Source organism: Streptacidiphilus cavernicola, from assembly GCF_042510955.1.
GTDB classification, from domain to species: Bacteria; Actinomycetota; Actinomycetes; order Streptomycetales; family Streptomycetaceae; genus Streptacidiphilus; species Streptacidiphilus cavernicola.
This window is the reverse complement of record NZ_JBHFAB010000006.1, coordinates 111141-167593: the sequence shown is the minus strand read 5'-3', so window position 1 is coordinate 167593 and position 56453 is coordinate 111141. Positions and strand designations below refer to the sequence as shown.

Sequence of the window (56453 nt, the reverse complement as noted above, 5' to 3'; positions counted from 1 at the left end):
AGCTGATCGACCAGTAGAGCGCCAGCGAGGCCAGCGCCAGGGTCACATAGGGGAGGCCGAGGATCAGGAAGAAGATCCCCCACATCCCGCTCAGCAGCGCGTAGCGGGCCCGCCGCTGCACCGGGTCGGTGGGGTCGAACCGCGGGCCCTGCGGCTGCGGGCCGTAGCCGAGCCGCGGCGGGGCGCCCTGGTAGCCGGGGCTCCACGGGTGCGGAGGCGGCACCACCGGCCGCTGCCCGCCGTTCCCGGCCGGGCCTGAGCCGGACGGGCCGGAGCCCGAGCCGCCGTCCTGCCCGCCGGAGCCGTCCTCGCCGCCGCCCCGCGGCGGGTCCTCGTTGGCCCAGCCGCGCTCGCCCGGGTGGTTCGGGTGCTGTCTGGGCTGCCGCGGCTGCCAGGGGCGGTCGGGTGCGTCCTTGGGCGGCGGGGCGAAGGGGTCGCGCGGTCCCTCGGGAGGTGTGCCGCTGTCCGATTTCTGGACCATGGTCTTCGCCGTACTCCTGCCTCTGGAACTTCCGCTGTCCCTGTGTGTTGCCCTGTGTTCCCCGGGTGGCCCCTGAGGGACACCCTCTCACCCCATACCCCGGTGCGGTGCCTCCCCACCCCATGATCGTCGACCAGGAGTGCGAGCCGGTCCGGAAGGGCCGGTATCGTTGCTGACGACCGGCGGCCCTCTGGGGTTCCTGGTCGGCCCGTGGCGCCGTCGTGGGCCCCTTCGGCGGAGTGCGGATGCCGGTCACGAGATGACACCCCGCCCCCGCCGCGAGCAGTGCCCGGTTTGTACCCGTGCGCAGGGCTGGAACACGCAGGAGTGGACCGCCGCCGGGGTACGGCCGCGCCGTTACGGAGGACCGAGCTGTGCCGCACCTCGACTTCAGCGCACCCGAGCGACCGGCCCGCCTGGTCGTCCTGGTCTCCGGTTCGGGCACCAATCTGCAGGCCCTGATCGAGGCCTGCGCCGACCCGGCGTACGGGGCCCGGATCGTCGCCGTCGGCGCGGACCGCGACTCCATCACCGGTCTCGACCGGGCCGAGCGGGCCGGGCTGCCGACCTTCGTGCTGCGGGTCAAGGACTTCCCCGAGCGCACCGACTGGGACGCCGCGCTGACCGGGGCGACCGCCGAGTACGCCCCTGACCTGGTGGTCACCGCCGGGTTCATGAAGATCCTGGGCGGCGGCTTCATGCGCCGCTTCGAGGGGCGCATCGTCAACACCCACCCCGCCCTGCTCCCCGCCTTCCCCGGCGCGCACGGGGTCAGGGACGCCCTCGCCTACGGCGTGAAGGTGACCGGCTGCACCGTCCACCTGGTGGACGAGGGCGTGGACACCGGTCCGATCATCGCGCAGGGTGTGGTCGAGGTGACCGACGCCGACCACGAGGACGGCGGCGAGGCGCTGCACGAGCGGATCAAGGCGGTCGAGCGCGGCCTGCTGGTCGAGGCCGTCGGCCGACTGGCCCGCGAGGGCCACCGGGTCCGCGGTCGCCGGGTGCTCCCGCTGTCCACGCCTCCTTCTCTCCCCACCTCCTGACGCATCCTGATGCACCACCACCTCCAGCAAAGGATTCAGCAATGAGCTCCGGCAGCACCCAGCCCGCGCCCGTCTCCGAGAACGTACGGCCGCTGCGCCGCGCCCTGGTCAGCGTGTACGACAAGACCGGTCTGGAGGAGCTGGCGCAGGGCCTGCACGCGGCCGGTGTCGAGCTGGTCTCCACCGGTTCCACCGCTGCCCGGATCGCCGCCGCGGGCGTGCCGGTCACCCCGGTCGAGGAGCTGACCGGCTTCCCCGAGTGCCTGGACGGCCGGGTCAAGACGCTGCACCCGCGGGTCCACGCCGGGATCCTGGCCGACCTGCGGCTGCCGTCGCACCGCGAGCAGCTGGCCGAGCTGGGCGTCGCGCCGTTCGACCTGGTGGTGGTGAACCTCTACCCGTTCAAGGCCACCGTCGCCTCCGGCGCGAGCCCGGACGAGTGTGTCGAGCAGATCGACATCGGCGGCCCGAGCATGGTCCGCGCCGCAGCCAAGAACCACCCCTCGGTCGCCGTGGTCACCTCGCCCGACCGCTACCCGGACGTGCTCTCCGCCGTCGCCGCGGGCGGCTTCGACCTGGCCGCCCGCAAGCGCCTGGCCGGCGAGGCCTTCGCGCACACCGCCGGCTACGACGTCGCGGTGGCCTCCTGGTTCGCCGCGGAGTACGCGCCCGCCGACGAGGAGAAGTTCCCGGCCTTCCTCGGCGCCACCTGGGAGCGCGAGAACGTGCTGCGCTACGGCGAGAACCCGCACCAGGCCGCCGCGCTGTACCTGGACGGCAGCGGCACCGGCATCGCCGCCGCCGAGCAGCTGCACGGCAAGGAGATGTCGTACAACAACTACGCCGACACCGACGCCGCGATCCGCGCCGCCTTCGACCAGGACCGGCCCTGCGTCGCGATCATCAAGCACGCCAACCCCTGCGGCATCGCGGTCGGCGCGGACGTGGCCGAGGCGCACCGCAAGGCGCACGCCTGCGACCCGGTCTCCGCCTACGGCGGCGTGATCGCGGTGAACCGCGAGGTCACCGTGGAGCTGGCGGAGCAGATCGCGCCGATCTTCACCGAGGTCGTCTTCGCCCCCTCCTACCAGGACGGCGCGGTCGAGGTGCTGGCGAAGAAGAAGAACCTCCGGGTGCTGCGCGGCACTCCGGCCGCCCCGGCGCTGGAGACCCGCGCGGTCACCGGCGGCGTGCTGCTGCAGCAGGCCGACCGGATCGACGCCGCCGGTGACGACCCGTCGACCTGGACCCTGGCCACCGGCGAGGCGCTGACCGCCGAGCAGCTGGCCGAGCTGTCGTTCGCCTGGCGTGCCTGTCGGGCCGTCAAGTCCAACGCGATCCTGCTGGCCTCGGACGGCGCCTCGGTCGGCGTGGGCATGGGCCAGGTCAACCGGGTGGACTCGGCGAAGCTCGCGGTCGAGCGGGCCGGGGAGCGCGCGGCCGGGTCGTACGCCGCCTCGGACGCGTTCTTCCCGTTCCCCGACGGCCTGGAGATCCTGCTCGCGGCGGGGGTCAAGGCCGTGGTCCAGCCGGGCGGCTCGATCCGCGACGACCTGGTGATTGAGGCGGCCAAGGCCGCCGGGGTGACGATGTACCTGACCGGCACCCGGCACTTCTTCCACTGAGCCGGAACGTTCCGGCCCGAACCGCAGAGATCCCGCTTCCCGGTATCCGGGCAGCGGGCTCTCCGGCAGCCGACTACTGGGTCTTGACGACCACGGTGCTGACGATCTTGTCGGCCAGGGTCTGGCCCTTGGCGTCCCACAGCGGCCACAGGTAGCCGACCCAGCAGATGGCGCCGTCGACGAAGTGGGCCAGCCGGCGCACGAAGGACATGCCCATGCCGACGAACTGGCCGTCGGACTCGCGGACCAGGCTGATGTTGAGCATCTTCTTGCCGGGGGTCTGCCCGGTGGTGCCCTCGCGGTGGCAGAGGACCAGGGTGCCGGCGATGAGGATGAGCCAGGCCACCACGATCGCGATGCCGCTGCCGCCGCCACCGCTGGTGGTGGTGATCGGGTAGCCGTTGGAGTCGTAGGTGGTGTGGATGCTGCTGGCCAGCGCCACCACGGCGATGATGTACAGGATGAACGGGATGAGGCCGACGATCACCGCGTCGATCAGGAACGCGCCGACCCGCTGGCCCCAACTCGCGTACGCGCCCTGGCCGTAGCCGGCCATGCCGTACGGGTTGGCCTGGTAGCCGCCGTAACCGGGCTGCTGCGGCACGCCGCCGTCCTGCGGGTAGCCGTAGCCCTGCGGGGGCTGCTGGGCGTACGGGTCCTGCGGACCGGCCTGCGGCGGGACGCCCTGCTGCGGGTAGCCGTACTGCGGCTGCGCCGGAGGCTGCTGCGGGTAGCCGTAGCCGGGCTGCGGCTGCTGCGGGGGCTGCTGCGCATAGGGGTTGTTGGGGTCGGGCGGGTAACTCATGGGTTCCTCCGTGCAGGTGATCGGTCGGTACTACGGGTAAAGCTGGCATGAGGGCGAGTGCGCGGCGAGATTATCGGAGTTGTCTGACAGTCAGTGGAAAAGCAGCCCAAGTCGGTGCAGCTGCCAGAACCAGGACAGGACCGCCGCGGTGACCAGGACCGAGGTCCGCGCCCGCCGGGGGAATCCGCGCCACCACCGCTGCACGCCCAGCGGCGCGAACAGCAGCCCCAGGCCGAACACGACGGTGAACGGGTTCGCCAGCAGCGCCGCCACCGGGTGCCCCGAGCCCAGCTCGATGAACACCGTGGTGCTGCCGCAGACCGGGCAGGGGATGCCGGTCAGCCGCCGCAGCGGGCAGATCACCCCGGGATCGTGCGCGGAGTGCAGCGCGGCGACCGCCACGGCCGCCGCGGCGGCGCCGCTTCCGCGCAGCAGGACGTCGCGCACCCGCCGTGGGAACGGCCTGTGCGCCAGGGTCTGAGGGGTCGTCAGCTGACCGCCGGTCACCGCGGACTCCGTCAGTATGTGCTGCTGAAGCTGTTGCTGCTGATCAGGACCACGAACAGGATGAGGCCGATCAGCAGGCCGATGCCGCCGCAGACGATGCCGGCGATCGCCTGGCCGCGGCCGGTGCCGGTGGTCTTGGACTTGTTCAGCCCGGCGACGCCGAGGCCGACCGCGACGATCCCGGTGAGCCAGCCGAAGAAGCAGACGCCGACCACCGAGACGATGCCGACCACCAGCGAGGCGATGGCGAGCCCGTTGTTCTGCCCGGTCGGGCCGCCGCCGTAGCCGTAGCCGTCCTGCTGCGGGTAGCCGTACCCCTGCGGCTGCTGCTGCTGGTACGGGTCCTGCTGCGGGTAGCCGTACCCGGGCTGGGGAGCCTGCGGCGGCGGCCCGTAGGGGTTCTTCGCATACGGGTCCTGCTGCTGGTACGGATCGCTCACTGAAATCTCTCCCCCGAAAAATGGTTCCCGCTACTCTCGCACGCCTATGGTTGCGATCCCCGGGCCCGCTGTCCATCGCGTTCGCGCCTTGGACCGCAGTTGTAGTCGTTCTGCAACCGGAGGCGAACAATCCGGCAGGGCGGCGCACGGAGCACTTCCACGATCCGGGAGAATGGCCGTATGACCGCCCAGATTCTCGATGGCAAGGCCACCGCCGCCGCGATCAAGTCCGAGCTCGCCGTCCGCGTGGAAGCACTGAAGGCCCGCGGCGTGCAGCCCGGCCTCGGCACCGTGCTGGTCGGCGACGACCCCGGCAGCCACTCCTACGTCCGCGCCAAGCACCGCGACTGCGCCCAGGTCGGCATCGGCAGCATCCAGCGCGAGCTGCCCGCCACCGCCACCCAGCAGGACGTCGAGGACGTCGTCCGCGAGCTCAACGCGGACCCGGCCTGCCACGGCTACATCGTGCAGCTGCCGCTCCCCAAGGGCCTCGACGAGAACCGGGTGCTGGAGCTGATGGACCCGGCGAAGGACGCCGACGGGCTGCACCCGGTGAACCTGGGCCGGCTGGTCCTGGGCATCGAGGGGCCGCTGCCGTGCACCCCCAACGGCATCGTCGAGCTGCTGCGCCGGCACAAGGTGGAGACCAGGGGCGCCGACGTCGTGGTCATCGGCCGCGGCATCACCGTGGGCCGCTCGATCGGGCTGCTGCTCACCCGCCGCAGCGAGAACGCCACGGTCACGCTGACCCACACCGGCACCCGCGACCTGGCCGAGCACCTGCGCCGGGCCGACATCATCGTCGCCGCCGCGGGCGTTCCGCACCTGGTCCGGCCCGAGGACGTGCGCCCCGGCGCGACCGTGCTCGACGTCGGCGTCAGCCGTGACGCGAACGGCCTGGTCGGAGACGTGGACCCGGCGGTCGCCGAGGTGGCCGGCTGGCTGTCGCCCAACCCCGGCGGGGTCGGGCCGATGACCCGGGCGATGCTGCTCAGCAACGTGGTCGAGGCGGCCGAGCGTGCCGCGCGCTGACTCCGGGCCGACGGCCGGGCCCGCGGCCGGGGAGCCGGTGGAACCGCAGCAGCCTCCGGCGAAGGGGCGGGCGACGTCGCACCGCCGTCCGCCGGAGAAGACCGCGGGCACCTTCCCGCCGGAGGGCTCGGCCGCCGCCGCGGGCCGCGGCCAACCGGTCCCGGTCCGGCAGTGGCCGATAGTGCTGGTGCTGACCCTGGTCGCGGTCGGCCTCGCGGTGACCGCGCTGGATGACTTCCGTCCCGGCGTGGTCACCATCGGCGTCGCGCTGCTGGTCGGCTCGCTGCTCCGGGCGGTGCTGCCGGAGGTGGGGATGCTGGCGGTGCGCAGCCGGTTCACCGACATCGTGGTGATGGGCGTGCTCGGGGCCGCCATCGTGCTGCTGGCGCTCGCCTCGGAGCCGGGCGCGGTGATCACCCTGCCCTGGGCCACCGACATCGCCCGCTTCTTCGGACGCGATCAGGGCTGACCCGGTCCGACCGGGAAAACGTGACGAAGGACGCTCCGGCCGGTCGCGCACGGCGTCACACACAGCCCGCTCGCTGGGATAGCCTGACACCGGTCTCTTGAAGTCAAGAGACCGATCAGGGTCCGGCACCGCGGGCGTGCCCTGCACGTGCTCTGCTGCCTGCCGCCGAAGCCCTACCACCCCAGGTATTCAGCACCCCAGGTAACAGCAGGAGATGTCTCATGACCCGCACTCCCGTCAACGTCACCGTCACCGGTGCCGCCGGCCAGATCGGCTACGCGCTGCTCTTCCGCATCGCCTCCGGCCACCTCCTCGGCCCCGACGTGCCGGTGAAGCTGCGGCTGCTGGAGATCCCGCAGGGGGTCAAGGCCGCCGAGGGCACCGCGATGGAGCTGGACGACTGCGCGTTCCCGCTGCTGGCCGGCATCGACATCTTCGACGACCCGAACCAGGGCTTCGCTGGCGCCAACATCGGCCTGCTGGTCGGCGCCCGTCCGCGCGGTCCCGGCATGGAGCGCGGCGACCTGCTCGCCGCCAACGGCGGCATCTTCGGCCCGCAGGGCAAGGCCATCAACGACCACGCCGCGGACGACGTCAAGGTCCTGGTGGTCGGCAACCCGGCGAACACCAACGCGCTGATCGCCCAGCGCAACGCCCCGGACGTACCGGCCGACCGCTTCACCGCGATGACCCGGCTCGACCACAACCGCGCCGTGGCGCAGCTGGCCAAGAAGCTCGGCGTCACCGTCTCCGACGTCAAGAAGCTCACCATCTGGGGCAACCACTCGGCGACCCAGTACCCGGACGTCTTCCACGCCGAGGTCAACGGCGAGAACGCGGCCAAGGCGCTGTCCGACGACGCCTGGCTGTCGGACTACTTCATCCCGACCGTGGCCAAGCGCGGCGCGGCGATCATCGACGCCCGCGGCGCCTCCTCGGCCGCCTCGGCCGCCAACGCCGCCCTGGACCACGTCTTCACCTGGACCAACGGCACCGCGGACGGCGACTGGACCAGCGCCGGCGTGGTCTCGGACGGCTCCTACGGCGTCCCGGCGGGGCTCATCTCCTCCTTCCCGGTCACCGCGAAGGACGGGAAGTTCGAGATCGTCCAGGGCCTGGACATCAACGACTTCTCCCGCGCCCGGATCGACGCCTCGGTCAACGAGCTGGTCGAGGAGCGCGACGCGGTGGCGGGCCTCGGCCTGATCTGACCCCGTGCCGCGACGGCCCCCGCCCACCGGGCGGGGGCCGTCGGGTTCCTACACTGTTCCCTGTGAGCGAGACCTTCCAGGACGCGGGACTGGTCCTGATCTTCATCATCATCGGTGGAATCTTCAACGTTGCCGAGATCTCGCTGATCTCCCTGCGGGAGGGGCAGATCCAGGCGCTGGCCGAGCGCGGCACCAAGCGCGCGGTCAGGGCGGCCCATCTGGCCGGCGACCCCAACCGCTTCCTGGCGGCCGTGCAGGTCGGGGTGACCTGCATGGGCTTCCTGTCGGCGGCCTTCGGCGCGGACACCCTGGCGGCCAAGGCCGCGCCGCTCTTCACCGGCCTGGGGCTGAGCGACGCGGTCGCCGACGCGGTGGCGCTGGTGCTGCTGACCCTGCTGATCTCCTACGTCTCGCTGGTGCTCGGCGAGCTGACCCCGAAGCGGATCGGCCTGCAGCGGGCCGAGTCGATCGCGCTGCTGGCTGCGCCGATGGTGGACGTCATCTCGGTGGTGCTGCGGCCGGTGATCTGGCTGCTCTCCCGCTCGACCAACCTGATGGTGCGTCTGCTCGGCGGCGACCCGCAGGCCGGGCGGAACGCGATGAGCTCGGAGGAGCTGCGCGGCCTGGTCGCCTCCAACACCGAGCTGGGCAGTGACGAGCGGCGGCTGATCGCCGAGGTGTTCGCGGCGGGGGAGCGGCAGCTGCGCGAGGTGATGGTGCCGCGGACCGAGGTGACCTTCCTGGACGCCGCGCGCCCGCTGGAGGAGGTCAGGACCGAGGTCGGCCGCTACCCGCACTCGCGCTACCCGGTGGTGGACGGCTCCTACGACGCGGTGGTCGGCTTCGTCCACGTCCGCGACCTCTACCGGGATCCGGACGGGGCGCAGACCGTGCGCGACCTGGCCCGCCCGGTGAAGCTGCTGCCCGCGACCAAGCGGGTGCTGCCGTCGATGTCGGAGATGCGGCATGAGGGCCACCACCTGGCCATCGTGGTGGACGAGTACGGCGGCACGGCCGGGATCGTCTCGCTGGAGGACCTGGTCGAGGAGGTGATCGGGGAGATCCGGGACGAGTACGACTCGCAGGAGGTCAGCACCACCCGGCGGCTGGCCGGCGGCAGCATCGAGGTGGACGGGCTGCTCAACCTGCCCGACTTCGCCGAGGAGACCGGGGTGGAGCTGCCCGAGGGCCCGTACGAGACGGTGGCCGGCTTCGTGGTCTCCGAGCTGGGGCACCTGCCCGAGCCGGGCGACCAGGTGGCGGTGCCGCGGACGGACGGGCTGCCCGGCTACCGGATCGAGGTGGCGGCGCTGGACGGCCGCCGGGTGGACCGGGTCCGGGTCACCGTGCGCGGGGACGGCGAGCAGCCGGCTCCGGGCGTGCCGGGCCAGCCGGGGGTACCGGGCCGGCCGGGCGTATCGGGTTAGAGGTCAAAGTGTTCACCTGTTCCTGAGAGAATGGCGCCATGGTCACTGATCGCCCTCGCGTGCTCTCCGGTATCCAGCCGACGTCCGGGTCCTTCCACCTGGGGAACTACCTGGGCGCGGTGCGCCAGTGGGTGTCCCTCCAGGAGACCCACGACGCCTTCTACATGGTGGTCGACCTGCATGCGATCACGGTCGAGCAGGACCCGGCCGAGCTGCGGCAGAACACCCGGGTGTCGGTGGCCCAGCTGCTCGGCGCGGGCCTGGACCCGGAGCGCTGCACCCTCTTCGTGCAGTCGCACGTGCCCGAGCACGCGCAGCTCGCCTGGGTGATGAACTGCCTCACCGGCTTCGGCGAGGCCTCCCGGATGACCCAGTTCAAGGACAAGTCCGCCAGGTTCGGCAGCGGCAACACCTCGGTCGGGCTGTTCACCTACCCGATCCTGCAGGTCGCCGACATCCTGCTGTACCAGGCGGACCAGGTGCCGGTGGGCGAGGACCAGCGGCAGCACGTCGAGCTGACCCGGGACCTGGCCGAGCGCTTCAACCACCGGCTCGGGCAGACCTTCACCGTGCCCAACCCGTACATCCTCAAGGAGACCGGGAAGATCTACGACCTGCAGGACCCGACCGCGAAGATGAGCAAGTCGGCGTCCTCGCCGAAGGGCCTGGTCAGCCTGCTGGACGAGGTGAAGGTCAGCGCGAAGAAGTTCAAGAGCGCGGTCACCGACACCGGCACGGTGGTCTCCTACGACGAGAAGGAGAAGCCGGGCGTCTCCAACCTGCTGAACATCTACTCGGCGATCAGCGGCCGGTCGATCCCGGAGCTGGTGCAGCACTTCGAGGGCAAGATGTACGGCGCGCTGAAGACCGAGCTGGCCGAGGTCTACACCGAGTGGGTGGCCCCGTTCCAGGAGCGGACCAGGCTCTACCTGGACGACCCGGCGGAGCTCGACGCGGTGCTCGCCCGCGGCGCCGAGAAGGCGCGCGCCGTGGCCGGTGAGACCCTCGCGGCGGCGTACGACCGGATCGGCTTCCTTCCGGCGAAGCACTGAGGCCGCGATGACTGACGCCGCGCTGGACGACCCGATCGTGATCGGCGTCTCCGTCGCCGTGCCCGAGCCGTACGCCGGGGCGATCCAGGACGCCCGCGCCGGGTACGGCGACCCGCTGGCGCGGACCATACCCACGCATGTGACGCTGCTGCCGCCGACCGAGGTGGGCCGGGAGGCGCTGCCCGGGATCGAACGGCACCTGGCCGCCGCGGCGGCGGAGCTGCGCCCGTTCCGGGTGCTGCTGCACGGCAGCGGGACGTTCCGGCCGGTCTCCCCGGTGGTCTTCCTGCGGCTGGAGGCCGGGGCGCGGGAGTGCCGGGCCGCCGAGGCCGCGGTCCGCTCCGGGCCGCTGGCCCGGGAGCTGGCCTTCCCCTACCACCCGCACGTCACCGTGGCGCACGCGGTCGCGGAGTCCGAGCTGGACCGGGCCTACGGTGAACTCCGGCGCTACCGCGCGGAGTTCACCGTGCCCGGGTTCAGCCTGTACCGATTCGGGTCGGACGGGGTGTGGCGTCCGCTGCGGGCGTTTCCGTTCGGAGCTGTGCCGGGGGCGCCGGATCCGGCCGCGGGGCCCGGCGGCGGAGCAGGCTCAGCAGCGGCACGGTCATGATGCCGACCATCACCGACGGCAGCATGTAGCGGGACATCTGCGCCGGGTTGGCGGCGATCACCGACAGCTGCAGCCCGAGCGACATCGCGGCGACGACCAGCACCTGCCTGGCCCCGCGGCGCCGGCGGCCGGCCAGCAGCAGCGCGGTCAGGTAGGTGAGGTAGGTCCAGAAGGCGCCGCGCCAGACCACCCACTGGGTCTGCGGGGTGGTGCTCAGCAGGTAGAACCACTTCGCCGCGGCGTGCAGCCGGTCGCTCAGCGGCCGGGTCCTCAGCACCGGCTTGTACCTGCTGTGCTCCATCGCCCGGCCCGGGTCGGCCTGGTGGAACAGGTCCTTGGTGATCACCGGCGGGAAGATCTGGGTCTCGCCCTGCAGGCTCTTGGGTCCGCCGAAGATCCCCCAGGCGATCTGCGAGCGGCACAGGTGCCCCTGCGCCACCAGGTTCGGGGTCCGCTGGACCACCTCCCACCAGACGTTCATCAGCTCGGTGTTGTTGGCGCCCAGCGCGGGCCGGTTCAGGGAGTGCATGGTCCAGTCGACGTCCCAGCAGTTGCCGGCCCGGCCGCCCCAGACCGACAGCGGGGAGACCTTCTCCATGACCGCCTTGTCGGCGGCGCTGAAACTCTTCGGGTCCTTCTGGTACGCCACCGCGATGTCGGCGTAGTTGAAGGCGTAGTACGAGGTGATGTTGGGCGGCAGGACGCCCAGCGACGGGTACAGCCAGAAGTTCATCGCCAGGTAGAGCACGGTGGTCGCGGCGACCAGCGCGGTGATCCAGATCCGCATCGAGCGCAGCGCCAGCAGCATCAGCGGCAGCGCCGCGACCACCACGGTGATGCTGCTGTTGCGGAACAGCGCGATCCCGACGAAGCCGGTCTCCAGCAGCGCCAGCTGCCAGTAGAACCAGCGGTCCCTGAGCCGCTCCCGGCCGCGCAGCACCCGTACCGTCAGCCGGATCAGCGCCGCGAAGGCGAGCAGCACGGTGATGGCGAAGGCCGAGTCCTTCCAGACGTACTCGGTGAAGGTGCCGGTGGACGGCAGCACCGCCAGCACCACCGCCGCGGCGGAGCTCCAGCGCCGGCGCACGCCGAGGTCGGCCAGCGCCACGCAGGTGTAGGCGAGCACCGCCGCGACCGCCACCGTCTGCAGCAGGGTCAGTAGCCAGAGGTCGCCGGTGCCCTTGAGGCACATCCAGACCAGGGTGTCGTAGAGGACCGAGTGGTCGCTGCTCCAGTGGTGCTCCGTCACCTCGCGGACGTAGGTGATCGAGTCGTAGCTCATCAGCCCCGGGAAGAACGCCGCCCACCAGAGCAGGTAGATCAGCTGGAGCACCGCGTAGACCGCGAGCGGGAACCTCAGCGGCGCGGGGATGCGCTCCAGCCAGCGTGGTGCGGTGGCGGCCGCGGACAGTCGGGACGGCATGGAAGTCCTCTCGGGCGTAGGCACACCACTGTTTCCGGTCCGTGTGACGCCCACGTGGCCGACGGTGATCCGGCAGTCGAACGCGCGGCGATAGAGTGGCGGGGTACCCCGGTCGGTCAACCCTGGAATGCCAATGCCCCGCTTCAGCGTGATCGTTCCCGCCTACCGCGTCCAGGCGTACCTGGGGGAATGCCTGACCTCGGTGCTCAGCCAGACGTTCGAGGACTTCGAGCTGATCGGGGTCGACGACTGCTCACCCGACGGCTGCGGGGAGATCTTCGACGAGTTCGCCCGCGCCGACCCCCGGGTGAAGGTGCTGCACCTGGCCGAGAACGCCGGTCTCGGTGGGGCCCGCAACGCCGGTCTCGCCGTCGCCACCGGCGACTACCTGCTGTTCCTGGACAGCGACGACAGCATGACCCCGGGCTCGCTGCAGGCGATCGCCGAGCGGCTGGACGCCACCGGATCGCCCGACCTGCTGGTCTTCGACTACGCCCGGACCTTCTGGGACGGCGGCGTGGTCCGCAGCATCGACGCCGGGGTGTTCGCGGCCGACCCGGACCGCCCCGAGGTGTTCGACGTCGCGCAGCGGCAGGAGCTGCTGGCGCTGCTGATGGTGGTGTGGAACAAGGCCTACAAGCGCAGCTTCGCCGAGCAGTACGGGCTGGCATTCCCGCACGGGTACTACGAGGACATCCCGTGGACCTACCCCTCGCTGCTGGCCGCGGCGCGGATCGCGCTGCTGGACCGGGTGGTGGTGCACTACCGGCAGCGGCGCGAGGGCGGCAACATCCTGGCCACGGTCAGCCGCAAGCACTTCGACATCTTCGGCCAGTACGACCTGGTCTTCGACTTCCTGGACCGCAACCCCGAGCTGGAGCACTGGCGCGGGGCGATGTACCTGCGGATGGTGGACCACCTGCAGACCATCGGCAACCACCCGGGCCGGGTGCCGCGGGCGGCGCACCGCGAGTTCTTCGCCCAGGCCGCGCAGGCCGAGCAGCGGCACCGCCCGGCCGGGGCGACGCCGGTGCCGGTGCGCAGCAAGGGCAGCTGGCGGGTCGGCGCGCTGGGCCAGGCTGCCCGCACCGCGCGGCAGCGGGCCCGGAAGGCGAGCCCGGCGAAGCTGCGCCGGGCGGTGGCGCTGCCGGTGCTGAGCGGCTATCAGACGCTCCAGCGGGCGCTGCCGGTGGACGAGAACCTGGCGGTCTTCGCCTCGTACTGGAGCCGCACCCCGTCCTGCAACCCGCTCGCGGTGCACGCCAAGCTGCGGGAGCTGGTGCCGGGGATCAGGACCGTGTGGGTGGTCGGCAACGACCGCAGGACCGGCCCGGTGCCGGAGGGGGCGACCGTCGTCGCGCCCGGCTCGCGCGGCTACCGGGAGGCGGTCTCCCGGGCCAAGTTCTTCGTCAACAACGTCAACTTCCCGAACGGCCTGACGAAGCGCCAGGGGACGGTGCACCTGCAGACGCACCACGGCACCCCGGTCAAGAAGATGGGCCTGGACCTGCGGGACTACCCGGTGGCCGCCGCGGGCATGGACTTCGGCGAACTGCTGGAGCGGGTCGACCGCTGGGACTACAGCCTGACCGCCAACCGCTTCAGCACCCTGGTCTGGGAGCGGGTCTACCCGTCCGGCTACCAGACGCTGGAGTACGGCTACCCGCGCAACGACGTCTACTACCGGGCCACCGCGGCGGACGTGCTGGCGGCGCGGGCCGAGCTGGAGATCCCCGAGGACGCGGTGGCGCTGCTCTACGCGCCGACCATGCGCGACTACCGGGCCGGCTACCGGCCGCAGCTGGACCTGGACCGGCTGGCCCGCGCGCTCGGCCCCGGCTACGTCCTGCTGAACCGGGCGCACTACTACTACGACGCCCCGGCGCCCGACTCCCGTTCCGCGGACGGGCAGGCGGCCCGGATCCTCGACGTCACCGGACACCCCTCGGTGGAGCGGCTGGCCCTGGCCTCGGACGGCCTGGTCACCGACTACTCCTCGCTGATGTTCGACTACGCCAACCTGGACCGGCCGATCGTGGTGCTGGCCGACGACTGGAAGATCTACCAGGAGACCCGCGGCGTCTACCTGGACCTGCCGTCGGGCCGCCCGGGGGAGACCCCGGGCGCGGTGGCCGCGACCGAGGCCGAGCTGACCGCGCTGCTGCGGGACGGCTCCTGGCGCTCGGCCGCGGCGGCGGAGCTGCGGGCGGCCTTCCGCGAGCGGTTCTGCCAGTTCGACGACGGCAACGCGGCCGAGCGGGTGGTCCGCCGGGTCTTCCTGGGCGAGACCGAGCCGCTGCCGGTGGTCCCGCTCGCGGCGCGGACCCCGGCGCCGAGTCCGGAGCAGGCCCGCGCCGCGGCCGGCGACTACTTCAGCCGGGCGACCTGAACGAACTCGTTGTAGCGGAAGCTGCGGCCTGCGCTGCGCGGCAGCGGGAACGAGTAGGCCCGCTCCACCTCCAGACCGCACTCCTCGGCGTGGGCCCGCAGCTCGGGGAAGTCCAGGAAGCGGATGTGGGTGGCGTCGCTGGCGTAGCCGGCCTCCTGCGGGCAGATCAGCACCACCCTGCCGCCGGAGCGGATGTACGGCAGGTACTCCTCCAGCAGGCCCTTGCCGTCCTCGGCCGAGACGTGCTCCAGCACATGGGCGACCAGCATGCTGTCGAAGCTGCGCGGGGTGAACTCCTCCGAGGAGAGGAACTCGTCCCCGGTGTAGGCCTTCAGGCCGCGGGCGCGGGCGGTGAGCACGGAGGTCTCGTTGTGGTCCACGCCGACGCTTTCCGGCGAACAGGCGTGCAGGTTGCGCCCGACCCCGCAGCCGACCTCCAGCACCCGGCCGAGCTTCAGCCGGCGCAGGTTCCAGTGGTACGGGGCCTGGGTCGGGACGAACCGCTTCAGGCCCGCGCGTTCCAGGGTGACCAGACGCTCGGTGTAGTCGGCGGCCGCGGTGGAGGGCGTGGCGCCGTCGGCGGCGGCCGTCGGGAGGTGCTCGGTCTCGGACATCTTGCGGTGAACCTCGCAGCTGGTCGTGGAATTCGGGGCAGGTTAGCAGGTCCGGGGAAACGCGGGGTAAGCCTCTGACTCATGGCAGTTACCCGACACGGAGGCTGAGATTCCCGTACGGGTCGGTCCAGTAGCAGGCTACCGGCAGCTCCCCGGCCGGGCCCTCCGACGGCGGCCTCGGTCCGGGCAGGGCGAGTCCTGGCGCGCGGGCGCTGCCGAGTCTCACCTCGCGGCGCACCCCCTCGGCGTCCAGCACCGCGAAGAGGTCCCAGATCCCGGGCCGCCAGCGGTCCGCGCCGGAGCCCCAGCGGGCCCGGAAGGCGGTGCCCGGCACCGGTCCGGACTCTCCGGCCTCCCCGGCGCCCTCGGCGGCGGTCTGCACGGTGTGCAGCGGGAAGGTGACCCTGCTGCCGCGCCGCCGGGCGAAGACCCGGACCCCGGTCCCCGCCCTGGCCAGGGCCGGCAGCGCGGCGGTCCCGGTGACGGTGAGGCCGTCCTGGTCCAGCGCCACGTCGGCGAGCCGGTGCCGGACCGCCAGCTCCCTAGTGACCTCGTAGCAGGAGTCGGGGATGCCGGAGCCCGGGTCGCGGAACCCGGGCAGCCGCGCGTACGCGCGCCCGGCGGAGGCCAGCACCCCGGCGCCCGCGCCGTTCCCGGAGCGGAAGCCGAGGCGGTCCGCCGTCTCGGTGCCGATCAGCGCGCACAGCTCGGCCCGCTTGCCCTCGCGGACGCAGTGGATCCGCCAGCGGACCCAGGACGGCAGCTCCGGGCCGAGGGCGTCGTGGTACCAGTCGTCGAGGTAGCCGCGGAGCGCGGCCATCTCGGCCAGCTGCGCCTCCGGGGCGAGCCGGGTGAAGGCGGGGCCGAGCAGGTCGGTGAACTCGACCCGGAGCACCCGTTTGAGCAGCGCGTCCAGGACCGGGCCGGGACCCGCGTGCCGCAGCACCGTCTCCACCGACGCGCGCATATAGGGGAGGCGCAGCGCCGAGGTCACCGAGTCGCCCAGCGAGATGTTGCCGCCGCGCTCCCTGGCCACCAGGTAGTAGCAGGTGTAGTCGGCGAGCACGGACACCCGCCGGGCCCGCAGGTAGGCCTCGACCACGAACGGGTGGTCGCTGCCGATCCGCAGCTCGTCGCGGAACCGCAGCCGGTGCCGCTCGATCAGCTCCCGGCGGAACAGCTTGGCCGGGGTCAGCGCGTACAGGACGCCGGAGTTGTGGATCTCGGCCTGTTCGACGCTGTGCCGGAACACGTCCTTCGGCACCCGGCGGCCGTTCACCCCGGCCATCCGCCCCAGCACCACGTCCGACTCCAGCCGGTCGGCGTACCCGGTCAGCCGCTCCAGCGCCTCGGGCCCGAGCCGGTCGTCCGAGTCGAGGAAGAAGACGTAGCGACCGCGGGCCAGCTCCAGCGCCCGGTTGCGCGGCCCGGCCGGACCGCCGGAGGCGGGCAGGTGCAGCACCCGCACCAGCTCCGGGTACGCCCGCTGGATCCGGTCCAGCGCCCGGCCGCTGCCGTCGGTCGACCCGTCGTCGACCGCGATCACCTCCAGCCGCTCCCGCGGCAGGGTCTGTCCGCGGAGTGAGGAGAACCACGTGTCGAGGTAGTCACAGGTGTCGCGTACCGGAGTGATCACGGTTACATCGGGCGGTGCGCACATACGCCCTCCTCGGCTCGGGAACCCTTCGTGGTCAACGAACCCGCGGGCTCGAGGGCACGCGATCGGCCCGTCCTGCCGTTGCCGTTCCGTTACTGCGGACGGGTCGACCTGCGCGAGCCTCCAATGTCGGCCGTGTACCTTTGGTCAGTCCGTAGATTGAGTCGATGTACATTGCAGAACGGCGGTCGATCATGGTGGCGAACACCTCACCAACAGTCCGAGGTGTGACGGCGATCGTGCTCGGCGGCGGTGTGGGCGAGCGGATGGGGCTGAACCTCCCCAAGCAGCTGCTCAAGGTGGCCGGGCGGACGATCCTGGAGCACACCGTCGCCGCCCTGGCATCCTCGCCGCAGGTGGACGAGATCATCGTGCTGATGACAGCTTCGCACCTGAAGGTCGCCGAGGAGCTCGCGGTACCGGTCGGCCAGGGCAAGGTCGTCGCGGTCATGGCCGGCGGCGCGACCAGGAACGAGACCACCGAGCGCGCCATCGAGGCGGTCAGCGCCCGACTGGCGCCGGGCGAGGACCGGATCCTGCTGTTCCACGACGCGGTCCGGCCGCTGCTGTCGCCGCGGGTGATCACCGACTGCGTCGCCGCGCTGCAGCGGCACCAGGCCGTGGACGTGGCCATCCCCTCGGCGGACACCGTGGTGGTCACCAGGACCCACGGCGACGAGGGCGAGTTCATCACCGAGATCCCGGACCGCTCCCGGCTGCGCCGCGGCCAGACCCCGCAGGGCTTCTGGCTGTCGACCATCCGCAAGGCCTACGAGCTGGCCTCGCTGGACCCCAACTTCCAGGCCACCGACGACTGCTCGGTGGTGCTCAAGTACCTGCCGGACGTGCCGATCCTGGTGGTTCAGGGCGACGACCACAACATGAAGGTCACCCACCCGCTCGACGTCTACCTCATCGACAAACTGTTCCAGCTGGCCTCGCACGAGCCGCCGCCCTCGCACGAGGACGCGCACTACCGGGCCGCCCTGGAGGGACGCACCCTGGTGGTCTTCGGCGGCTCCTACGGGATCGGCGCCGGCGTGGCCGAGCTGGCCGAGGGCTACGGCGCCAACGTGCTGGCCCTGGGCCGCTCCACCACCGGCACCGACGTCAAGAGCCCGGACGACATCGCCGCGGCCCTGGCCGACGCGTACGAGCGGTTCGGCCGGATCGACTACGTGGTCAACACCGCGGGATCGCTGCAGATCGGCCGGCTCGCCGAGCAGGACGACGAGCAGATCGCGGAGGCGCTGGAGGTCAACTACCTGGCGCCGATCCGGATCGCCAGGGCGGCCCACCCGTACCTCGCCCGCACCAAGGGCCACCTGCTGTTCTACACCTCCAGCAGCTACACCCGCGGCCGTTCCGGCTACAGCCTGTACTCCTCGGCCAAGGCCGCCGTGGTGAACCTGGCCCAGGCCCTGGCCGACGAGTGGGCCGAGGACGGCATCCGGGTCAACTGCATCAACCCGGAGCGGACCCGCACCCCGATGCGCCAGCGCGCGTTCGGCGAGGAGAGCCCCGGCTCGCTGCTGAGCTCCGACGACGTCGCCCGCACCTCGCTGGACATGCTGCTGGCGCCGCTGACCGGCCAGGTCGTCGACATCCGGCTGAACGCCCCGGACGTGCCGCTGCTGGGCGCCGTCCCCGCCGCCAAGACCCCCGCCGACGCCGACGCCGCGCAGGCGGTGACTGCGTGAGGCTGACCATGAAGCGCGGGCTGAACAGCGGCAACGACGTGCTGCTGATCGTCGGCCACCTGGCGATGATCGCCGCGCTCCCGCTGCACTCGCCGTGGACGTTCCTGGTCGGCATCGTGGTCGCCACCGGCTCGGAGATCCGCGGCGAGCGGGCGGCGGCGACCTGGCTCCGCCGGATCCTCCGCGACACCCACGCCGGGATAGAGACCCGCACCACCCTGCGGGAGTTCCTGCTGCTGCTGATCCTGGTGCGGGAGTGGCCCGGCCACCACATGCCGCGCACGGTGCTGCTGTGCACCGCCGCGTTCATGCTGCGCCGGCTGCTCCGGATCCCCACCACCGCGGTGATCGCCCGGCTGAACCGCAGCCGCAGGCTCCCGGTGGAGACCCGCAACATCGACGCGGCCGGCCTGCGCATCGCCAAGGGCCCGAAGCGGCCGCTGGCCCCGCTGGCCTCGGACGTCAACCAGGTCGCCACGCTGTTCGGCATCGCCGGACCGCTGCTCGCCCTGGCCACCGGCGAGCTGTGGATCGCGGTGCTCGGCAATGTGCTGATGCTGCTGACCGCGCTCGCCTGGGGCGGCTACCTCGCGCCGCACCTGCTGCGGAACCGCCGGATCGCCAACCGCGCCGCGGCGCTGCGGCACGTGCAGAAGTGGCTGGAGTCCTACCGGCCGGAGACCATGGTCCACTTCTCCGGCACCCGCACCTCCGGCTACCAGCTGAACATGTGGCTGGAGACCATGGCGCAGCTGGACGGCAGGACCGTGGTCCTGCTCAGCGACCGGCACCTGATGGAGGAGCTGGCGCCGACCAGCCTCCCGGTGGTCTGCGTCCCGGTCGGCGCCGAGCTGATGAACATGGACTGGTCCAGCGTCAAGGTCGTCTTCTACGCGGCCAACGTCGGCGCCAGCATCCAGACGCTGCGGCTGCCGACCGCCCGGCACGTCTTCATCGGCCACGGCGACAGCGACAAGCTCGCCTCGGTCAACCCGTTCAGCCGGGTCTACGACGAGATCTGGACCGCGGGCCGGGCCGGGGTCGACCGCTACGCCGAGGCGCAGGTCGGGGTCCGTGAGGAGGCCCTGGTCGAGGTGGGCCGCCCGCAGCTGGGCCGGATCCGCCGCGGCCCGCGCGACGGCGGCGTCCCCACCGTGCTCTACGCGCCCACGTGGGAGAACTGGACCGAGGACCCGGGCAGCAGCTCGCTGCGGCTGACAGGTGAGAAAATCATTGCCGCGCTGCTGGCCTCGCCCGAGCCGGTCCGGGTGCTCTACCGCCCGCACCCGTTCACCGGGCTGCGCGACCCGCGGGTGGCCGCGGTGGACGCCAGGATCCGCCGCATGCTCACCGCGGCGAACCAGCGCGCCGCCGCCGGGACGACCCCGGTGCCGAACGGCCAGCGCGAATCCGCACTGGCCGAACTCGCCACCGTACGGCGCGAGTTGGCGTCGCTGCTGGGCCCCTGGCAGGGGGCCGGGGGGGACGGCGCGGACCAGACCAGGGACTGCCGGCTCACCCGTGAGCAGGAGCTGCGGATCACCCGGCTGCGCGAGCGCCGCGGCGAGCTGGTCTGGGCCACCGGCCGCCCGGAGGAGCACCGGCTGGTCATCGGCGACGACTACGAGCTGTACGACTGCTTCAACGAGAGCGACGCCCTGGTCTCGGACATCTCCAGCGTGGTGTCCGACTTCATGGCCAGCGGAAAGCCCTACGCCATCACCGACTCGGCCGCGCTCGGCGAGGAGGAGTTCCGGGCCCGGAACACCGCGGCCAGGGCCGCCGTGATTCTTACCCCGGATGCGGGTGGCCTGGGTACACTGCTCGCCGCCGTCCGCGACCCCGCGGCCGACGACCTGGCCGAGCGCCGGGAAGCACTCAAGAGCTACCTCCTCGGTCCCGAGGAGCCCAGCTCGACGGTGCGCTTCCAGGCGGCTCTGGACGACCTGGTGGCCCGAGCCCGGCTGGGCCGGGTGCCCCGCCAGCAGAGCGAGCCGGCCGTCCTGCGCTGACACACCGGAACGCCAGCAGTACCGCCTTCAGTGAAGGGAACCGTACGGAGAATGCCCGCCATGCCGACCGCCGTCCGAGCCGTGACCCGTGGATGGGGCCGCCTGTCGGCCTCGGGCAGGCTGGCGCTCTCCGTCTTCCTGCTGTGCCAGGCGGTGCTGCTGGTGCACTGGGCCGCCTTCTACCCCGCCCTGTACAGCCCGGACTCGTTCACCTACGTCTGGCAGGTGAGCACTGGCAACTGGGTCTCCGACCACTCGATCGCCTATGACGCGCTGATCTGGCTGTCGCTGAAGGGCACCGGCAGCGTCGCGGTGCTGACCCTGCTGCAGACGCTGACCGCCTCGCTGTTCCTGGCGGACATCGCGGTCTCGCTGCACCGGATCGGGGTGCGCGCCCGCTGGACCGTGGCCGCGGCGGTGGCCGCCGTGGTGATGCCCTCGATGGGCACCTTCATGGTGTTCCTGTGGAAGGACGTCCCCTACGTCCTGTTCTCGATGCTGGTGTTCTCCGGCTGCATCCGGGCCGGCGAGTTCGCCGCGGCCCGGGTGAAGCAGGCGCGGGCCACCGGGGTCCGGGTCAAGGCCGTGCCGCTGGACCGCCCGGCGGCCAGGGCCGCGCTGTGGCGGGTCACCGCCGGGTTCACCGGGATCCTGGTGTTCCGCAACAACGGCTACCCGGCGATCATCATCATCGCCGTCGGACTGCTGCTGCTGGTCCGCGGCCTCGGCCTGAAGTTCCTGGTGGCCGGGATCGCCACCACGGTGATGGCGCTGGTGCTGACCCTGTTCGTGTACCCGGCGGTGGGCGTCAAGCTCCCGCACGAGGACGCGGTGATCGCGCTGAACGTGGCCGACATCGCGGTGGCCTACAAGGAGTCGCCCTCCTCGTTCACCCCGGCCGACCTCAAGGTGATGGAGGCGGTCGCCCCGCTGTCGCACTGGAAGGGCCGGGCCGCGAACTGCTGGGACGCCGACTGGGCGATGGCGCCGCCGATGAACCGTCCGGCGGTCACCGCCAACGGCTCGGAGCTGCTGTCGCTGTGGAGCCGGGTGCTGACCCGGACCCCGCAGGACGTGATCGGGGCCCGGCTGTGCCGCTCGCAGATCGCCTGGGGGATCACCTCGGGTCCGAAGAGCCTGCAGGGCGAGACCAACATCAAGATCCCCTGGGTGACCAAGTCGATGCTGCACTGGACCTACGACCACGCCAACTGGTCGTACCACGGCACCAACATCAAGCAGAGCCCGTACTACCACGTGCTGAAGAAGCAGACCCCGCTCTCGGACCGGCTGAACAAGTGGGAGCGCACCTACTCCCTCGACAGCGCGACCATGGCCTGGCAGTGGTTCGTCTGGCGCGGCGCGATCTGGGCCTACCTCTGCTACGCGCTGGTGCTGCGGGTGGCCTGGGTCCGCCGGAGCAAGGTCTGGCTGACGTTGCTGCTGCCGACGCTCGGGCTGCAGCTCACCGTGATCGCGGCGAACCCGGCGCAGGTGTGGCGGTACATGGCGGGCCCGCTGATCATCGGTGTGATGTCGCTGCCGCTGGCCACCGTCACCCGGCGCAGGGACCGCGCCCTGGCCGCGTCCGTGCCGGAGCAGGACTCCGCCGGGGACGCCGCCCGGGATGTCGCCGTCCCCGGGCAGTCCGGACAGGAGATCATCGCCACAGGGCAGCCATCCTGACGAGGGTTCAGGAGCCCTGAAGCGGACAGGGGACCACCGTGGACTGGTTGACCCGCCTTCCGGTGATCGGCCCGGTGGTCGCCTGGGTGCTGGACACCCGGCCCTACCGGGTCTACCGGCACTTCAGCGACGCCGGCGGCAACCGGCTGGCCGGCGCGGTCACCTTCTTCGGCTTCCTGGCGCTGTTCCCGCTGCTCACCGTGGCGATGGCGATCGCCGCCGCGACGCTGACCTCCGGGCGGGTGCAGGAGTTCCAGCGCAGCATCGAGAAGCAGGTCCCCTCGCTGGCGCACTCGCTGGACCTGGACTCGCTGGTCCGCCACTCCGGGACGGTCGGCCTGGTCGGCGGGGCGCTGCTGCTGGTCTCCGGGCTCGGCTGGGTGGACACCACCCGGGTCTGCATCAGGACGGTGTGGCGGCTGCCGATCGAGCCGGGCAACCCGGTGCTGCGGAAGCTGCTGGACGTCGGCGTGTTGATCGGGCTCGGCCTGGTCGGCGCGGTCTCGGTGGCCGCCTCCGCGCTCACCACCGCGCTCACCGGCCAGGCCGCCCGCTGGGTCGGGATCGAGCACTCCAGCTGGGGCGCCGCGCTGCTGGGCGCGGCCGGGTTCGTGATCGCGGTGGGCGCGGACATGCTGATGTTCGGGTACCTGCTGGTCGGGCTGCCGCGGATCCCCGGCCAGCGGAAGCGGGTGGTGCTCCAGGGCGCGCTGCTGGGCGCGGTCGGCTTCGAGCTGCTGAAGCTGCTGCTGTCGGCGTACCTGCGGAATGTCGCCGGGAAGAGCATGTACGGGGCCTTCGGCACACCGGTGGCGCTGCTGCTGTGGATCGACTTCATCTTCCGCTGGCTGCTGTTCTGCGTGGCCTGGACCGCGCTGGCGGACCCGGTCGCCGCCGCGGTGCGGGCCCGGGACCGGGCCCAGGAGGCGCTGACCGCGGCCGACGAGATGGAGGACCAGGTGCTGGCTCGGCAGCCCCGGTCGGGGAAGCGCTGACCGGCTCTGGCAGGGTGGCCCCCCACGACGGTGCTGAGGAGGTGCGGCGATGGCGGGTCAGGAACGCGGCCGGGTGCTCGTGGTGGACGACGACGCGGCGATCCGCCGCTCGCTGGAGCGCGGCCTGCGGCTGAGCGGCTTCGCGGTGGTGCTGGCCGACGGCGGGCTGACCGCCCTGGCCGCGGTGCAGCGGACCCCGCCGGACGTGCTGGTGCTGGACGTGTCGATGCCGGACCTGGACGGGACCGAGGTCTGCCGCAGGCTCCGCGCTGCGGGGGACGAGACCCCGGTGCTGATGCTGTCCGCGCTGGACCAGCTGGAGGACCGGCTGGCCGGGCTGCAGGCCGGCGCCGACGACTACCTGGTGAAGCCGTTCGCGCTGCAGGAGCTGGTGCTGCGGCTGCACGCGCTGCTCCGGCGCAGGCCGCCGCGGGCGACCGAGCGGCTCGGCGTCGGCCCGCTCACGGTCGACCCGGCCACCCGGGAGGTGCACTGGGACGGGGAGCCGGTGGAACTGACCCGCCGTGAGTTCGAGCTGCTGGAGGCGCTGACCCGGAACGCCGGCCTGGTGCTGACCCGGGACCAGCTGCTGGACCGGGTCTGGGGCTACGACTTCGACGTCCGCACCGATGTGGTCGACACCTTCGTCAGCTATCTGCGCCGCAAGCTGGAGGCCGGCGGAAGGCCCCGGCTGCTGCACACGGTGCGCGGGGTCGGCTTCGTCCTGCGGGGGGAGCAGCAGTGAGGCTGTCCACCAGGATCGCCCTGGTCACCGCGGCGATCGTGCCGGTGATGGTGCTGCTGGCCGGGCTGCTGCTGCTCGGCCTGGTGAACCGGGACCTGCACGCGGGCCAGGACGGGCGGCTGCGCGACCGGGCCGCCTCGGCGCTGGTCCTGGCCAGGGCCGCGCTGCGGGCCGAGCAGACCGGGCGGGTCAGGGCCGAGGCCACCCAGCGGCAGCGGCTCTCCAGCGCCGCGCTGACCGGCGGGGTCCGGCTGACCGACGCGGACGGCGCGGTACTGGTCGCCGAGGGGCCGCAGCCGGGGGCGTCGGTCCCGCTGCCTCCCGCCGCCGCGTCCGGGCCGGTGACGGTCAGGGACGGCGGCACCGGCTGGCGGGTGTTCGCGCTGCCGGTGACCCGGACCACCGGGCAGCCGCCGGGCACGCTGTGGCTGTTCGCCCCGGTCTCCGAGGTCAGCGCCGAGGTCTCGGCGGTGCGGCGGCGGATCGTGCTGGTGGCGCTGGTCGCCGCGCCGCTCGGCGGGCTGCTCGCGTTCGGCGTGGCCGAGCGGGTGGCCCGTCCGCTGCGCACCCTGCGCCGCCGGACCAGCGGCCTGGACCCGGACGACCCGGCCACCAGGCTCAGCCTGGACGAGCGGGCCACCGGTGTCGCCGAGGTGGACGAGCTGGCGCTGACCCTGCGCACCGTGCTGCACCGCTACGACGCCCAGGCGGCCAGGACCGCCGAGGCGCTGGAGACCGCGCGGGCCTTCGCCGCGTCCGCCTCGCACGAGCTGCGCACCCCGCTGATGAGCATGCGCACCAACCTGGACATCCTGGCCGAGCACCCCGGGCTGGGCCCGCGTGAGCGCGCCGAGGTGCTGGACGACCTGCACACCGAGCACGCCCGGATCCAGGGCCTGCTCACCGCGCTGCGCTCGCTGGCCCAGGGCGACCTGGTCGAGGCGGACGCCTTCCACGGAGTGGACCTGGCCGAGCTGGTCGAGGCCGCGGTCTCGGACGCCCGCCGCCGCGAGCCGCGGGCGGGTCTCCAGGTACGGGCGGCGTCGGTGCCGAGGCTGCGCGGCTGGGAGCCGGGGCTGCGGATGGCGGTGGACAACCTGCTGGCCAACGCCCTGGTGCACGGCGGCGGCCGGGTCCTGGTCGAGCTGCGGGCGGAGGGCGGCGAGGCGGTGCTGACGGTGGACGACGAGGGGCCCGGCGTCCCGGTCGGGCAGCGCGAGGCGGTGTTCCAGCGGTTCGCCCGCGGGCCGGGCAGTCCCGGCTCCGGCCTCGGGCTGACCCTGGTGGCCCAGCAGATCGCGCTGCACGGCGGGACGGTCCGGCTCACCGACCCGCCGTCCGGGCGTGGCGCCAGGGCCGAGGTCCGGCTGCCGCTGACCGCCCCGGCCACGCTGGGCCCGCGCCGGGGCTGGCTCACCGCCACATGATTTCCACAAGGAGGCTTCCTACGCTCACCGCGAGCGCCGCACCGGCGGCGTTCTGACGATGTGTGAGGAGACCCTCCGATGCCCGTCCGACGTACCACCGCCCTCGGCTCGGCCTGCGCCGGGCTCGCCCTCGCCGGCGCCCTGCTGGCCGGCGGCAGCCCCGCCGTGGCCGCGTCCACGACGCCGTCCACCGCCCCGTCCGCCGGATCCGCCGCCAAGGACCCGGCCCAGGCGCAGGCGAAGGCGGTCTGCGCCCGCGCCCCCAAGGTCGACGCCAGGCTCACCCGGGCGCTGGACCGGCTGCACGGGTCGGCGCACGAGCGCGGCTCGATCGCCAGGATGCAGAAGCGGGTGGACCTGGCCAAGTCGGCCGGGCAGACCGCGATCGCGACCTACCTCGGCGACCGGCTGACCAACCGGCAGAACCTGGTCGGCACGCTGACCACCCGGCAGACCGACCTCAAGTCGGTGGAGACCTGGTGCACCGCCAACAACCTCGGACCGCGCTGATGCCCGCCCCGGCGCTGCGCCGCGGCGCGGTGCTGGCCGCGGCGGCGGCGCTGGCGGCGGTCGCGCTGACCGGCTGCTCCGGCCACGGCGGCGGGGCCGCGTCAGGACCCGCGCCCGGCGCGTCGCCGAGCGGGGTCTCGGCCGCGACGGTGCAGCAGATGCAGCACGTGGTGGACGCGGCCCAGTCCGCCGCCGACGCGGCGGACTCCGACGCCGCCAGCGACCCCGGGAACTAGCCCGGTCGGGTCAGTCCAGCGGGTCGGCCAGCACCCGGCCGCGGCTGCCGCGGCGGCGGCGGGTGACCACCACCGCCCCGACGGCCCCGGCCAGCACCACCGCGGCGGCGACGCCGGCCTCGGTGCGGGTCAGCCCGCCGATCCCGGCGGACGAGCCGGAGGCGTCCAGCGGCCCGCCCGGGGCCTTCGCCACCGGGGCCGGGGTCGCCGTGCTGACGGCGGGGGCCAGCTCGGGAACGGCCGAGTTCAGGTTGCCGACCGGGGTGGTCCTGCCGTCGGCGGCGAAGCCCCAGTCCAGCAGCTGCGCGGCCTCGGTGTAGACCCCGTCAGGGACGTCGCTCTGCGGGTTCATCACCGCGACCAGGATGCTGTGGCCGCCCCGCTTCGCGGCCACCACCAGGGTGTTCCCGGCGTTGGTGGTGTAGCCGTTCTTGCCGCCGAGCAGGCCGGCGTAGCGCGGCACCCCGTTGATCCCGCCGAGCATCCGGTCGGTGTTGTCGATCTCGAAGGGCTTGCCCTTGGTGTTCGGGCCGCCGGGGAACTCCGCCTTGGCGGTGGAGCAGTAGCGGGCGAAGTCGGGGTTCTTCAGACCCTGCCGGGCGAACAGGCTCAGGTCGAACGCCGAGGAGACCTGCCCCGGCATGTCGTAGCCGTCGGGGGAGACCACATGGGTGTCGCGCGCGCCCAGCGCCACCGCCTCGGCCTGCATCTGCGTCACGGTGGTGGCGACCCCGCCGTTCATCGCCGCGAGCACGTGCACCGCGTCGTTGCCCGAGCGCAGGAACACGCCCAGCCACAGGTCGCTGACCTTGTAGGTCTTTCCGGGGAGCACCCCGACCAGGCTGCTGCCCTCGCCCATACCGGCCAGGTCGGAGTCGAGCACCTTGTGGGTGGCGGTGCTCGGGATCTTCGGCAGCACGGTGTCGGCGAACAGCGTCTTCAGGGTGCTCGCCGGGGGCAGCGCCCAGTGCGGGTTCTTCGCCGCGAGGATCGCGCCGGTGTCCAGGTCCGAGACCATCCAGGACAGCGCCGACACCTTGCCGGGCACCGGCGGGGTCCCCGGCAGCCGGCTCACCTGCACCCCGGGCAGTGCCAGCTTCGGACCGCCGAGGTCGGACATCCGCGCGGGCGGCTGCTTGGCCTTCGGCTTGGGGTTCACCCGCGGGGCGGCCGTCGCCGGAGCCGCGCCGAGCAGCCCGACGGTCAGCGCCAGGGCGGCGGCGGTGGTCCTTGCGGCGATACGAAGTTCGATGTGCACGGATCGACCGTACCCAATCCTTCCGGTCATACGAACGGCACCCGGGTAATAACCCCCGGATGCCGCACCGGAGAATCGTCACATGAGACTGAGTCGCCGTGCCTCCTGGTTCCTCACCGCCTTCGGTGCGTGGAGCCTCTGGATCTGGATCACCTTCCAGACGACGCGTCACAACAGGGCAAACGTTGATTGATGCGGCACTAGCTCCGTAGTAGTGGTGGGCGGGGTCAAAGTCTGGCGGTTTCGCGCTGGAGACCCGGCCCCGTACGACGGCACAGAAAATCGCGAAACTATGACCGGGGGTATGGCGCATGACTGCCGGACCCTACCCGGCGTCGCCGAGGTGACCAGCGCTTTCGAGGACATGCTGGACCGGCGTGCCCGACGCGACGAGCCCGACCCTACGTGACCCCTTGCCCCCCGTCCCGACCCTCACCGGTCGTGGCGGGGGCTTTCTTCGTCGCGGGCACACGAGAATAATCAAGAATCATTACTGACAGCAGGGCTGCTGTGGCTCATCGTGAACCTGTTCTGTTCGGCGAGAGGGGAGCGAGCATGGCACGACGCTTGAGGGTGCTTGGCAGCACGTCAGGGGTGGGCGACTGCCCGACGCTGTACGAGGACCTGGACACGGGCGAGGTCGTCGTACAGGGCGACGCCGTGACCGACCCGAACGATGTAGCGCAGCTCAGGTACGTGAAGGACGGTGAAGGCTTCGTCGTCGTCCCCCGCGCGCTGCTGGTCAACTTCGCACCGAAGGATGCGGAGGACTACGTGCCGGAGTTCGTCCCTCAGAAGAAGATCAGCGAGTTCATCAACGACGGCTTCGAGCACACCGCTTGGCGACTGGAGACCCGAACCGGCTATCTCTCCGATCAGGAGATGCCGTCATACGAGGAGTTCCTGAGGACAGGCGACACGGCGGGGGAGGTCGGCCACCCGTGGTTCGACAACGTCCGGCGCATGGTCGGCAACGGCAAGCGCTTCGAACGGGTCCGACTCGTGGACTCGCCGCCGACGGTCGGTCAGCGGTACCTGCTGGCGTGTGCTCGCACCAACGTGGCAGCCGGTGAGGACATCCGGTACCTGTGGCGTGCCGACGCCGAGCAGTACGGGGTGAACCTGTCGGACTTCTGGCTGTTCGACTCGCGGACCGTCGCGCGTTTCCACTTCGAGGGAGAACGCACCATCGGCATGGAACTGATCACGGACCCGGCTGAGGTGCTGCGCGCCTGTCAGGTACGAGACGTCGCATGGCACCATGCGACGCCGTACAGCGCGTTCAGGACTCAGGTACCGTCCGCTGAGTGAGCACCGACTTCCAGCAGGCCCGGCTGTCCCTCGGCGTGCGGCTTCGAGAGTTGCGCGTCGAGGGCGGGTCTACCGGCCGACAGTTGGCCGACCGGTTGGGCTGGACACAGTCCAAGGTCAGCAAGCTGGAGAACGGCAAGCAGACGCCGACCCTTGCTGATCTTGCGGCGTGGGCTGAGGGCACGGGGCACCCCGAAGCGACGGCGGAACTGATCGGCCGGCTCCGTGGGCTTGAGACGCAGTACCGGTCATGGCGTCGGCAACTTGCGGGCGGGTACCGTGCGGTCCAGGAGGCCCACCGGGTGCAGGCCCGCAAGACCCAGACGCGCAAGAGCTTCGATCCGGCGTTGATCCCTGGCCTCTTGCAGACGGCTGACTATGCCCGTGATGTTCTGACGAGGTACGCGGCGATCCACACTGCTCCGCGTGACATCGAAGCCGCCGTGCAGGCGCGCATGGGTCGCCAGGACATCCTCAGCGACCAGACCCGGAGCTTTCGCTTCCTTCTCTGGGAAGGGGCGCTCCGTGCCCGCCCCTGTCCGCCGGCTGTCTTGTCGGCCCAGCTCGATCGTCTCGCCGCACGTCTCGGTTCCGGGCATGTGCGCGTCGGGATCATCCCCTTCGAAGCGGACATGAACGTGCCCGCTGGCGTCGGCTTCTCCATCCATGATGATGAACTGGTGATCACTGAGGCGTGGCACGCCGAGATGTGGCTCGACGATCCGGAGGACGTGGCGCTCCACCTACGGGCATGGGAAGCGCTGGAGCGAAACGCTGTCACCGGCCCCGACGCCCACCGGCTGATCATCCGGGCAAAACGGGCTCTGGGCGCGTAAGAATATCCACGAATCAAGCCCCACCTGCTGACTCCTGCTTACCTACCGTTCTGCTCAAGGATTCCCCTGGCAGCGGGAGCAAGCCCATGACGACGAATCAGCAGGAACTCAAGAACGACCCCTATCGGCTGGCCATCGTCGCCGCCGAACGTCTGCGGGCGGCCCTGGCGATACACGGTCTGGCGATTCCCTCGCTGCGCGGCAGCCACCCGGCGCGTGACGTCCCGTTCGTAGAGCTGGGCGGTTGCTCCGCCGAGGCGGCGGAGGCGCTGGCGTCGGTGCTGGAGAAGGCGGCGGAGCGGTGACCGTGCGGCCCCGGCGCTCCGGCTGCTGCCTGGACGACACTCTCCCGTCGATGCACCGAGTCTGCTCCGGAGCGTTCACCGAGCAGCGCCCGACCAGCAGTCCGGAGCGGGTGCGGTGCAGTTGCCCCTGCCATACGCCCTCAGGAGCAGCGCTGCGCGAAGAATCCGGCCGCTGCTCCGCCGAGGTGGCGTGATGGGCAGCCGGCAGGTCTTCCGCTTTCGGAACTACGAGATCAAGCCTGACCTGACCGGGCTGCCCTTGCTAGCTGCCGTGTGCGTCTCCGGGGAAGAGACCGAGTGCGGAGCAGCGTCGGAGGAGCAGACGGACCCGGAGAAGGTCGGCCGTTGGATCGCCCAGCATCTCCAGGACACCGGGCATGACCGGTACCAGCGCCGATACGCCGACTACGTGACCGCTTGCCTCGGTGAGTGGGACGTAGGTCACTGAACCCGGAGAGCCCTGACGCCACGGAGGCCGATCACGCCGATGGCCGTTCCGAAGCAGAACGACACGATCGCCAGCAGCAGGTGAATGTAGAAGTAGGCGGTCGGGTTGCCGTTGTGGAAGGCAAGGCCGCTGGCGTCCTTGACGAGGTTCTTGGCGAAGGTCACCCACACCACCCACGACCAGACGCCGAACGCGAGAAGGAACCAGGAAACGGGGCGGCTGAGCTTCATCGAGCTTCCTTCGGGCAAGGGCTTTGTACCCCATCAGTATGGGACGGCAGACCTCGGTGATGACCATCGGGGTCGATGGCGCTCTGACATGATGGTTGTCATCGGCTGAACGACCTTCTTCAAGAACCTCTGGGCCGACGGCGAGGGCCTGGCCTTCGTGGGCGGCGACCACGGGCGGCCGACCGCGTACTTCTGGATCCACGCCGCGCTGGCGGCGGCGTCGCTGCTGCTCGGCCTGGTGGTCGGCTCGCTCGGGGTGCGCAGCCTGCTGAACGCGCGGAAGGCCGGCCACTCCGTAGCGGAGTGACCGGCCTCACAGGACCGCGGGAGCGGAACCGCCGGAAGGCTAGAAGCGGCGCGTCACCAGGGCGCGCTTCACTTCCTGGATCGCCTTGGTGACCTCGATGCCGCGCGGGCAGGCGTCGGTGCAGTTGAAGGTGGTCCGGCAGCGCCAGACCCCGTCCCGGTCGTTGAGGATCTCAAGCCGCTGCGCCGCGCCCTCGTCGCGCGAGTCGAAGATGAAGCGGTGCGCGTTGACGATCGCGGCCGGGCCGAAGTACTGCCCGTCGTTCCAGAACACCGGGCAGGACGTGGTGCACGCGGCGCAGAGGATGCACTTGGTGGTGTCCTCGAAGCGCTGCACGTCCTCCTCGGACTGGATCCGCTCCCGGGTCGGCTCGTTCCCGGTGGTGATCAGGAACGGCATCACGTCGCGGTAGGCCTGGAAGAACGGGTCCATGTCCACGACCAGGTCCTTCAGGACCGTCAGGCCCTTGATGGGCTCGATCGTGATCGGCTTCTCCGGCGAGACGTCCTTGATCAGCGTCTTGCAGGCGAGCCGGTTCTTGCCGTTGATCCGCATGGCGTCCGAGCCGCAGACACCGTGCGCGCAGGAGCGACGGTACGTCAGCGTGCCGTCCTGCTCCCACTTCACCGTGTTGATCGCGTCCAGGACCCGGATCTTGGGGTCGACCGTCAGCTGGTAGTCCACCCAGACCGCGTCCGGGTGCTCCTCCGGGTTGAACCGGCGGATCCGCAGGGTGATGGTGACCAGCTTGACCTCGCCCGACTCGGCGGCGTCCAGGCCGGCCGAGTGGTGCGCGGAGGCGTCTTCGATCGTGGGGGTGCTCATCAGTACTTACGCTCCATCGGCTGGTAGCGGGTCACCACGACCGGCTTGTAGTCCAGGCGGATGCTGTCCTTGCCGTCGGCGTCCACCTCGCGGTACGCCATGGTGTGCTGCATGAAGTTGACGTCGTCGCGGGTCGGGTAGTCCTCGCGGAAGTGGCCGCCGCGCGACTCCTTCCGGGCGAGTCCGGAGACCGCGGTGACCTCGGCCAGGTCGAGCAGGTTGCCCAGCTCGACGGCTTCCAGCAGGTCGGTGTTGTACCGCTGGCCCTTGTCCATCACCGAGATGTTCTTGTACCGCTCCTTCAGCGCGTGGATGTCCGCCACGGCCTGCTTCAGGGTCGACTCGGTGCGGTACACCATCGAGTTGGTGTCCATGGACTGCTGCAGCTCGCTGCGGATGTCGGAGACCCGCTCGGTGCCGCTGCCGTTGCGGATCCGCTCCAGCTGCGCGACCACCAGGGACTCCGGGTTTTCCGGGAGCTCCACGTACTCGGCGGTGGCGGCGTACTCGGCGGCGGCGATGCCCGCCCGGCGGCCGAACACGTTGATGTCCAGCAGCGAGTTGGTGCCGAGCCGGTTGGCGCCGTGCACCGACACGCAGGCCACCTCGCCCGCGGCGTAGAGGCCGGGCACGACGGTGTCGTTGTCCAGCAGCACCTCGCCCTGGACGTTGGTGGGGATGCCGCCCATGGCGTAGTGCGCGGTCGGCTGGATCGGGATCGGGTCGGTGTAGGGCTCGATGCCGAGGTAGGTGCGCGCGAACTCGGTGATGTCCGGGAGCTTGGCGTCCAGCTGCTCCGGCGGAAGGTGCGTCAGGTCCAGGTAGACGTGGTCGCCGTCCAGGCCGCAGCCGCGGCCCTCGCGGATCTCGGTGTAGATGGCCCGGGAGACCACGTCGCGGGAGGCGAGGTCCTTCATCACCGGCGCGTACTTCTCCATGAAGCGCTCGCCGTCCTTGTTGCGGAGGATGCCGCCCTCACCGCGGGCGCCCTCCGTCAGCAGGATGCCCATCCGCCAGATGCCCGTCGGGTGGAACTGGAAGAACTCCATGTCCTCCAGCGGCAGCCCGCGCCGGAACGCGGCGGCCTGGCCGTCGCCGGTCAGCGTGTGCGCGTTGGAGGTGACCTTGAAGAACTTTCCGTTGCCGCCGGAGGCGAAGATGACCGCCTTGGCCTGGAAGACGTGGATCTCGCCGGTGGCCAGCTCGTAGGCGACCACGCCCGCGGTCTTCTTCACCCCGTCCACGTCGGCCAGCAGCAGGTCCAGGACGTAGAACTCGTTGAAGAACTCCACGCCCTCCTTGACGCAGTTCTGATAGAGCGTCTGCAGGATCATGTGGCCGGTGCGGTCCGCGGCGTAGCAGGAGCGGCGGACCGCCGCCTTGCCGTGGTCCCGGGTGTGGCCGCCGAAGCGGCGCTGGTCGATCCGGCCCTCGGGCGTCCGGTTGAACGGCAGGCCCATCTTCTCCAGGTCGAGGACCGCGTCGATGGCCTCCTTCGCCAGGATCTCGGCGGCGTCCTGGTCGACCAGGTAGTCACCGCCCTTGACGGTGTCGAAGGTGTGCCACTCCCAGTTGTCCTCCTCGACGTTGGCGAGGGCGGCGGCCATGCCGCCCTGGGCCGCGCCGGTGTGGGACCGGGTGGGGTAGAGCTTGGTCAGCACGGCGGTGCGGCTGCGCTTGGTCGACTCGATGGCCGCGCGCATTCCGGCGCCGCCGGCGCCGACGATGACGGTGTCGTACTTGTGTACCTGCATGTCAGTCTGCTGCCTCGTCCGTCCGCGCTCAGCTGATGTTCGGGTCGAAGGTGAAGATCACCAGGGTGCCCAGCAGCACGGTGAACACCGTGGCGGTCACCAGCAGGAGCTTCAGCCAGAGCCGGGTGGTGTCGCGCTCGGCGTAGTCGTTGATGACCGTGCGCATGCCGTTGGCGCCGTGGAGCATCGCCAGCCACAGCATCAGCAGGTCCCAGCCCTGCCAGAACGGCGAGGCCCAGCGACCGGCCACGAAGGCGAAGCTGATCTTGCTGACGCCGCCGTCCAGGGTCAGCTGGATGATCAGGTGACCGATCACCAGGAACACCAGCACGATGCCGGACAGGCGCATGAACAGCCAGGCCAGCATCTCGAAGTTGGTGCGGGACTTGCGGCCGTTGTTCCGCTTGGTGCGGGAGCGCGGCGGCTCGATCAGGAACGCGGACGGGTCGGCGACCTGGCCGCCGTCCACGAGCTCGATGCTGTCGGTCTCGATTGCCATCTCTCGCCTCCCCTAGAACCAGTCGCGCAGGGTCGCCTGCAGGATCGGGTAGAACGCACCCGCCATGCAGAGCACCCACACGGTCAGCACGGTCCACAGCATCTGCCGCTGGTACTTGGGACCCTTCGCCCAGAAGTCCACCGCGATGACCCGGAGGCCGTTCAGCGCGTGGAACAGGATGGCGGCGGTGAGGCCGTACTCCATCAGGTTGACGGGCCAGGTCTTGTACGTCGCGATCGTGCTGTTGTAGGCCTGCGGTGAGACCCGGACAAGAGCGGTGTCGAGGACGTGGGCGAACAGGAAGAAGAAGATGAGGACGCCGGTGACTCGATGAGCCACCCACGACCACATGCCTTCCCGGCCGCGGTACAGCGTTCCAGCCGGCACGGAACAACCCTCCGGAAGCGGGGCGGGGGCTCGTCCGGCATCAGCGTCGGTCGGCCCGGCCGGGTATGGTCCACCGGCCCCGGCCATCGTAGCCACGCGAGCAGGCACTCAGCCCGCCGGGGGTCCATCGGATGATCAAACAGCCCTGCCCGGCGTAACGGCCGGAGGGTTCTGTACTGCCGTCCTGACCGGCCCCGGGGCCGACGGTGTGGGAGAGATCACCCCCGGTGTCTCATGTTGCCGCCGAGGCGTGAGACGCCACCAGATGCTCCAACCGGCTCAGTGCGATCCGGCGCAGCTCCTCGGCGGCGGTGCTGCGCTCCTCGTCCGGGTCGTTGCCGAGCCTGGCCCTGATGCTGGCCAGGACCTGATCCAGCGTCTCCTCCGGCGGGCAGTCGTCCAGGAAGACCACGAACACATGGCCGAACCGTGCCTCGTAGGCGGCGTGCGCCGCCTGCAGCGCGGTGTGCGCGGCCTGGCTGCCGGGCGCGCGCATCCCCAGCAGCGACTGCGGCATGCAGCTCTCGTCCGTCAACGCCTCCGCCAGGTCGCTGAAGGAGAGGTCGTACGAGGCCTCGCTGGCCGCGGCGAGCAGCGAGGAGACGGTCGGGTACGGGCGGTGCAGCGCCAGCCGCAGCGCCCAGCGGCGGCTTCCGCAGCAGGCGAGCAGGGCTTCTTCGGCGGCGCCGAGGGAGGCCTCGTTGAACCGCCGCAGACCCGGGCCGCCGGGTGTGCGCGGCTGCTGCGCCGGAATGTCACTGGTCAGCGGGTCCTCCTCAGTCGTGCGTTGCGGGGCGGGCGCGCGTTGGTGAGGCTATCGGGAGTCCGCCGTCGCGTTCCGGCCTGCTTGTGGAGGGTGCGACGGCGGGGCGACGGTTCCGGTTCCGTGCCGTTTCGGGGGCCGCGGGAGCGGACCAGGGCTCAGAGCCCTTGCCGTGCAAGGCAATACCAGCTTCGCGGCCCTGTTGCCGCTGGGATAAGCATTCACTCGAATTGGCTATCAAGTCGAGACCCTTACACCCGAATGATGGGACGGCTTCGGGAAGGTGACCGGCCAGTGCCCCGGATGTTCGTGCCCCGGATGTTCAGTGCTCCCGGTGCACCTTGTGCGCGGCGGCCTGCGCCCGCGGCCGGACCACCAGCAGGTCGACGTTCACATGGGCCGGGCGGGTGACCGTCCAGGCGACGGTGTCGGCCACGTCCTCCGCGGTCAGCGGCTCGGCCACGCCCGCGTACACCGCGGCGGCCTTGTCCGCGTCGCCCTCGAACCGGGTCAGCGCGAACTCGTCGGTGCGGACCATGCCCGGGGCGATCTCGACCACCCGGACCGGCTCGGGGACCAGTTCCAGCCGCAGCGTGCCGGCGATGGCGTGCGCCCCGGCCTTGGCGGCGACATAGCCGCCGCCGCCCTCGTAGGGGACGAACGCGGCGGTGGAGCTGAGCACCAGCACCGTCCCGGCCCCGCTCGCCCGCAGCGCGGGCAGCAGCGCCTGGGTCACCTGGAGCACGCCGAGCACGTTGACCTCGTACATCCGGCGCCAGTCGGCCGGGTCGCCGTTCTCCACGGTGTCCGCGCCGAAGGCCCCGCCGGCATTGTTGACCAGCACGTCCACCCGGCCGAAGTCCCGTTCGACGGCGGCGGCGAAGGCGTCCACGGCCGGACGGTCGGTCACGTCCAGCGGGTAGGCCCGCGCCGCCGGGCCGATCTCCTCGGCCAACCGCTCGATCCGGTCGGCGCGGCGGGCGGCCAGCGCCACCCGGAAGCCCTCGGCGGCCAGCCGCCGCGCGGTGGCCGCGCCGATCCCGCTGCTGGCCCCGGTGACCACGGCCACCTTCCCTGTCGCCGTGTCGCCCGATCGGTCCGTCATCTGCCGCGCTCCGTCCGTCCTCTACCCCGTGTCGAGATCATCGTAGGACGGTGGCCGTGCCCTCGTGGGCGGGCGGGTCGTTGTCCGTTTGTCCGGCACCCGATCGGGAGGGGAGAGAACCCCGTGTCATACCCATCACCGGGCGGTCCATGCGCCGAGCGGGGGACGGATTCCCCGTACGGCGGCGTCGATTCCAGGGAAGCCCTGCCCCAACCGCCCCAGGGCCGTAGGCTTGCCGGGGTGAACCAGTCAGCTGACGCCCCCTCCGTCCAGCCCCCCGCCGGTCCCTTCCACGCGCGGGTGAGCGCGCTGCTGCCCGAGCTGATCGCGATCCGCCGGGATCTGCACATGCACCCCGAGCTGGGCCGACAGGAGGTCCGCACCACCGCGCTGCTGGTCGAGCGGCTGGAGCGGGCCGGCCTCACCGCCCGGGTGCTCCCCGGCGGGACCGGGCTGATCTGCGACATCCTCCCCGAGGGCGCCCCGGCCGACGCCCCGCTGCTGGCGTTCCGCGCGGACATCGACGCGCTGCCGATCGACGACGCCAAGCCGGAGGCCGTCCCCTACCGTTCGACCGTCCCCGGGCGGGCGCACGCCTGCGGGCACGACGTGCACACCGCGGTGGTGCTCGGGCTGGCGCTGCTGCTGGCCGAGGAGCGCGCGGCCGGGCGGCTGGGCCGGGCGGTGCGGCTGGTGTTCCAGCCGGCCGAGGAGGTCATGCCCGGCGGCGCGCTGGACGTGATCGCGGCCGGCGGGATGGAGCGGGTCGAGCGGATCTTCGCGGTGCACTGCGACCCCAAGGTGGAGACTGGCCGGATCGGCCTCAAGGTCGGCGCGATCACCTCGGCCTGCGACAAGCTGGACATCGCACTGGACGGCCCCGGCGGGCACACCGCCCGCCCGCACCTGACCACCGATCTGGTGATGGCGATCGCCAAGCTGGCCGCCGAGCTGCCGAACGCGCTGGGCCGTCGGATGGACCCGCGCTGGGGGGTCAGCCTGGTCTGGGGCCGGATCGCCGGCGGCTCGGCCGCCAACGTCATCCCGCAGAGCGCCGAACTGGAGGGAACGGTCCGCTCGCTGGAGCTGGACGGCTGGCGCGAGGCGCCGGGCGCGATCGAGGAGCTGGTCGGCCAGATCGCCGAGACCTACCGGGCGAAGTGGGTGGTCGACTACCACCGCGGCGTCCCGCCGGTGGTGAACGAGGCGGTCTCGACCCGGATGCTCGGCGACGCGATGGAGCGCGGCTTCGGCCCCGGCCGGATCGAGGGCACCGAGCAGAGCCTCGGCGGCGAGGACTTCTCCTGGTACCTGGAGCACGCCCCGGGCGCGCTGGCCCGGCTCGGCGTCCGGCACCCGGACGAGTCGGGATCGCGCGACCTGCACCAGGGCACCTTCGACGCCGACGAGAACGCCATCGCGGTCGGTGTGGAGCTGTTCGCGGCCCTCGCATTGGAGTGATTTCCAGGCCTGGCCACCCTGATGTGCCGTGTTCCGCACGGGCTGTTTGCGACGATCTGATAACGCCGACGCATACGTAACACAATCGTGTTCTACGCGCGTTAACGTCGCCTTCAATCCGCGCCGTGGCTCGCTGCAACCGAGCTCTGGGACGTCGGCTCTTATCAGGAGGAATCGATGAAGAAGCCCCTCGCGCTCGTAGCGCTCACGGCCGTGGTCGCCCTGACCGCTTCGGCCTGTGGATCGAAGCCGGTGTCGACCTCGGGTTCGGGTTCGACCGCCAGCAGCGGCTCCAGCTCCGCGGCCAAGGCCGCCGCGTTCAAGGCCTGTATGGTCACCGACACCGGCGGTCTCGACGACCACTCGTTCAACGCCGAGTCCTGGGCCGGCATGCAGGACGCGGCCAAGTCGGACTCGGGCATCACCGTCCAGAACGCCACCTCGGCCACCGAGAACGACTACGCCAGCAACATCGCCGGCTTCGTCTCGGCCGGCTGCAAGCTGATCGTGACGGTCGGTTTCGCGATGGACACCGCGACCACCGCCTCGGCGAAGAAGAACCCGAACCAGGACTACGCGATCGTGGACAACGCCTCCTCGCCGACCCAGGTCCAGGGCCTGGAGTTCAACACCGCGCAGGGCGCCTTCCTCGGCGGCTACTTCGCCGCGGGGATGACCAAGACCGGCAAGGTCGCGACCTTCGGCGGCGCCAACTACCCGACCGTGACCGTCTACATGGACGGCTTCTGGGAGGGCGTGCAGTACTACAACCAGAAGCACAACACCAAGGTCCAGGTCCTCGGTTGGGACGAGACCAAGAAGTCGGGCACCTTCGACCCGACCCAGAGCTTCACCGACCAGGCCGGCGGCAAGCAGATCGCGGCCACCTTCCAGTCGCAGGGCGCGGACATCATCTTCCCGGTGGCCGGCGGCACCGGCATCGGCGCGCTGGCCCAGGCCAAGGCCAGCGGCGGCAAGATGAACGCGATCTGGGTGGACGACGACGGCGTCGTCTCCAACCCGACCTACGCCTCGGTCATCATGACCTCGGTGACCAAGGGCATCGCCAGCGCCGTCTCCACCGCGGTGACCGACGCGGCCAAGGGCAGCTTCTCGTCCACCCCGTACATCGGCACGCTGGCCAACAACGGCACCGGCCTGGCCCCGTTCCACGACTTCTCGTCGAAGGTCCCGGCGACCCTGAGCACCGAGCTGGACCAGGTGAAGCAGGACATCATCAGCGGCACCATCAAGATCACCTCGAAGAACCAGCCCACCGCCGGCTGACCGAGGAACCCGCGAGGCGGGCGCGTCCGACGCGCCCGCCTTGTTCCCTGCCAGGCAAGACCTCGACAGCTTTCGCCGACCGACAACGATGTGCGGCGCAGAGGGGTGTGTTCACTAGTGCGTCTTGAATTGCGCGGTATCACCAAGCGATTCGGTTCGCTGGTCGCCAACGACCACATCGACCTGACCGTCGAACCCGGCGAGATCCACTGCCTGCTGGGGGAGAACGGGGCCGGCAAGTCCACGCTGATGAACGTCCTCTACGGGCTGCACCAGCCGGACGAGGGCGAGATCCTGGTCGACGGAGCCGCCACCACCGTCAACAGCCCGCGGGACGCCATCGCCCACGGCATCGGCATGGTGCACCAGCACTTCATGCTGGTCCCGGTGTTCACCGTGGCCGAGAACGTGATCCTGGGCGACGAGTCCGAGTTCGGCGCCAAGCGCGGCCCGCTGGGCGTGCTGGACCGCCGCCGGGCCCGCGCCCACGTCCGCGAGGTGTCCGAGCGCTTCGGCCTGCCGGTCGACCCGGACGCCCTGGTCGAGGACCTGCCGGTCGGCGTGCAGCAGCGGGTGGAGATCGTCAAGGCGCTGGTGCGGGACGCCCAGACGCTGATCCTGGACGAGCCCACCGCGGTGCTGACCCCGCAGGAGATCGAGGACCTCTTCACGGTCATGAACGCGCTGCGCGAGGCCGGCAAGTCCATCGTCTTCATCACCCACAAGCTCAAAGAGGTCAAGGCGATCGCCGACCGGATCACCGTGATCCGCCGCGGCGCGGTGGTCGGCCAGGCCTCGCCGTCGTCCAGCGAGCAGGAGTTGGCCTCGCTGATGGTCGGCCGCTCGGTGCAGCTGGTGGTCGACAAGCAGCCGGCCGCGCCGGGCGCCCCGTCCTTCCAGGTGGACCGGCTCACCGTCCGGGACCAGCACGGCAACGCCGCGGTCGACGACGTCTCGTTCACGGTCAGGGACGGCGAGATCCTCGGCATCGCGGGTGTCCAGGGCAACGGGCAGTCCGAGCTGGCCGAGGCGATCCTCGGGCTGCTGCCGGTCGAGTCCGGCTCGATCACCCTGGACGGCACCGGCCTGGTCGGGCTGACGCCGCGGCAGACCCTGAACGCCGGAGTCGGGTTCATCCCCGAGGACCGCGGCCACGACGGCGTGGTGGGCGAGTTCACGGTCGCCGAGAACCTGGTGCTCGACCTCTACAACGAGGCGCCGTTCGGCAAGGGCCTCTCGCTGGACCTCGGCGAGATCCAGAAGAACGCGCGGCACCGGATCGAGGAGTTCGACATCCGGCCCACCGAGCCCGCGCACCCGGCGGGCAAGCTGTCCGGCGGCAACCAGCAGAAGGTGGTGGTGGCCCGGGAGCTGTCCCGGCCGCTGCGGCTGCTGGTCGCCTCGCAGCCCACCCGCGGCGTGGACGTCGGCGCGATGGAGTTCATCCACAAGCGGATCGTCGCCGAACGCGACCAGGGCCGACCGGTGGTGGTGGTCTCCACCGAACTGGACGAGGTGCTCGCGCTCGCCGACGCCGTCGCCGTGATGTACCGCGGAAAGATCGTCGCGACGGTGCCGCCGACCACCTCACGGGAAGAGATCGGCCTGCTGATGGCTGGGATCACCGACGACGACTCAGCCACGACCAGCCCGAGCACGGGGGAGACGACCTCATGACCACGCCGCAGCCCGCCTCCGGGTCCTCCCCGGCCTCCGGTGCGTCGCCGGTCGGCGAGCCGTCCGGGCCCGCCGACGACCGCAGCCTGACGACCGTGCTCCGCAACGTCTTCACCGCCGAGAACTCCTGGCTGGTGACGCTGCTCGCGATCGTGCTCTCGCTGGTCGTCGGCGCGGTGCTGATCGTGCTGTCGAACACCGCGACCATGGACCAGGCCTCCTACTTCTTCGCGAGCCCCGGCGACTTCCTCTCCTCGGCCTGGGACGACATCTCCAGCGCCTACGGCTCGCTGTTCCGGGGCGCGGTGTTCGACCCGGCGACGGTGTCCGGCACCCCGGCCCAGTTCTTCGGCCCGATCACCAACACCCTGGAGTACGCCACCCCGCTGATCTTCGGCGGCCTCGGCGTCTCGATCGCCTTCCGGGCCGGGATGTTCAACATCGGCGGCCAGGGCCAGCTGATCATCGGCGCCATCTTCACCTCCTACGTGGCCTTCTCCTGGACCGCGCTGCCGGGGGTGCTGCACGTCGCCGCCGCGGTGCTGGCCGGGCTGGTCGGCGGTCTGCTCTACGGCGGCGTGGTCGGCTGGCTCAAGGCCAGGCGCGGCGCGCACGAGGTGATCGTCACCATCATGCTCAACTACGTGGCCTACCTGCTGCTCGGCGGCTGGCTGCTGAACACCTCGGTGTTCCACGACCCCAAGGACGCGGGCCAGGCGATCTCCAAGCCGGCCGATCCGGGCGCGGTGCTGCCGCACCTGTTCGGCTCGTCCCTGAACACCGACTTCGGGTTGCTGCTGGCGCTGGTCGCGACCTTCGCCACCGCCTGGTTCTTCAAGCGCTCCAAGCTCGGCTTCGAGGTCCGGGCGGTGGGTCTCACCCCCAGCGCCGCGCGCACCGCGGGCATCAACGTGCGCCGGGTGCAGATCGCCTCGATGCTGATCTCCGGGGCGATGATGGGCATGATCGGGGTCACCCAGACCATCGGTCTGTCGAATCCCAACAACAACTCGATCGCCCCCAACATCGACGCCGGCCTCGGCTTCACCGCGATCACCGTCGCCCTGCTCGGACGCACCAAGCCGTGGGGCGTGGTCTGGGCCGCGCTGCTGTTCGGCGCGCTCCAGGCCGGAGGCGCGCTGATGCAGACCCAGGCCCAGGTCTCGATCGAGATCATCACCGTGATCCAGGCCCTGATCGTCATCTTCGTCGCGGCCCCGCGGCTGGTGAAGGAGATCTTCCGGCTGCGCGCGACCCGCGTCGAGGCCGGACCCCCGCCGCCGACCCCGGTGAGCCCCGACCCCTTCCACGCGCCCTCTGCCGGAGGCCAGGCATGACCACCGCCACCACCCTCACCCCCGGCGACGCCGCGCCCGTCGGCACCGCCGCGTCCGGCGACCGGTCCAAGCTGATCGGCGGCATCGCCCAGGCCGTCGTCGGCGCGTACGGACTGTGGGCCTTCGGCCTCGGCGCGCGCACCGCGCACGGCGCGCACACCCTGTTCGCGCTGAAGCTGGACCCCAACGCCAGCGGGCTCGGCCCGCTGCACGTCCCGGCGCAGGCGGCCGCGATCACGCTGGCGGCGATCGCCATCGTCTGCGGCCTGGTCCGGGCCTTCCTGCCGATCTCGGCGAAGACCCAGCGCTGGCTGGCGGTCGGCTACTTCGCCTCGTTCGTGCTCTCGTTCCTGGTCTGGGCCGCGGCCGGGACCAGCAGCGGGCTCAACGTCCCCTCGATCATCCAGCTGACCGCGACCGGCTCGGTGCCGCTGGTGCTGGGCGCGATGAGCGCGCTGCTCAGCGAGCGCTCCGGGGTGGTCAACATCGCGGTCGAGGGCCAGTTCCTGTTCGGCGCCTTCGCCGCGGCGCTGACCGCGTCGATGACCCAGTCGGTCTGGGCCGGGCTGGTCGCGGGCTGCCTGGGCGGCGCGCTGATGTGCGCGCTGCTCTCGGTGTTCGCCAACCGCTACCTGATCGAGCAGGTCGTCCTCGGCGTGGTGCTCAACCTGCTCGCCTCCGGCGTCACCGGCTTCCTCTACGACCGGCTGATGTCGACCGACGGCGCCACCTACAACTCGCCGCCCGCCTTCCAGTCGATCTCCATCCCCGGGCTGTCCTCGATCCCGGTCATCGGCGCGGCGCTGTTCAAGGAGAACATCGTCTTCTACGCCTGCTACCTGCTGGTCCCGGTGGTCTGGTTCATGCTCTTCCGGACCCGCTGGGGCCTGCGCACCCGCGCGGTCGGCGAGCACCCGACCGCGGCGGACACGGTCGGCATCAAGGTGGTCGGGCTGCGCTACCGCAACGTGATCACCGCGGGCCTGCTGTCCGGCCTCGGCGGGGTCTGGCTGACCCTCGGCCTGGCCAGCACCTTCGGCAAGGACATGAGCGACGGCAAGGGCTACATCGCCATCGCCGCACTGATCGTCGGCCGGTGGACCCCGCTGGGCTCGCTGGGCGCGGCGGTGCTGTTCGGCTTCGCCACCGAGCTGAACATCGTGCTGTCCTCGCTGAACACGCCGATCCCCGGCGCGTTCCTGTCGATGGCCCCCTACCTGGTCACCATCCTGGTGGTGGCCGCGCTGGGCGGCCGGACCAGGCCGCCGGCGGCCTCGGGCAAGCCGTACACCAAGGGCTGACGCATGCTGGGAGCGGGGACCGACGAGCAGGACGGAGCGAGGATGACCGCCGTGGACTGGGACAAGCTGCGCTCCGAGGCGCGGGAGGCGATGTCCCGCGCCTACGCCCCGTACTCCGGCTTCCCGGTCGGCGCGGCGGCGCTGGTGGACGACGGACGGATCGTCAGCGGCTGCAACGTCGAGAACGCCTCGTACGGGCTCGGGCTGTGCGCCGAGTGCGGCCTGGTGTCGGCGCTGCTGCTGAGCGGCGGCGGCCGGCTGGTCGCGTTCACCTGCTGCGACCGGGCCGGGAACCCGCTGATGCCGTGCGGGCGCTGCCGCCAGCTGCTCTGGGAGCACGGCGGCGCGGAGCTGCTGGTGGAGTCGGTCTCCGGCATCCGCCCGCTGACCGAGCTGCTGCCGGACGCCTTCGGGCCGGACCAGCTCTGAGCCCTGCCGCGGTTTGCGCAACGCGCGTAGAGTGGCGGCCGTAGCACCTGAACCCCTCCGAGGAGATCCCATGGACGCCGTCTCCGTCATCCGCGCCAAGCGCGACCGCGCCGAACTGAGCGACGCTCAGATCGACTGGGTGATCGACGCCTACACCCGGGGCGAGGTGGCCGACGAGCAGATGTCCGCGCTCGCCATGGCGATCCTGCTGAACGGGATGAACCTGCGCGAGATCAGCCGCTGGACCGACGCGATGATCCGCTCCGGCATCCGGATGGACTTCTCCTCGCTGCCGCTGCCGACCTCGGACAAGCACTCCACCGGCGGCGTCGGCGACAAGATCACGCTGCCGCTGGCCCCGCTGGTCGCCGCCTGCGGCGCGGCCGTCCCGCAGCTCTCCGGCCGCGGCCTCGGCCACACCGGCGGCACCCTGGACAAGCTGGAGGCCATCCCCGGCTGGCGGGCCTCGCTCTCCAACGACGAGATGATGCGGGTGCTGCGGGACACCGGCGCGGTGGTCTGCGCGGCGGGGGACGGCCTGGCCCCGGCCGACAAGAAGCTCTACGCGCTGCGCGACGTCACCGGCACGGTGGAGGCGATCCCGCTGATCGCCTCCTCGATCATGTCCAAGAAGATCGCCGAGGGCACCGGCGCGCTGGTGCTGGACGTCAAGGTCGGCACCGGCGCCTTCATGAAGAACCTGGACGACGCCCGGGAGCTGGCCCGCACCATGGTCGGCCTGGGCCGCGCGGCCGGGGTCAACACGGTCGCGCTGCTCACCGGGATGTCCACCCCGCTCGGCCTGACCGCGGGCAACGCGCTGGAGGTCCGCGAGTCGGTCGAGGTGCTGGCCGGCGGCGGCCCGTCCGACGTGGTCGAGCTGACCCTCGCGCTGGCCCGGGAGATGCTCGCCGCGGCGGGCGTGGTCGGCGGCAAGGACCCGGAGACCGCGCTCAAGGACGGCTCGGCGATGGACCACTGGCGCCGCATGATCTCCGCCCAGGGCGGCGACGTGGACGCCCCGCTCCCGGTCGCCCGTGAGCAGCACGTCCTCACCGCCCCCGCCTCCGGCGTGCTCACCGAGCTGGACGCCTACGCCGTCGGCGTGGCCGCCTGGCGGCTCGGCGCGGGCCGGGCCCGCAAGGAGGACCCGGTGCAGGCCGGCGCGGGCGTCGAGCTCCACGCCAAGCCCGGCGCGACGGTGACGGCGGGTCAGCCGCTGCTGACCCTGCACACCGACACCCCGGACCGCTTCGCCTACGCCCTGGAAGCCCTCACCACCGGCATCACCGTCGCCCCGCCCGGCACCCGGTACGAGCCCGGCCCGATCATCCTGGACCGGATCGGCTGAGCGGTCTCCGGACGGGCTGTTCGCTCACGCGCCGTAGGTGAGCAGCCCGCCGGTGTCGATCCGCCAGGCGCCGACCCGGACGGTGTCGCCGAAGGCGAAGCCCTCCCTGCGGGCGTACCGGGGCTGCGAGTGCACGATGCCGGTTCCGTCGCGCGGGTCCACCAGCAGGTAGAGCGGGATGCCCATGGCGGCGTAGTCCCGGACCTTCTCGTCGTAGTCGTTCTCGGGGTTGGACTTCGAGACGACCTCGACCGCGAGGAGTACGTCCGCCGGGTAGACCGCGGCGTCCTCCTCAAGGACGCTCTCCGGGAACACCATGAGGTCGGGGCACCGCAGCCGGCCCAGGCCGACGTCCTCCAGGTCGGCTCCCGGATGGGCGACGAAGCCGGGGTGGGTGGCGGCCAACTGCTCGTTGAGCTGCCGGCCGATCCGGATGACGGCCAGTTCGTGCCGCCGGACCGGGGGCATCGTGATGACGATCTTCCCGTGGGCGATCTCCACTCGCCCTGTGCCGGGGATCTGTGGCAGTCGGTCGGTGATCTCCCGCAACCTGGCGTAGTTGGCAGCGTCAACGCTCACGCTGACGAGCCTAGCGAGCCGCGGCGACGATGCGGCTGCCCGCGGTCGCTCGGGCGTGGACGGTGCCGTAGAGGGTGATGGCGACGGCCAGGGCCATCGCGGTGAGGGCGACCAGGACGGTGCCGTTCCAGCCCGCCGAGTGGTAGGCGTCCGCGCCGAGCGTGCCGCCGAGGCTGTTGCCGAGGTAGTAGGCGGCCAGGTAGAGGGCGGAGGCCTGGGCGCGGCCGTGGGTGGCGGTGCGGCCGACCGAGGCGGAGGCGACGCAGTGGCCGGTGAAGAAGCCGGCCGTGATCAGCACCAGGCCGACCAGCGCCAGCGGCAGCGAGTCGGGCAGGGTGAGCAGCAGCCCGGCCGAGGTGGTGCCGATCGCCAGGTAGAGGGTGCCGCGGCGGCCGAAGCGTCCGGTCACCCGGGCGGAGGCGGCGGAGGCGAAGGTGCCGACGACGTAGACCGCGAAGATCGAGCTGGCCAGGCTCTGCGAGAGCCCGAACGGCGCCCCCACCAGCCGGTAGCCCATCACCGTGTAGACCGCGCCGAAGACCGTCATGAACAGCAGGCCGAGCGCGAACAGCCGTCCCAGCAGCGGGTTGCGCAGATGCGAGGTGACCGTGCGGAGCAGCGCGGACGGGCTGATCGGCCCCGGCCGGAAGTGCCGGGCGCGCGGGATCAGCACCCGGAAGGCGATCGCGCAGAGCAGCGACAGCACGGCCACCGAGGCCAGCCCCCAGCGCCAGCCGTATGCCCCGGCGACCACGCCGGAGACCAGTCGGCCGCTCATCCCGCCGATGCTGTTGCCGGCCACGTACAGGCCCATGGCCGAGGCCAGCGCGGTCGGGTGGACCTCCTCGGCGAGGTAGGCCATCGCCGTGGCCGGGAGCCCGGCCAGGGCGATCCCCTGGAGCGCGCGCAGCACGGTCAGCGTGGTGAGGTCCGGCGCGAACGGCAGCACCAGTGCGATCCCGGCGGCGGTGAAGACCGAGGCGGTCATCACCGCGGTCCGGCCGAAGCGCTCGGACAGCGCGCTGACCGGGATCACCGCGAGGGCCAGGCCGATGGCCGCGGCGGAGACGGTGAGGCTGGCCTGAGCCGGCGTCAGCCGCAGGCTCGCGGAGAGCGCGGGCAGCATCGCCTGGGTGGAGTAGAGCAGCAGGAAGGTCGCCAGCCCGGCGCCGAACAGCGCGAGCTGGGCCCGCCGCAGACCCCGGCTGCCGGGGAGGTGGCGCAGGTCGCCGGTGGCGGCGGTGGTAGTGGCATCGGCGGCGGCGGGACGGAGGATCGGCGAGGGGAGGGCACCCGACGGCTGGTCGTCGAATGCCCCACCAGTGGCGGGCTGCATGCGTCAAAACTAGGATCGGCCGGCTGATGCGTCCAATGCATGGAATCGGCACAATCAATGCTGTGACGTATGAGATGAGGTCAGAGCCGGGCTCGAAACCGCAGCGTGACGCAGAAGACACGCCGCCGACGACAGCCGCCGCGGCCGAGCTGGCGCCGGACGCCCCGGCGGTGCTGCTGGCCCCGCCGCTGGCGCAGTTCGCCGCGGTGGCCCGGCTGGAGCACGTGACCCGGGCGGCGGCCCAGCTGGGCATGCCGCAGCCGACGCTGAGCCGCGCGGTGGCCCGGGTCGAGGAGGATCTTGGGGTGGTCCTGCTGGCCCGCGAGGGCCGTACGGTGCGGCTGACCCGGGCCGGGCGGATCTTCCTGGCGGCGGTGGAGCGGGCGCTGTCCGAGGTCGAGCGCGGGGCCGAGGCCGCCCGCGCCGAGGCGGACCCGACCGGCGGCCGGGTGGCCTTCGGCTTCCTGCACACCATGGGCTCGGAGGCGGTGCCGATGCTGCTCCGCGGCTTCCGGGGGGACCACCCCCGGGTCCGGTTCCAGCTGGTGCAGGACTACACCGACTCGATGCTGGAGCGGCTGCGCGCGGGCGAGCTGGACCTCTGCCTGGTCTCGCCCCGGCCCGAGGGGCCGGAACTGACGTCCCGTCGGCTGGGCGAGCAGCGGCTGCGGCTGGTGGTCCCGGCCGACCACCGGCTGGCCGGGAGGCAGAGAGTGCGGCTGAGCGAGGCGGCCGACGACCCGTTCGTCACCCTGGAGCCGGGGTACGGGCTGCGCCGGATCACCGACGCGCTGTGCGCGGAGGCCGGGTTCAGCCCGCGGATCTCGTTCGAGGGCGAGGAGTCGGAGACCCTGCGCGGCCTGGTCGCCGCGGGCCTGGGCGTCGCCGTGCTGCCCCCGTCGACGGTGGCCCGCCCGGACGTGGCCGAGCTGTGGCTGTCCTCGCCGGGCGCCCGCCGGGAGATCGCGCTGGCCTGGGTCACCGGCCGCACGCTCACCCCGCCGGCCGAGGCGTTCCGGGCGTACGTCCTCTCCGTCCGCGGGCAGCTGCCGCTGCACAGCTGACGGCCCGGGCTCCCGGCTGCGGGCTCCTGGCTATCGGCTTCCGGCTACGCCATCAGGACCGGCGGCGCGGAGGCGGCCGGCTCCCCGCCCCGGCCGGACGGTTCGGCAGCCTCGCTCGGCGGCAGGTCAACCACATTGACCGAAAGGCCATTGTCGTCGTTGAAGTAGGGACGGACCCTGGCCCGCCCGCGCGGGGTGTCGTCGACCACGGTGACCGGGTGGACGTGGATCCCCTTGCGCACCCGGATGTCGTCGAACCAGCCGCCCACCCGCACCGGCTCCCGAAGTCCGGACACCTGGACGAACAGGTCCCAGTAGTCCTCCTCGGCGGTGTGCTCCGCGGCCGGCAGCGCGCAGGGGAGCGTCAGTTCCACCGTCCCGTCCGGAAGCGGGACGCAGCGGACCTCGATCGAGAGCCCGGCCCGGCTGCGGTGGCGCAGCAGGCCGTGGTCGGGCCGGGCGGCGGTGCCGAACAGCCGGGCGGTGACGGTGATGGTGCCCTCGGCGACGCCGATCCGCTCGACCTCGGCGTGCGTCGGCTGCTCCCAGACCCGGAGCGCCAGGAACCCGTCCGCCGTCCGGTAGGGCAGTCGGGCCGTCACCGGGGACGCGCTGACCGGGGGACGGGCCCCGATCAGTTCGCGCAGGTCCAGCAGGTCCGCGCCGACCCGGCTGCGGACGCCGCTCGGCCGCTCGATGTGGAGGTCCCAGGTTCCGTCCGGGAGTCGGAGCCGCGGTTCGATCAGCGCGTCGGCGGAACCGCCGGGTTCGGCCGGGCGGACCGGGACCCGGATCGTGGTCCGCTTGCCGCCCCGGCGGCGGAGCAGCAGCGTGTCCTGCTCCGAGGCAGCGGGGAAGGCGATGGTGATGCCGTCCGAGCCGGAGGCGTACAGCGACGCCCCGGTGCGGTCCTGGACGGCGGCTCCCACGGTGGCCGCTGTGGCGGGGGTGCGGAGGAGCCACCGGGCCGGCACCGCGACCAGTCGCCTCAACAGTGCGACCGCGGGTCGCCGGCCCGGTCGTGCTCCCAGCCGTGGGGACGACCGCGGCGGCTCCGGGTCGGCGGTGTCCGCGGGCCATCGGTCGGCGGGGCGGGCGGGCTCGGCGGCGGCTCGGGTGGGCAGGTCCAGGCCCAGCTCCCGGCGCAGCTCCTCGAACATGCGCTCGTATCGCTGAGCGATCACGGCGGGGTCGAACCGGGCCGCGTTCCGCCACGCCGCCGCGGCCATCCGGCCGCGCAGTTCGTCGTCGCCGATCAGCTCCATCAGCCCGGCCGCGATGGCGTCCACGTCGCCGGGGGCAATCAGGCGGCCGTCCTCGCCGTCGCGGATGATCTCGCCGGGCCCCAGCGGGCAGTCGGTGCTGAGCACCGGGAGGCCGCAGCGCATCGCCTCGACCAGGGTCATCCCGAAGGACTCGCTCTCCGAGGTGACGGCGGCGATGGAGCCCTTGACCCACTCCGCCTCGATCGGCATGGCCAGACCGGGCAGCAGTACGTTGTTGCCCAGGCCGAGCTCGTCGATCAGGGCCCGCAGCCGTCCGCGTTGGCCGCCCTTGCCGTAGATCCGCAGCTGCCAGTCCGGGTAGTCGGCCACCACCTTGGCGAACGCCTCGACCAACTGGTCGTAGCGCTTGACGGCGGCCAGTCGCCCGGCCGCCACCACCACCTTGCTCCGGCCGTCCGAGACGGGTACCGCCGGGGCCGGAACGCTGTTGGGCACCGCCTCGACCCGCACTCCGGGCAGCGGCAGCAGGGTGCGGAAGTTGGCCGCGTCCGCCTCGGTCACGGTGACGAAGGCATGCAGCCGGCCGTAGTGCCGGCCCATCTCGGCCCGCAGTTCCTCGGCGTGTGAGGCCAGGGTGACGTGCTCCTGGCCGATCCGGAGGGTCCGCTCGCCGGTCATCCGGGCCACATAGAGGTTGAGGCCGGGGCGGGTGCCGATGGCGACGTCGGGGTCGGTCCTGGCGAAGTACTCGGCCACCCGCTGGTCACTGAGCCTGCTGTACTCCGCGTAGCGGGTCTCCGACTCGGGGAAGACCTCCGAGCGCTGGGCGCGCAGGCCGACCTTCTGTTCGGTCCTGATGTCGATCAGCGAGACCACCCGGACCCGGGGGTCGATGGCGAACAGCGGCCGATCGGCGTAGCGGTAGACGGAGACGATCTCGACCTCGTGCCGGTCCGCGAGGGCGGACGCCAGATTGATCGACGTCCGGTTGGTTCCGCCGAGTCCGTAAATGTTGTGAATGAGTAGAGAAATACGCACAGGGAGGCTCCAATCCTGCCACCGTGCAATAAGTGCAGGTGGGAGCGCTTTTCGAGACCGCGCCGGAGCTTATCTTTCTTTTACCTTAAAGGTAAGGGTTGGTGCTGAACTCAGAGGATACGAAGAGGAACCACATCGCCGTCTACGCGCGTAGGCGCTATCGTGGTGCGATGGAGAGCACCCTCACCCCAGCTGTCATCCGCCGCGCGCCCAAGGTGCTGCTGCACGACCACCTCGACGGCGGCCTCCGCCCGGAGACCGTCGTCGAACTCGCCGCCCAGGTCGGCTACGACGGCCTGCCGACCACCGACCCGGTCGCCCTCGGCGCCTGGTTCCGCGAGGCCGCCGACTCCGGCTCGCTGGTCCGCTACCTGGAGACCTTTGCCCACACCTGTGCGGTGATGCAGACCCGCGAGGGCCTGCTCCGGGTCGCCGCCGACTGCGCCGAGGACCTCGCCGACGACGGCGTGGTCTACGCCGAGGTCCGCTACGCGCCGGAGCAGCACCTCGAAGCCGGGCTGACCCTGGACCAGGTGGTCGAGGCGGTCAACGAGGGCTTCCGGCTGGGCGAGGCGCGGGCCGCCGCCAAGGGCCGGTCGATCAGGATCGGCACGCTGCTCACCGCGATGCGGCACGCCGCCCGCTCCCGGGAGATCGCCGAGCTGGCGAACCGCTACCGGGACCTGGGCGTGGTCGGCTTCGACATCGCCGGGGCCGAGGCCGGGCACCCGCCGACCCGGCACCTGGACGCCTTCGACTACCTGAAGCGGGAGAACAACCACTTCACCATCCACGCCGGCGAGGCCTTCGGGCTGCCGTCGATCTGGGAGGCGCTGCAGTGCTGCGGCGCGGACCGGCTCGGCCACGGCGTCCGGATCATCGACGACATCGCGGTGGACCGGGACGGCGGCGTCAAGCTCGGCCGGCTGGCCGAGTACGTCCGGGACAAGCGGATCCCGCTGGAACTGTGCCCGACCTCCAACCTGCAGACCGGCGCCGCCGCCTCGTACGCCGAGCACCCGATCGGGCTGCTGCGGCGGCTGCACTTCCGGGTCACCGTCAACACCGACAACCGGCTGATGTCCGGCACCAGCCTGAGCGCCGAGTTCGGCCACCTGGCGGAGGCCTTCGGCTACACCCTGGACGATCTCCGCTGGTTCACCGTCAACGCGATGAAGTCGGCGTTCATCCCGTTCGAGCAGCGGTTGGCGCTGATCAACGAGGTGATCAAGCCGGGCTACCAGGCGCTGTCCGCCGAACTGGGCTAGTCCGATCGGGTGAGCGGGATTTGGGGCCGATCACGCGGCGTGGATACGTTGGGCCGTCAATCGGACACGTGGCGTAGTCGACTCGGAGCCGATCCGGGCCTGCCGCCCGTCCCCACCCGAGGACTTGAGGAGACAGCTCATGAAGAAGGCAATGCGCCAGGTCGCCGGAACCGCTGTGCTCGGTGTCGCGCTCGCCGCGGCGGCGGTCACCCCGGCGGCCGCGGCGGACGGGGCCGGCGACATGCTCAGCAGCCTCCCGACCGGCGGGCTCCCCACCGTGACCGGGCTGCCGACCGGCTCGGTCCAGGACCTGGCGACCGGCCCGGTCTCGGACGGCCGCCAGGTGCTCTCCTCGCCGAACGGCAGCGTGCACGCGGTGTCCGGCACCGCGCAGAGCCTGGTCGACACCGCCGCGCCGTCGCTGCACAGCATCGAGGGCGCGACCGGCGCGGCCGGTGCGAACCGGGCGCTTCCGGTCTCGCTGCCCGGCGGCCTGCCGGTGGTCGGCTCGGTGCCGGCGGTCAGCAGCCTCCCCGGCGTGGGCCAGGCGTCCGGGGCGACCTCCGGCGGCCTGGGCACCCTCACCTCCAGCCTGCCGGTGCACACGCCGCTGGGCGGCTGACCCGGCTGGGCAGTTGATTGAAGGACGTCGAACGGCCGGGGTCGGCGGGGCGGGTCAGGCCTCCTGCGGGAGCAGCAGCCAGAGGGCCAGGTAGATCACGAACTGCGGTCCGGGCAGCAGGCAGGAGAGCAGGGCCAGGATCCGGACGGTGCTGGGGGCGAGACCGAAGCGCTTGGCGATCCCGGCGCAGACACCGCCGATCATGCGGTTGCTGCGGGGACGGGCGAGGGTGCTGGCGGTGGCGTTCATCTGTGGCTCCAGTGGTCTGCGGCGGTGCTCCGGTCGGGATGCTTCAAGCCTCCCGCGCGGACGGCCGCGAAACGTCCTCCGGATCGACGATCCGGGCCCCTGCCCGTCCCCCGCTCCGGGACGACCCGCTCTCAGGGACGCCGTCAGGGTCGCCCCTGAGCCGCACCGGCCGCGGTCGGACCCCCGGCAGACCCGGTCAGGGCGCCGGGTGGGCGACGCCGAAGCCGGGGGCCGGCTTCGGCAGGCCAGGTCCGCGCGGCGGGCCGCCGCGGTCCCTGCGGCGCAGCGCCGCCCGGAACGCCGGGACCACGGCGAGGTGCGCGACGGCGATGCCGACCGCGGCCAGCAGCACGTCGTCCACGTTCAGCAGGTGGCTGGTCAGCGTGGACTGCAGCACCTCCACCCCGGTGGCGATCAGCACCCCGGCGAAGACCGTGCGCAGGAAGGACACCGGCGTGGCCGACGCGGCCCGGCCCCCGGCCAGCGGCAGCAGCAGGCCCAGCGGGGCGAGCAGCAGCAGGCCGCGGAGCAGCTCCAGGTAGGAGTGCGCCGTACCGGCTGCCAACTCGGCGCGGACGGTGGCGAACGGCGTCAGATTGGTGTCCGCCATCCAGGCCGCGGACACCGGCAGGAAGGACAACCACAGCACCAGGCCCAGGTGCACTGCGAGCAGCAGCAGCCCCAGCCTGCGCGCGCCGCGGTGCACCGGCGCCGTGGCGTCGGAGTCGGTGCGGTGGTCCCCGGCGGACCGTTGGTCGCTGCCGCTACGCACGCCGGTGTCTCCTCGCTGCACGCCGGTGAGGACGCGCGTGGTGTCCGGCTCGGTTCCGAGGTGCCTCCGCGCCGGGTGACGGGCCGTCATGGGGCGCTGCTGTGCAGGCAGCTCAGCGTTCCGTCGGAGCGGGTCGGGCTCGGCTCGGGGGACGGGGTGGCCCGGTCCGCGGTCGCGAGCGGTCGCGGCTGCTGCCCCGGTTTCTGCTGCCCCGGCTTCGGCGACCCGGTGGGTCGGGCCGCTGCCGCGGCGGCGGACTTCGCCTCCTCGGAGGCGGGGACGGGCACGGGGGCGGGCGGGGGCGCGGGCCGGGTCGGCAGGATGCGCGCGTCGCTGGCCAGCTTGGACAGGGTGGCGTCCGGCGCGGGCGGGCAAGCGGTGCGCGAGGCCGCGACGCCGGCGTCCACCGGCAGCGCGGTGTCCCGGATCCCGCACCCGCTGAGCGCGGTGGCCGCGACGGCGGCCAGCACCAGGGCGGCGCCCAGCCGCCGCCCGGCGGGGAGCGGCCCGCGGCGCGGGGCGCGGGGCAGGTCGCCTCGGGTTCGCGGCAGGTCGCGTCGGATGCGGGGTCGGATTCGGGGCCCGGGGGCGCCGCTGTCGTGGTTCACGTCCGGCCGTCCTTCGACGTGCTGTCGCAGTGGGGGTCGTCGTCGGGCCCTGGCCCGGCCCCGGCGGGGCCGCCGTCCGCGGCCAGCGGGTGTCCCGCCGCCACCTTGGGCTTCATCGGCAGGCGCAGGGTGAACACCGCGCCGCCGCCCTCGGCGGCGTTCTCGGCGGTGATCGTGCCGCCGTGGATGCGGGCGTTCTCCATGGCGATCGACAGGCCGAGCCCGCTGCCCTCCGAGCGCCGCCGGGCCGCGTCCGCCTTGAAGAAGCGGTCGAAGACGTGCGGCAGCACGTCCTCCGGGATGCCGGGCCCGCCGTCGGCGACCCGGACCACCAGCTCGTCGCCCTCGGCCCGGACCCGGACCCGGACCGGCGAGCCCCCGTGCTTCAGCGCGTTGCCGATCAGGTTGGCCAGGACCACGTCCACCCGGCGCGGGTCGATCCGGGCGACGATCCCGCGCGGCGCGTCCAGCTCGACCGCGTCCAGCCAGGCCCGGGTGTCGATGCAGGAGGTCAGCAGGTCGGAGACGTCGATCTCGTCCAGCACGACCTTCGCCGTGCCGGCGTCGAAGCGGGTGACCTCCATCAGGTTCTCCACCAGCTCGGTGAGCCTGCGGGTCTCGTTGACGACCAGCCGGACCGCCGGGGCGATCATCGGGTCGAGGGTGTCCGCCTCGTCCTCCAGGATGTCGGTCACCGCGGTCATCGCGGTCAGCGGCGTCCGCAGCTCGTGCGACATGTCGGCGACGAACCGGCGGCTGGCGTGCTCGCGCGCGCTCAGCTCCTCGACCTGCGCCTGGAGCGCCTCCGCGGCCTCGTTGAAGGTGTGCGACAGCTCGGCCAGCTCGGCCGCGCCGCTCACCTCCAGCCGGGTGTCCAGCTGTCCCGCGCCCAACTGCCGTGCGGCGTCGCCCAACCGGGCCACCGGACGGAGCACGGTGGACGCCGCCGCCTGGGCCAGCAGGGCCGAGCCGACCAAGGCCAGCAGCGTGGCGATGGCCAGCGACCAGGCCAGCGAGTCCATGTCCCGGCGCTCGCCGTCCAGGGACTTGAACATGTAGGCGGTGGGCCCGCTCGGCGCCACCTCGGTGCCGCCGACCAGGTAGGGGGTGCCGTTGACAGTGATCCGCTGCCAGAACAGGTGGTACTGGTCCGGGGCGCTGGCGCAGTGCGCGCAGCGGTTGGTCACCGAGCGCTGCAGCCCGGCCGGGACCAAGGCCTGGGTGAGCGAGCTGTCGGTGGCCACCGAGCAGCCGTTGTGCACCAGCACCACGCTGTACTGCAGCCCGGAGTGCGCCACGATCAGCGCGGCCTGCGCCAGCTGGTCGCAGGTCGGCTCCAGCGGCAGGTCGGTGACGGTACGGCTGACCTGGCTGCGGAAGTCCGACAGCGCGGTGTCCTGGGTGCGCTTCAGCACCGCGTCCCGGTTCAGCCAGTAGGCGATCCCCGAGGCGGACACCGCCGCGGCCAGCGCCACCAGCGCGAACACGGCGATCAGCCGTATCCGCAGCGAGGTCAGCCGGAGCCATCGGGCCGGCCAGCTCCCGGTGCGGGCGGCGCGGTCGGGGCGGGAGGGACGCTCCGGGCGCCGGGAGCCCGGGGTCTCGGTGGTCTGTTCCGTCACGGTGCTGTTCGCTGCCTCGCCGTTGCTGGAGCCGCTCGCTGGACTGGGGGTGCGCCGCGCAGCCTACTGCGGCGGGTCCAGCCGGTAGCCCACGCCGCGTACCGTGCGGATCAGCGTCGGCTCGGACGGGACGTCCTCGACCTTCGCCCGCAGCCGCTGCACACAGGCGTCCACCAGCCGCGAGTCGCCCAGGTAGTCGTGCTCCCAGACCAGCCGCAGCAGCTGCTGCCGGGACAGCGCCTGGCCCGGCCGCTGGCTCAGCTCCAGCAGCAGCCGCAGCTCGGTCGGGGTGAGCTGGAGGTCCTGGCCCGCCTTGGTGACCGTCATCGCGCTGCGGTCGATCACCACGTCCCCGTACGCGGAGGAGTCCGAGCTCTCCCGCTCGCCGCGGCGCAGCACCGCCCTGATCCGGGCGTCCAGCACCCGCGGCTGCACCGGCTTCACCACGTAGTCGTCGGCGCCCGACTCCAGGCCCACCACCACGTCGATGTCGTCGCTGCGCGCGGTCAGCAGGATGATCGGCAGCTGGTCGGTGCGGCGGATCCGGCGGCAGACCTCGAAGCCGTCGATGCCCGGGAGCATCACGTCCAGGACGATCAGGTCCGGACGCTTCTCCTTGAACAGCTTCAGCCCGTCCTCGCCGGAGGCCGCGGCGGATACCTGGTGGCCCTGCCTGGTCAGCGCGAGCTCAAGGCCCGTGCGGATGGCGTCGTCGTCCTCGATGAGCAGCAGATGTGACACGGCAGCCATTCTCACCCATCGGGTGCGGATTGTTCGAGCCCTACCAGGGCCCTACCTCTGTGACAGGCCTGTGACAGTCGACGGACACGGCCATGACGAGCCCCAGGCAAGCTTTTGCTTGTCGAAGTCGGGGGACTTCGAAGCACACCGGTACCGACATCCACAGGGAGCGCAGCATGAACGCAGTAACCGAGGCCCGGAGCACCGCGGCACTTCGCGCTGCGCGCCCCGGCCACACCGCGCCGGGCCACACCGCACCGCACCGGCAGTCCTCGCTCCAGGCCGTTCACGGTGTCGGACGCGGTGCGGCGCACGACGGTTCCACGACCGTCACCCTGACGCTCCGCGGAGTGGTGCG

General features: G+C 71.9%; 54 protein-coding genes and 2 pseudogenes (2 of these 56 cut by a window edge). 33 read left to right on the top strand and 23 right to left on the bottom strand.

Annotated elements, in window-relative coordinates; translation table 11 throughout:
- On the bottom strand, window positions 1–481 hold the 5' portion of the coding sequence (locus ACEZDE_RS10510; RefSeq protein WP_380534860.1) for a hypothetical protein. It extends 359 nt beyond the left edge of the window; only the first 481 of its 840 coding nucleotides appear in the window; the start codon lies at window positions 479–481; its stop codon lies off the left edge, out of view.
- Window positions 482–855: 374 nt separating this feature from the next.
- Here ACEZDE_RS10510 and purN point away from each other — a divergent pair, with 374 nt between their 5' ends.
- On the top strand, window positions 856–1527 hold the full coding sequence (gene purN, locus ACEZDE_RS10505) for a phosphoribosylglycinamide formyltransferase (protein ID WP_380534858.1): 672 nt from the start codon (window positions 856–858) through the stop codon (window positions 1525–1527).
- Between the two features lie 41 nt (window positions 1528–1568).
- Window positions 1569–3152, top strand: a complete 1584-nt coding sequence (purH, locus tag ACEZDE_RS10500) for a bifunctional phosphoribosylaminoimidazolecarboxamide formyltransferase/IMP cyclohydrolase (protein ID WP_380534856.1) — start codon at window positions 1569–1571, stop codon at window positions 3150–3152.
- A 73-nt stretch (window positions 3153–3225) separates the two neighbouring features.
- On the opposite strand, the gene ACEZDE_RS10495 is transcribed toward purH, so the two are convergent.
- From ACEZDE_RS10495 to ACEZDE_RS10485, 3 genes are all read right to left on the bottom strand, one after another.
- Window positions 3226–3957 (bottom strand): RDD family protein, encoded by a 732-nt coding sequence (locus ACEZDE_RS10495; RefSeq protein WP_380534854.1) that lies wholly within the window; start codon window positions 3955–3957, stop codon window positions 3226–3228.
- Between the two features lie 90 nt (window positions 3958–4047).
- Complete coding sequence (locus ACEZDE_RS10490) at window positions 4048–4464, bottom strand: DUF2752 domain-containing protein (RefSeq protein ID WP_380534852.1); 417 nt, start codon at window positions 4462–4464, stop codon at window positions 4048–4050.
- 11 nt (window positions 4465–4475) lie between these two features.
- Complete coding sequence (locus ACEZDE_RS10485) at window positions 4476–4904, bottom strand: DUF4190 domain-containing protein (protein ID WP_380534851.1); 429 nt, start codon at window positions 4902–4904, stop codon at window positions 4476–4478.
- A gap of 180 nt (window positions 4905–5084) precedes the next feature.
- Here ACEZDE_RS10485 and ACEZDE_RS10480 point away from each other — a divergent pair, with 180 nt between their 5' ends.
- From ACEZDE_RS10480 to ACEZDE_RS10455, 6 genes are all read left to right on the top strand, one after another.
- Window positions 5085–5936, top strand: coding sequence for a bifunctional methylenetetrahydrofolate dehydrogenase/methenyltetrahydrofolate cyclohydrolase (locus ACEZDE_RS10480; protein WP_380534849.1), 852 nt, complete (start codon window positions 5085–5087; stop codon window positions 5934–5936).
- Window positions 5923–6405: a DUF3017 domain-containing protein gene (locus ACEZDE_RS10475; protein WP_380534847.1), complete on the top strand. Its 483-nt coding sequence runs from the start codon at window positions 5923–5925 to the stop codon at window positions 6403–6405. Before ACEZDE_RS10480 ends, ACEZDE_RS10475 begins: the two co-directional genes overlap by 14 nt.
- Before the next feature lie 221 nt (window positions 6406–6626).
- The gene (locus ACEZDE_RS10470; RefSeq protein ID WP_380534845.1) at window positions 6627–7616 is read left to right on the top strand and encodes a malate dehydrogenase; all 990 of its coding nucleotides are present in this window, start codon (window positions 6627–6629) and stop codon (window positions 7614–7616) included.
- A gap of 62 nt (window positions 7617–7678) precedes the next feature.
- On the top strand, window positions 7679–9043 hold the full coding sequence (locus ACEZDE_RS10465; RefSeq protein WP_380534844.1) for a hemolysin family protein: 1365 nt from the start codon (window positions 7679–7681) through the stop codon (window positions 9041–9043).
- A 38-nt stretch (window positions 9044–9081) separates the two neighbouring features.
- Window positions 9082–10095, top strand: coding sequence for a tryptophan--tRNA ligase (gene trpS / locus ACEZDE_RS10460; protein ID WP_380534843.1), 1014 nt, complete (start codon window positions 9082–9084; stop codon window positions 10093–10095).
- A gap of 7 nt (window positions 10096–10102) precedes the next feature.
- Window positions 10103–10705 carry a 2'-5' RNA ligase family protein gene (locus ACEZDE_RS10455; protein ID WP_380534841.1) on the top strand — a complete coding sequence of 201 codons (603 nt, stop codon included), beginning with the start codon at window positions 10103–10105 and terminating at the stop codon, window positions 10703–10705.
- A gap of 52 nt (window positions 10706–10757) precedes the next feature.
- Here ACEZDE_RS10455 and ACEZDE_RS10450 read toward each other — a convergent pair.
- Window positions 10758–11897, bottom strand: a pseudogene (locus ACEZDE_RS10450) (DUF6020 family protein); the annotation flags it as partial.
- Window positions 11898–12261: 364 nt separating this feature from the next.
- Between ACEZDE_RS10450 and ACEZDE_RS10445 the strand changes: the two are divergent.
- Window positions 12262–14517, top strand: coding sequence for a bifunctional glycosyltransferase/CDP-glycerol:glycerophosphate glycerophosphotransferase (locus tag ACEZDE_RS10445; protein WP_380534839.1), 2256 nt, complete (start codon window positions 12262–12264; stop codon window positions 14515–14517).
- On the opposite strand, the gene ACEZDE_RS10440 is transcribed toward ACEZDE_RS10445, so the two are convergent.
- Window positions 14496–15131, bottom strand: coding sequence for a class I SAM-dependent methyltransferase (locus ACEZDE_RS10440; protein WP_380534837.1), 636 nt, complete (start codon window positions 15129–15131; stop codon window positions 14496–14498). The two genes, ACEZDE_RS10445 and ACEZDE_RS10440, sit on opposite strands and share 22 nt — an antisense overlap.
- A gap of 88 nt (window positions 15132–15219) precedes the next feature.
- Window positions 15220–16767 carry a glycosyltransferase family 2 protein gene (locus ACEZDE_RS10435; RefSeq protein ID WP_380534835.1) on the bottom strand — a complete coding sequence of 516 codons (1548 nt, stop codon included), beginning with the start codon at window positions 16765–16767 and terminating at the stop codon, window positions 15220–15222.
- A gap of 215 nt (window positions 16768–16982) precedes the next feature.
- On the opposite strand from ACEZDE_RS10435, the gene ACEZDE_RS10430 reads away from it, so the two are divergent.
- From ACEZDE_RS10430 to ACEZDE_RS10395, 8 genes are all read left to right on the top strand, one after another.
- Window positions 16983–18488 (top strand): SDR family NAD(P)-dependent oxidoreductase, encoded by a 1506-nt coding sequence (locus tag ACEZDE_RS10430; protein WP_380535135.1) that lies wholly within the window; start codon window positions 16983–16985, stop codon window positions 18486–18488.
- Window positions 18485–20500 carry a hypothetical protein gene (locus ACEZDE_RS10425; RefSeq protein WP_380534833.1) on the top strand — a complete coding sequence of 672 codons (2016 nt, stop codon included), beginning with the start codon at window positions 18485–18487 and terminating at the stop codon, window positions 20498–20500. The genes ACEZDE_RS10430 and ACEZDE_RS10425 overlap by 4 nt, the downstream gene beginning before the upstream one ends.
- A 60-nt stretch (window positions 20501–20560) precedes the next feature.
- Window positions 20561–22186, top strand: coding sequence for a hypothetical protein (locus ACEZDE_RS10420; RefSeq protein ID WP_380534831.1), 1626 nt, complete (start codon window positions 20561–20563; stop codon window positions 22184–22186).
- 38 nt (window positions 22187–22224) lie between these two features.
- Window positions 22225–23181: a YihY/virulence factor BrkB family protein gene (locus ACEZDE_RS10415; RefSeq protein ID WP_380534829.1), complete on the top strand. Its 957-nt coding sequence runs from the start codon at window positions 22225–22227 to the stop codon at window positions 23179–23181.
- 49 nt (window positions 23182–23230) lie between these two features.
- A complete protein-coding gene (locus ACEZDE_RS10410) occupies window positions 23231–23926 on the top strand; it encodes a response regulator transcription factor (RefSeq protein ID WP_380534827.1) in 696 nt (231 codons plus the stop codon).
- The gene (locus ACEZDE_RS10405) at window positions 23923–25353 is read left to right on the top strand and encodes a sensor histidine kinase (RefSeq protein WP_380534825.1); all 1431 of its coding nucleotides are present in this window, start codon (window positions 23923–23925) and stop codon (window positions 25351–25353) included. The genes ACEZDE_RS10410 and ACEZDE_RS10405 overlap by 4 nt, the downstream gene beginning before the upstream one ends.
- Window positions 25354–25431: 78 nt before the next feature.
- On the top strand, window positions 25432–25863 hold the full coding sequence (locus tag ACEZDE_RS10400; protein WP_380534823.1) for a hypothetical protein: 432 nt from the start codon (window positions 25432–25434) through the stop codon (window positions 25861–25863).
- Window positions 25863–26099: a hypothetical protein gene (locus ACEZDE_RS10395; protein WP_380534821.1), complete on the top strand. Its 237-nt coding sequence runs from the start codon at window positions 25863–25865 to the stop codon at window positions 26097–26099. Before ACEZDE_RS10400 ends, ACEZDE_RS10395 begins: the two co-directional genes overlap by 1 nt.
- A 10-nt stretch (window positions 26100–26109) precedes the next feature.
- Here ACEZDE_RS10395 and ACEZDE_RS10390 read toward each other — a convergent pair whose 3' ends face one another.
- Window positions 26110–27357: a D-alanyl-D-alanine carboxypeptidase family protein gene (locus ACEZDE_RS10390; protein WP_380534819.1), complete on the bottom strand. Its 1248-nt coding sequence runs from the start codon at window positions 27355–27357 to the stop codon at window positions 26110–26112.
- A 555-nt stretch (window positions 27358–27912) separates the two neighbouring features.
- Between ACEZDE_RS10390 and ACEZDE_RS10385 the strand changes: the two genes are divergently transcribed.
- From ACEZDE_RS10385 to ACEZDE_RS10370, 4 genes are all read left to right on the top strand, one after another.
- Window positions 27913–28668 carry a DUF6879 family protein gene (locus tag ACEZDE_RS10385; protein WP_380534817.1) on the top strand — a complete coding sequence of 252 codons (756 nt, stop codon included), beginning with the start codon at window positions 27913–27915 and terminating at the stop codon, window positions 28666–28668.
- Entirely contained in the window at window positions 28665–29504 is an 840-nt protein-coding gene (locus tag ACEZDE_RS10380; RefSeq protein WP_380534815.1) for a helix-turn-helix domain-containing protein, read from the top strand. The genes ACEZDE_RS10385 and ACEZDE_RS10380 overlap by 4 nt, the downstream gene beginning before the upstream one ends.
- Before the next feature lie 86 nt (window positions 29505–29590).
- Window positions 29591–29809: a hypothetical protein gene (locus tag ACEZDE_RS10375; RefSeq protein ID WP_380534813.1), complete on the top strand. Its 219-nt coding sequence runs from the start codon at window positions 29591–29593 to the stop codon at window positions 29807–29809.
- Window positions 29810–30002: 193 nt separating this feature from the next.
- Window positions 30003–30257: a DUF7848 domain-containing protein gene (locus ACEZDE_RS10370; RefSeq protein WP_380534811.1), complete on the top strand. Its 255-nt coding sequence runs from the start codon at window positions 30003–30005 to the stop codon at window positions 30255–30257.
- Here ACEZDE_RS10370 and ACEZDE_RS10365 read toward each other — a convergent pair.
- Complete coding sequence (locus ACEZDE_RS10365) at window positions 30251–30487, bottom strand: SCO4848 family membrane protein (RefSeq protein WP_380534809.1); 237 nt, start codon at window positions 30485–30487, stop codon at window positions 30251–30253. The two genes, ACEZDE_RS10370 and ACEZDE_RS10365, sit on opposite strands and share 7 nt — an antisense overlap.
- A 121-nt stretch (window positions 30488–30608) precedes the next feature.
- Between ACEZDE_RS10365 and ACEZDE_RS10360 the strand changes: the two are divergent.
- Window positions 30609–30794 (top strand): annotated as a pseudogene (locus ACEZDE_RS10360) (SCO4848 family membrane protein); the annotation flags it as partial.
- A gap of 39 nt (window positions 30795–30833) precedes the next feature.
- Here the strand turns inward: ACEZDE_RS10360 and ACEZDE_RS10355 are convergent.
- The 6 genes from ACEZDE_RS10355 to ACEZDE_RS10330 all read right to left on the bottom strand — a co-directional run bounded on the left by ACEZDE_RS10355 (window position 30834) and on the right by ACEZDE_RS10330 (window position 36127).
- On the bottom strand, window positions 30834–31619 hold the full coding sequence (locus ACEZDE_RS10355; protein ID WP_380534807.1) for a succinate dehydrogenase iron-sulfur subunit: 786 nt from the start codon (window positions 31617–31619) through the stop codon (window positions 30834–30836).
- Window positions 31619–33373, bottom strand: a complete 1755-nt coding sequence (gene sdhA, locus ACEZDE_RS10350; protein ID WP_380534805.1) for a succinate dehydrogenase flavoprotein subunit — start codon at window positions 33371–33373, stop codon at window positions 31619–31621. The genes ACEZDE_RS10355 and sdhA overlap by 1 nt, the downstream gene beginning before the upstream one ends.
- A 28-nt stretch (window positions 33374–33401) precedes the next feature.
- The gene (locus ACEZDE_RS10345; RefSeq protein ID WP_380534803.1) at window positions 33402–33872 is read right to left on the bottom strand and encodes a succinate dehydrogenase hydrophobic membrane anchor subunit; all 471 of its coding nucleotides are present in this window, start codon (window positions 33870–33872) and stop codon (window positions 33402–33404) included.
- Between the two features lie 12 nt (window positions 33873–33884).
- On the bottom strand, window positions 33885–34259 hold the full coding sequence (gene sdhC, locus ACEZDE_RS10340) for a succinate dehydrogenase, cytochrome b556 subunit (protein WP_380534802.1): 375 nt from the start codon (window positions 34257–34259) through the stop codon (window positions 33885–33887).
- A 232-nt stretch (window positions 34260–34491) separates the two neighbouring features.
- On the bottom strand, window positions 34492–35013 hold the full coding sequence (locus ACEZDE_RS10335) for a 2-oxo-4-hydroxy-4-carboxy-5-ureidoimidazoline decarboxylase (protein WP_380535132.1): 522 nt from the start codon (window positions 35011–35013) through the stop codon (window positions 34492–34494).
- A 331-nt stretch (window positions 35014–35344) separates the two neighbouring features.
- Entirely contained in the window at window positions 35345–36127 is a 783-nt protein-coding gene (locus ACEZDE_RS10330; protein WP_380534800.1) for an SDR family oxidoreductase, read from the bottom strand.
- A 240-nt stretch (window positions 36128–36367) separates the two neighbouring features.
- Here ACEZDE_RS10330 and ACEZDE_RS10325 point away from each other — a divergent pair, with 240 nt between their 5' ends.
- The 7 genes from ACEZDE_RS10325 to ACEZDE_RS10295 all read left to right on the top strand — a co-directional run bounded on the left by ACEZDE_RS10325 (window position 36368) and on the right by ACEZDE_RS10295 (window position 44970).
- Entirely contained in the window at window positions 36368–37588 is a 1221-nt protein-coding gene (locus ACEZDE_RS10325) for an amidohydrolase (protein WP_380534798.1), read from the top strand.
- 177 nt (window positions 37589–37765) lie between these two features.
- Entirely contained in the window at window positions 37766–38875 is a 1110-nt protein-coding gene (locus ACEZDE_RS10320; RefSeq protein WP_380534796.1) for a BMP family lipoprotein, read from the top strand.
- Window positions 38876–39004: 129 nt separating this feature from the next.
- On the top strand, window positions 39005–40552 hold the full coding sequence (locus tag ACEZDE_RS10315) for an ABC transporter ATP-binding protein (RefSeq protein WP_380534795.1): 1548 nt from the start codon (window positions 39005–39007) through the stop codon (window positions 40550–40552).
- The gene (locus ACEZDE_RS10310; protein WP_380534793.1) at window positions 40549–41889 is read left to right on the top strand and encodes an ABC transporter permease; all 1341 of its coding nucleotides are present in this window, start codon (window positions 40549–40551) and stop codon (window positions 41887–41889) included. Before ACEZDE_RS10315 ends, ACEZDE_RS10310 begins: the two co-directional genes overlap by 4 nt.
- Window positions 41886–43190, top strand: a complete 1305-nt coding sequence (locus ACEZDE_RS10305) for an ABC transporter permease (RefSeq protein ID WP_380534791.1) — start codon at window positions 41886–41888, stop codon at window positions 43188–43190. The genes ACEZDE_RS10310 and ACEZDE_RS10305 overlap by 4 nt, the downstream gene beginning before the upstream one ends.
- Window positions 43191–43232: 42 nt before the next feature.
- Window positions 43233–43619, top strand: a complete 387-nt coding sequence (locus ACEZDE_RS10300) for a cytidine deaminase (protein ID WP_380534789.1) — start codon at window positions 43233–43235, stop codon at window positions 43617–43619.
- Window positions 43620–43689: 70 nt separating this feature from the next.
- The gene (locus ACEZDE_RS10295) at window positions 43690–44970 is read left to right on the top strand and encodes a thymidine phosphorylase (RefSeq protein WP_380534787.1); all 1281 of its coding nucleotides are present in this window, start codon (window positions 43690–43692) and stop codon (window positions 44968–44970) included.
- A gap of 24 nt (window positions 44971–44994) precedes the next feature.
- Here ACEZDE_RS10295 and ACEZDE_RS10290 read toward each other — a convergent pair whose 3' ends face one another.
- Both ACEZDE_RS10290 and ACEZDE_RS10285 read right to left on the bottom strand, forming a co-directional pair.
- Window positions 44995–45549, bottom strand: a complete 555-nt coding sequence (locus tag ACEZDE_RS10290) for a Uma2 family endonuclease (protein WP_380534786.1) — start codon at window positions 45547–45549, stop codon at window positions 44995–44997.
- A gap of 10 nt (window positions 45550–45559) precedes the next feature.
- Window positions 45560–46885 carry an MFS transporter gene (locus tag ACEZDE_RS10285; RefSeq protein ID WP_380534784.1) on the bottom strand — a complete coding sequence of 442 codons (1326 nt, stop codon included), beginning with the start codon at window positions 46883–46885 and terminating at the stop codon, window positions 45560–45562.
- A 173-nt stretch (window positions 46886–47058) separates the two neighbouring features.
- Here ACEZDE_RS10285 and ACEZDE_RS10280 point away from each other — a divergent pair, with 173 nt between their 5' ends.
- Window positions 47059–47949, top strand: coding sequence for a LysR family transcriptional regulator (locus ACEZDE_RS10280; protein WP_380535130.1), 891 nt, complete (start codon window positions 47059–47061; stop codon window positions 47947–47949).
- Between the two features lie 44 nt (window positions 47950–47993).
- On the opposite strand, the gene ACEZDE_RS10275 is transcribed toward ACEZDE_RS10280, so the two are convergent.
- Window positions 47994–50213, bottom strand: coding sequence for a glycosyltransferase family 4 protein (locus ACEZDE_RS10275; RefSeq protein WP_380534782.1), 2220 nt, complete (start codon window positions 50211–50213; stop codon window positions 47994–47996).
- A gap of 170 nt (window positions 50214–50383) precedes the next feature.
- On the opposite strand from ACEZDE_RS10275, the gene ACEZDE_RS10270 reads away from it, so the two are divergent.
- Window positions 50384–51481: an adenosine deaminase gene (locus tag ACEZDE_RS10270; protein ID WP_380534780.1), complete on the top strand. Its 1098-nt coding sequence runs from the start codon at window positions 50384–50386 to the stop codon at window positions 51479–51481.
- A gap of 139 nt (window positions 51482–51620) precedes the next feature.
- Window positions 51621–52103 (top strand): hypothetical protein, encoded by a 483-nt coding sequence (locus ACEZDE_RS10265; protein ID WP_380534779.1) that lies wholly within the window; start codon window positions 51621–51623, stop codon window positions 52101–52103.
- Window positions 52104–52157: 54 nt separating this feature from the next.
- Here the strand turns inward: ACEZDE_RS10265 and ACEZDE_RS10260 are convergent, their stop codons facing one another.
- The 5 genes from ACEZDE_RS10260 to ACEZDE_RS10240 form a co-directional block, all read right to left on the bottom strand.
- On the bottom strand, window positions 52158–52352 hold the full coding sequence (locus tag ACEZDE_RS10260) for a PspC domain-containing protein (RefSeq protein WP_380534777.1): 195 nt from the start codon (window positions 52350–52352) through the stop codon (window positions 52158–52160).
- Window positions 52353–52548: 196 nt separating this feature from the next.
- Window positions 52549–53124, bottom strand: a complete 576-nt coding sequence (locus tag ACEZDE_RS10255; protein ID WP_380534776.1) for a VanZ family protein — start codon at window positions 53122–53124, stop codon at window positions 52549–52551.
- A gap of 86 nt (window positions 53125–53210) precedes the next feature.
- On the bottom strand, window positions 53211–53732 hold the full coding sequence (locus ACEZDE_RS10250; RefSeq protein ID WP_380534774.1) for a hypothetical protein: 522 nt from the start codon (window positions 53730–53732) through the stop codon (window positions 53211–53213).
- Entirely contained in the window at window positions 53729–55249 is a 1521-nt protein-coding gene (locus ACEZDE_RS10245; RefSeq protein WP_380535128.1) for a sensor histidine kinase, read from the bottom strand. Before ACEZDE_RS10245 ends, ACEZDE_RS10250 begins: the two co-directional genes overlap by 4 nt.
- A gap of 168 nt (window positions 55250–55417) precedes the next feature.
- Window positions 55418–56095 carry a response regulator gene (locus tag ACEZDE_RS10240; protein ID WP_380534772.1) on the bottom strand — a complete coding sequence of 226 codons (678 nt, stop codon included), beginning with the start codon at window positions 56093–56095 and terminating at the stop codon, window positions 55418–55420.
- 176 nt (window positions 56096–56271) lie between these two features.
- Here ACEZDE_RS10240 and ACEZDE_RS10235 point away from each other — a divergent pair, with 176 nt between their 5' ends.
- Window positions 56272–56453, top strand: partial view of a SigE family RNA polymerase sigma factor gene (locus ACEZDE_RS10235; protein WP_380534771.1) — the 5' end (the start) only. It continues 622 nt past the right edge of the window; 182 of the gene's 804 nt are visible here — the first part of the coding sequence; the start codon lies at window positions 56272–56274; its stop codon lies off the right edge, out of view.

Coding starts and splice junctions, on each gene's coding strand:
- purH (WP_380534856.1), top strand. CDS start 1,569: ATGAGCTCCGGCAGCACCCAGCCCGCGCCCGTCTCCGAGAACGTACGG.
- ACEZDE_RS10495 (WP_380534854.1), bottom strand. CDS start 3,957: ATGAGTTACCCGCCCGACCCCAACAACCCCTATGCGCAGCAGCCCCCG.
- ACEZDE_RS10480 (WP_380534849.1), top strand. CDS start 5,085: ATGACCGCCCAGATTCTCGATGGCAAGGCCACCGCCGCCGCGATCAAG.
- ACEZDE_RS10470 (WP_380534845.1), top strand. CDS start 6,627: ATGACCCGCACTCCCGTCAACGTCACCGTCACCGGTGCCGCCGGCCAG.
- trpS (WP_380534843.1), top strand. CDS start 9,082: ATGGTCACTGATCGCCCTCGCGTGCTCTCCGGTATCCAGCCGACGTCC.
- ACEZDE_RS10455 (WP_380534841.1), top strand. CDS start 10,103: ATGACTGACGCCGCGCTGGACGACCCGATCGTGATCGGCGTCTCCGTC.
- ACEZDE_RS10445 (WP_380534839.1), top strand. CDS start 12,262: ATGCCCCGCTTCAGCGTGATCGTTCCCGCCTACCGCGTCCAGGCGTAC.
- ACEZDE_RS10440 (WP_380534837.1), bottom strand. CDS start 15,131: ATGTCCGAGACCGAGCACCTCCCGACGGCCGCCGCCGACGGCGCCACG.
- ACEZDE_RS10430 (WP_380535135.1), top strand. CDS start 16,983: ATGGTGGCGAACACCTCACCAACAGTCCGAGGTGTGACGGCGATCGTG.
- ACEZDE_RS10420 (WP_380534831.1), top strand. CDS start 20,561: ATGCCGACCGCCGTCCGAGCCGTGACCCGTGGATGGGGCCGCCTGTCG.
- ACEZDE_RS10410 (WP_380534827.1), top strand. CDS start 23,231: ATGGCGGGTCAGGAACGCGGCCGGGTGCTCGTGGTGGACGACGACGCG.
- ACEZDE_RS10400 (WP_380534823.1), top strand. CDS start 25,432: ATGCCCGTCCGACGTACCACCGCCCTCGGCTCGGCCTGCGCCGGGCTC.
- ACEZDE_RS10395 (WP_380534821.1), top strand. CDS start 25,863: ATGCCCGCCCCGGCGCTGCGCCGCGGCGCGGTGCTGGCCGCGGCGGCG.
- ACEZDE_RS10385 (WP_380534817.1), top strand. CDS start 27,913: ATGGCACGACGCTTGAGGGTGCTTGGCAGCACGTCAGGGGTGGGCGAC.
- ACEZDE_RS10375 (WP_380534813.1), top strand. CDS start 29,591: ATGACGACGAATCAGCAGGAACTCAAGAACGACCCCTATCGGCTGGCC.
- ACEZDE_RS10370 (WP_380534811.1), top strand. CDS start 30,003: ATGGGCAGCCGGCAGGTCTTCCGCTTTCGGAACTACGAGATCAAGCCT.
- ACEZDE_RS10365 (WP_380534809.1), bottom strand. CDS start 30,487: ATGAAGCTCAGCCGCCCCGTTTCCTGGTTCCTTCTCGCGTTCGGCGTC.
- ACEZDE_RS10355 (WP_380534807.1), bottom strand. CDS start 31,619: ATGAGCACCCCCACGATCGAAGACGCCTCCGCGCACCACTCGGCCGGC.
- sdhA (WP_380534805.1), bottom strand. CDS start 33,373: ATGCAGGTACACAAGTACGACACCGTCATCGTCGGCGCCGGCGGCGCC.
- ACEZDE_RS10345 (WP_380534803.1), bottom strand. CDS start 33,872: ATGGCAATCGAGACCGACAGCATCGAGCTCGTGGACGGCGGCCAGGTC.
- ACEZDE_RS10330 (WP_380534800.1), bottom strand. CDS start 36,127: ATGACGGACCGATCGGGCGACACGGCGACAGGGAAGGTGGCCGTGGTC.
- ACEZDE_RS10320 (WP_380534796.1), top strand. CDS start 37,766: ATGAAGAAGCCCCTCGCGCTCGTAGCGCTCACGGCCGTGGTCGCCCTG.
- ACEZDE_RS10310 (WP_380534793.1), top strand. CDS start 40,549: ATGACCACGCCGCAGCCCGCCTCCGGGTCCTCCCCGGCCTCCGGTGCG.
- ACEZDE_RS10305 (WP_380534791.1), top strand. CDS start 41,886: ATGACCACCGCCACCACCCTCACCCCCGGCGACGCCGCGCCCGTCGGC.
- ACEZDE_RS10300 (WP_380534789.1), top strand. CDS start 43,233: ATGACCGCCGTGGACTGGGACAAGCTGCGCTCCGAGGCGCGGGAGGCG.
- ACEZDE_RS10295 (WP_380534787.1), top strand. CDS start 43,690: ATGGACGCCGTCTCCGTCATCCGCGCCAAGCGCGACCGCGCCGAACTG.
- ACEZDE_RS10285 (WP_380534784.1), bottom strand. CDS start 46,885: ATGCAGCCCGCCACTGGTGGGGCATTCGACGACCAGCCGTCGGGTGCC.
- ACEZDE_RS10270 (WP_380534780.1), top strand. CDS start 50,384: ATGGAGAGCACCCTCACCCCAGCTGTCATCCGCCGCGCGCCCAAGGTG.
- ACEZDE_RS10265 (WP_380534779.1), top strand. CDS start 51,621: ATGAAGAAGGCAATGCGCCAGGTCGCCGGAACCGCTGTGCTCGGTGTC.
- ACEZDE_RS10260 (WP_380534777.1), bottom strand. CDS start 52,352: ATGAACGCCACCGCCAGCACCCTCGCCCGTCCCCGCAGCAACCGCATG.